General features: G+C 73.0%; 45 protein-coding genes. 35 read left to right on the forward strand and 10 right to left on the reverse strand.

Going from position 1 to position 46224, the window contains the following annotated elements:
* Positions 1–47 precede the first annotated feature (47 nt).
* Both ACFW9D_RS17570 and ACFW9D_RS17575 read right to left on the reverse strand, forming a co-directional pair.
* The gene (locus ACFW9D_RS17570; RefSeq protein WP_384622940.1) at positions 48–1094 is read right to left on the reverse strand and encodes a methyltransferase; all 1047 of its coding nucleotides are present in this window, start codon (positions 1092–1094) and stop codon (positions 48–50) included.
* Between the two features lie 80 nt (positions 1095–1174).
* Complete coding sequence (locus ACFW9D_RS17575; protein WP_384622941.1) at positions 1175–2236, reverse strand: nitrous oxide reductase family maturation protein NosD; 1062 nt, start codon at positions 2234–2236, stop codon at positions 1175–1177.
* Positions 2237–2404: 168 nt separating this feature from the next.
* Between ACFW9D_RS17575 and pcaC the strand changes: the two genes are divergently transcribed.
* Both pcaC and ACFW9D_RS17585 read left to right on the forward strand, forming a co-directional pair.
* Positions 2405–3694: a 4-carboxymuconolactone decarboxylase gene (pcaC, locus tag ACFW9D_RS17580; RefSeq protein ID WP_188336095.1), complete on the forward strand. Its 1290-nt coding sequence runs from the start codon at positions 2405–2407 to the stop codon at positions 3692–3694.
* Positions 3691–4353 (forward strand): MBL fold metallo-hydrolase, encoded by a 663-nt coding sequence (locus tag ACFW9D_RS17585; protein WP_384622943.1) that lies wholly within the window; start codon positions 3691–3693, stop codon positions 4351–4353. The genes pcaC and ACFW9D_RS17585 overlap by 4 nt, the downstream gene beginning before the upstream one ends.
* Positions 4354–4360: 7 nt before the next feature.
* Here ACFW9D_RS17585 and ACFW9D_RS17590 read toward each other — a convergent pair whose 3' ends face one another.
* The gene (locus ACFW9D_RS17590) at positions 4361–4951 is read right to left on the reverse strand and encodes a hydrolase (RefSeq protein ID WP_384622945.1); all 591 of its coding nucleotides are present in this window, start codon (positions 4949–4951) and stop codon (positions 4361–4363) included.
* 60 nt (positions 4952–5011) lie between these two features.
* Here ACFW9D_RS17590 and ACFW9D_RS17595 point away from each other — a divergent pair, with 60 nt between their 5' ends.
* Positions 5012–5791: an exodeoxyribonuclease III gene (locus ACFW9D_RS17595; protein WP_188336092.1), complete on the forward strand. Its 780-nt coding sequence runs from the start codon at positions 5012–5014 to the stop codon at positions 5789–5791.
* Positions 5792–5929: 138 nt separating this feature from the next.
* Here the strand turns inward: ACFW9D_RS17595 and ACFW9D_RS17600 are convergent, their stop codons facing one another.
* A complete protein-coding gene (locus ACFW9D_RS17600) occupies positions 5930–7825 on the reverse strand; it encodes an SGNH/GDSL hydrolase family protein (protein ID WP_384622947.1) in 1896 nt (631 codons plus the stop codon).
* 124 nt (positions 7826–7949) lie between these two features.
* Between ACFW9D_RS17600 and ACFW9D_RS17605 the strand changes: the two genes are divergently transcribed.
* From ACFW9D_RS17605 to ACFW9D_RS17625, 5 genes are all read left to right on the forward strand, one after another.
* A complete protein-coding gene (locus tag ACFW9D_RS17605; protein ID WP_384622949.1) occupies positions 7950–8414 on the forward strand; it encodes a DUF6278 family protein in 465 nt (154 codons plus the stop codon).
* Between the two features lie 119 nt (positions 8415–8533).
* On the forward strand, positions 8534–9277 hold the full coding sequence (locus tag ACFW9D_RS17610) for an amino acid ABC transporter ATP-binding protein (protein ID WP_188336089.1): 744 nt from the start codon (positions 8534–8536) through the stop codon (positions 9275–9277).
* Between the two features lie 20 nt (positions 9278–9297).
* Positions 9298–10209, forward strand: a complete 912-nt coding sequence (locus ACFW9D_RS17615; RefSeq protein ID WP_384622951.1) for a glutamate ABC transporter substrate-binding protein — start codon at positions 9298–9300, stop codon at positions 10207–10209.
* Between the two features lie 11 nt (positions 10210–10220).
* Complete coding sequence (locus ACFW9D_RS17620; protein WP_188336087.1) at positions 10221–10865, forward strand: amino acid ABC transporter permease; 645 nt, start codon at positions 10221–10223, stop codon at positions 10863–10865.
* The gene (locus ACFW9D_RS17625; protein WP_188336086.1) at positions 10862–11731 is read left to right on the forward strand and encodes an amino acid ABC transporter permease; all 870 of its coding nucleotides are present in this window, start codon (positions 10862–10864) and stop codon (positions 11729–11731) included. Before ACFW9D_RS17620 ends, ACFW9D_RS17625 begins: the two co-directional genes overlap by 4 nt.
* Positions 11732–11898: 167 nt before the next feature.
* Here ACFW9D_RS17625 and ACFW9D_RS17630 read toward each other — a convergent pair whose 3' ends face one another.
* The gene (locus ACFW9D_RS17630; RefSeq protein ID WP_188336085.1) at positions 11899–12657 is read right to left on the reverse strand and encodes a hypothetical protein; all 759 of its coding nucleotides are present in this window, start codon (positions 12655–12657) and stop codon (positions 11899–11901) included.
* Between the two features lie 103 nt (positions 12658–12760).
* Between ACFW9D_RS17630 and ggt the strand changes: the two genes are divergently transcribed.
* The 4 genes from ggt (at position 12761) to ACFW9D_RS17650 (ending at position 17803) form a co-directional block, all read left to right on the forward strand.
* The gene (gene ggt / locus ACFW9D_RS17635; protein ID WP_384622952.1) at positions 12761–14575 is read left to right on the forward strand and encodes a gamma-glutamyltransferase; all 1815 of its coding nucleotides are present in this window, start codon (positions 12761–12763) and stop codon (positions 14573–14575) included.
* Positions 14576–14658: 83 nt separating this feature from the next.
* A complete protein-coding gene (locus ACFW9D_RS17640; protein ID WP_384622953.1) occupies positions 14659–15858 on the forward strand; it encodes a sensor histidine kinase in 1200 nt (399 codons plus the stop codon).
* Complete coding sequence (locus ACFW9D_RS17645; RefSeq protein WP_384622955.1) at positions 15855–16523, forward strand: response regulator; 669 nt, start codon at positions 15855–15857, stop codon at positions 16521–16523. Before ACFW9D_RS17640 ends, ACFW9D_RS17645 begins: the two co-directional genes overlap by 4 nt.
* 326 nt (positions 16524–16849) lie before the next feature.
* The gene (locus ACFW9D_RS17650; RefSeq protein ID WP_384622957.1) at positions 16850–17803 is read left to right on the forward strand and encodes an FKBP-type peptidyl-prolyl cis-trans isomerase; all 954 of its coding nucleotides are present in this window, start codon (positions 16850–16852) and stop codon (positions 17801–17803) included.
* Positions 17804–17825: 22 nt separating this feature from the next.
* On the opposite strand, the gene map is transcribed toward ACFW9D_RS17650, so the two are convergent.
* Positions 17826–18593 carry a type I methionyl aminopeptidase gene (gene map / locus ACFW9D_RS17655; protein WP_188336080.1) on the reverse strand — a complete coding sequence of 256 codons (768 nt, stop codon included), beginning with the start codon at positions 18591–18593 and terminating at the stop codon, positions 17826–17828.
* Between the two features lie 62 nt (positions 18594–18655).
* Here map and ACFW9D_RS17660 point away from each other — a divergent pair, with 62 nt between their 5' ends.
* From ACFW9D_RS17660 to ACFW9D_RS17715, 12 genes are all read left to right on the forward strand, one after another.
* A complete protein-coding gene (locus tag ACFW9D_RS17660; protein ID WP_188336079.1) occupies positions 18656–18907 on the forward strand; it encodes a helix-turn-helix domain-containing protein in 252 nt (83 codons plus the stop codon).
* Between the two features lie 197 nt (positions 18908–19104).
* Positions 19105–19947 (forward strand): nitrilase-related carbon-nitrogen hydrolase, encoded by an 843-nt coding sequence (locus ACFW9D_RS17665; RefSeq protein WP_188336078.1) that lies wholly within the window; start codon positions 19105–19107, stop codon positions 19945–19947.
* A 132-nt stretch (positions 19948–20079) separates the two neighbouring features.
* The gene (locus ACFW9D_RS17670) at positions 20080–21369 is read left to right on the forward strand and encodes an aspartate aminotransferase family protein (protein WP_188336077.1); all 1290 of its coding nucleotides are present in this window, start codon (positions 20080–20082) and stop codon (positions 21367–21369) included.
* A gap of 13 nt (positions 21370–21382) precedes the next feature.
* Positions 21383–22942 (forward strand): PucR family transcriptional regulator, encoded by a 1560-nt coding sequence (locus ACFW9D_RS17675; protein ID WP_384622961.1) that lies wholly within the window; start codon positions 21383–21385, stop codon positions 22940–22942.
* A gap of 144 nt (positions 22943–23086) precedes the next feature.
* Complete coding sequence (locus ACFW9D_RS17680; RefSeq protein ID WP_188336075.1) at positions 23087–23929, forward strand: nitrilase-related carbon-nitrogen hydrolase; 843 nt, start codon at positions 23087–23089, stop codon at positions 23927–23929.
* A 32-nt stretch (positions 23930–23961) separates the two neighbouring features.
* Positions 23962–25368, forward strand: a complete 1407-nt coding sequence (hydA, locus tag ACFW9D_RS17685) for a dihydropyrimidinase (RefSeq protein WP_384622962.1) — start codon at positions 23962–23964, stop codon at positions 25366–25368.
* Positions 25369–25385: 17 nt separating this feature from the next.
* Complete coding sequence (locus ACFW9D_RS17690) at positions 25386–26405, forward strand: TIGR03842 family LLM class F420-dependent oxidoreductase (RefSeq protein ID WP_188336073.1); 1020 nt, start codon at positions 25386–25388, stop codon at positions 26403–26405.
* Positions 26406–26572: 167 nt separating this feature from the next.
* On the forward strand, positions 26573–28102 hold the full coding sequence (locus ACFW9D_RS17695; protein ID WP_384622964.1) for an NCS1 family nucleobase:cation symporter-1: 1530 nt from the start codon (positions 26573–26575) through the stop codon (positions 28100–28102).
* Positions 28103–28187: 85 nt separating this feature from the next.
* The gene (locus ACFW9D_RS17700; RefSeq protein ID WP_384622966.1) at positions 28188–28883 is read left to right on the forward strand and encodes a VanZ family protein; all 696 of its coding nucleotides are present in this window, start codon (positions 28188–28190) and stop codon (positions 28881–28883) included.
* Between the two features lie 9 nt (positions 28884–28892).
* Positions 28893–29597, forward strand: coding sequence for a response regulator transcription factor (locus ACFW9D_RS17705; protein WP_384622968.1), 705 nt, complete (start codon positions 28893–28895; stop codon positions 29595–29597).
* The gene (locus tag ACFW9D_RS17710; RefSeq protein WP_384622970.1) at positions 29590–30702 is read left to right on the forward strand and encodes a sensor histidine kinase; all 1113 of its coding nucleotides are present in this window, start codon (positions 29590–29592) and stop codon (positions 30700–30702) included. Before ACFW9D_RS17705 ends, ACFW9D_RS17710 begins: the two co-directional genes overlap by 8 nt.
* Before the next feature lie 10 nt (positions 30703–30712).
* A complete protein-coding gene (locus tag ACFW9D_RS17715) occupies positions 30713–31342 on the forward strand; it encodes a glyoxalase (protein ID WP_384622972.1) in 630 nt (209 codons plus the stop codon).
* 19 nt (positions 31343–31361) lie between these two features.
* On the opposite strand, the gene ACFW9D_RS17720 is transcribed toward ACFW9D_RS17715, so the two are convergent.
* Both ACFW9D_RS17720 and ACFW9D_RS17725 read right to left on the reverse strand, forming a co-directional pair.
* A complete protein-coding gene (locus tag ACFW9D_RS17720; protein WP_384622974.1) occupies positions 31362–32027 on the reverse strand; it encodes a hypothetical protein in 666 nt (221 codons plus the stop codon).
* Between the two features lie 87 nt (positions 32028–32114).
* Positions 32115–33131 (reverse strand): carboxymuconolactone decarboxylase family protein, encoded by a 1017-nt coding sequence (locus ACFW9D_RS17725; protein WP_384622976.1) that lies wholly within the window; start codon positions 33129–33131, stop codon positions 32115–32117.
* Positions 33132–33443: 312 nt separating this feature from the next.
* On the opposite strand from ACFW9D_RS17725, the gene ACFW9D_RS17730 reads away from it, so the two are divergent.
* The 10 genes from ACFW9D_RS17730 (at position 33444) to ACFW9D_RS17775 (ending at position 43421) form a co-directional block, all read left to right on the forward strand.
* Positions 33444–34571, forward strand: coding sequence for a sensor histidine kinase (locus ACFW9D_RS17730; RefSeq protein WP_384622996.1), 1128 nt, complete (start codon positions 33444–33446; stop codon positions 34569–34571).
* Positions 34568–35248 carry a response regulator gene (locus tag ACFW9D_RS17735; RefSeq protein WP_384622978.1) on the forward strand — a complete coding sequence of 227 codons (681 nt, stop codon included), beginning with the start codon at positions 34568–34570 and terminating at the stop codon, positions 35246–35248. Before ACFW9D_RS17730 ends, ACFW9D_RS17735 begins: the two co-directional genes overlap by 4 nt.
* 9 nt (positions 35249–35257) lie before the next feature.
* Positions 35258–35794, forward strand: a complete 537-nt coding sequence (locus ACFW9D_RS17740) for a DUF4232 domain-containing protein (RefSeq protein ID WP_384622979.1) — start codon at positions 35258–35260, stop codon at positions 35792–35794.
* Between the two features lie 103 nt (positions 35795–35897).
* Entirely contained in the window at positions 35898–36302 is a 405-nt protein-coding gene (locus tag ACFW9D_RS17745; RefSeq protein WP_188336062.1) for a cold-shock protein, read from the forward strand.
* A gap of 139 nt (positions 36303–36441) precedes the next feature.
* Positions 36442–38289, forward strand: a complete 1848-nt coding sequence (locus tag ACFW9D_RS17750) for a gamma-glutamyltransferase family protein (protein ID WP_384622982.1) — start codon at positions 36442–36444, stop codon at positions 38287–38289.
* A 110-nt stretch (positions 38290–38399) separates the two neighbouring features.
* A complete protein-coding gene (locus ACFW9D_RS17755; protein ID WP_384622984.1) occupies positions 38400–39263 on the forward strand; it encodes an inositol monophosphatase family protein in 864 nt (287 codons plus the stop codon).
* A gap of 79 nt (positions 39264–39342) precedes the next feature.
* Entirely contained in the window at positions 39343–40755 is a 1413-nt protein-coding gene (locus tag ACFW9D_RS17760; protein WP_384622986.1) for a phytoene desaturase family protein, read from the forward strand.
* Positions 40752–41285 carry an O-acetyl-ADP-ribose deacetylase gene (locus tag ACFW9D_RS17765; RefSeq protein WP_188336059.1) on the forward strand — a complete coding sequence of 178 codons (534 nt, stop codon included), beginning with the start codon at positions 40752–40754 and terminating at the stop codon, positions 41283–41285. The genes ACFW9D_RS17760 and ACFW9D_RS17765 overlap by 4 nt, the downstream gene beginning before the upstream one ends.
* A 166-nt stretch (positions 41286–41451) precedes the next feature.
* A complete protein-coding gene (locus ACFW9D_RS17770) occupies positions 41452–42918 on the forward strand; it encodes an AlkA N-terminal domain-containing protein (RefSeq protein ID WP_384622988.1) in 1467 nt (488 codons plus the stop codon).
* Between the two features lie 11 nt (positions 42919–42929).
* Positions 42930–43421, forward strand: a complete 492-nt coding sequence (locus ACFW9D_RS17775; RefSeq protein WP_384622990.1) for a methylated-DNA--[protein]-cysteine S-methyltransferase — start codon at positions 42930–42932, stop codon at positions 43419–43421.
* Positions 43422–43425: 4 nt separating this feature from the next.
* Here ACFW9D_RS17775 and ACFW9D_RS17780 read toward each other — a convergent pair whose 3' ends face one another.
* Together ACFW9D_RS17780 and ACFW9D_RS17785 are read right to left on the reverse strand one after the other, a co-directional pair.
* Positions 43426–44166: an NAD-dependent deacetylase gene (locus ACFW9D_RS17780; protein WP_384622992.1), complete on the reverse strand. Its 741-nt coding sequence runs from the start codon at positions 44164–44166 to the stop codon at positions 43426–43428.
* 63 nt (positions 44167–44229) lie between these two features.
* The gene (locus ACFW9D_RS17785) at positions 44230–44721 is read right to left on the reverse strand and encodes an NUDIX domain-containing protein (RefSeq protein WP_384622993.1); all 492 of its coding nucleotides are present in this window, start codon (positions 44719–44721) and stop codon (positions 44230–44232) included.
* A gap of 211 nt (positions 44722–44932) precedes the next feature.
* Here ACFW9D_RS17785 and ACFW9D_RS17790 point away from each other — a divergent pair, with 211 nt between their 5' ends.
* Positions 44933–46084, forward strand: coding sequence for a glycerate kinase (locus ACFW9D_RS17790; protein WP_384622995.1), 1152 nt, complete (start codon positions 44933–44935; stop codon positions 46082–46084).
* Positions 46085–46224 lie beyond the last annotated feature (140 nt).

Consider the following 46224-nt stretch of genomic DNA (forward strand, 5'->3'; position numbering starts at 1 on the left):
CGGCCACCGCGTGGGACGCGGGGCCGGCGGCCTCGGTGCGGGTCCGCTCAGGCGGGCACGGTGCACTCGAAGGCGTGCAGGTACGGGTTGACGGGGCGGATCTCGCCGATGGCGAGCCCCGCGTCGGTCAGCCGCTCCACCATGCTCTGCCGGGTGTGCTTGGCGCCGCCGACGTTGAGGAGCAGCAGCAGGTCCATCGAGGTCGTGAACTTCATCGACGGGGTGTCGTCGACGAGGTTCTCGATGACGACGACCCGGGCCCCGGGCCGGGCCGCCGCGCGGACGTTGGCCAGCGTCCGGCGGGTGCTCTCGTCGTCCCACTCCAGGATGTTCTTGATGATGTAGACGTCCGCCTCGACCGGGATGGCCTCACGGCAGTCGCCGGGCACGATGCGCACCCGGGAGGCGAGGGCGCCGCCCTCGCGCAGCCGGGGGTCGGCGTTGTCGACGACGCCCGGCAGGTCGAGCAGGGTGCCGTGCATCGCGGGGTGCTTCTCCAGCAGACAGGCCACCACATGACCCTGGCCGCCGCCGATGTCCGCGACCGAGGTCACGTCCCGCAGGTCGAGCAGGTCCGCGACGTCCCGTGCCGACTGCTCGCTGGACGTGGTCATGGCGCGGTTGAACACGTGCGCCGACTCGGGGGCCTCGGAGTTGAGGTAGGTGAAGAACTCCCGGTCGTACACGTCCTCGAAGACGTTCCGGCCCGAGCGCACCGCCTCGTCGAGCTTCGGCCACACGTTCCACGTCCACGGCTCGGTGCACCACAGGGCGATGTACCGCAGGCTGTGCGGGTCGTCCTCGCGCAGCAGCCGGGACATCTCCGTGTGCGCGAACGTGCCGTCCGGGCGCTCGGTGAAGACGCCCTGGCTGGACAGCGCGCGCAGCAGCCGGCGCAGGGTGTGCGGCTGGGTCTTCACCGCCGCCGCCAGTTCGTCCACGCTCAGGGGGACGTCGTCCAGGGCGTCGGCGACGCCCAGGCGGGCGGCCGCGCGGACGGCGGCGGCGCACGCCGCCCCGAAGACGAGCTCCCTCAGCCGCATGGGCGGCGGGGGAGCGAGACCGGGCGCGGGTGCCGGATCGACGGTCGTCATGTTGCCTCACTTCTGCCTGCGTGATGCGGGTCGTGATGGGGGTGAAGGGGGTGGGGACTTGTCGCGAGGGGCGGCACGGGTCAGCACAATCCGCCGGGCAGGGAGGTCGCGCACCTGTTGTCGCGGAAGGTGTTGCCCTCGCCGTCGTCCTGGACGGCCAGGTCGGCCGTGCCGTTGCGCACGGCCACGTTGTCGCGGATCGCGTTGCGCTGGTTGAGGGCGTTCTTGAAGTTCTTGGCCAGCACGATGCCGCCCGACATGGGGGCCTCGCCCACGTTGTCCTCGACGCGGTTGCCGGCCACCAGCGAGTCCTCGACGCCGGTGAGGATGATCCCCGAGCCCTGCAGATAGGGCAGCCGGGCGGTCTTCGCGCAGTACTTGTTGTTGGCGTGGACGTGGTTGGCCACCACGCGCAGCTGACCGGGGCGGGGCGTGTTCTCGTCGCCGACGAGGAACATCGCGGTGCAGTTGCCGGTCGCGTCGTTGTGGTCGACGGTCAGGTTCCGCAGGCGCCGCACCGTGAGGCCGATCCGGTTGTCGGCGAGGCGGTTGTGGCTGATCACCGCGCGGTGGGTGTCCACGGCCCCCTCCTCGGCGGTGACCGTGTTGGCGACGAACAGTCCGGCGTCGCCGTTGCCGGTGACGGTGTTCCCGCGGAACACGCCCCGCACGGACCGCTCCTGGGCGATGCCCCACTGGCCGTTCTTCTCGGCGTGCACCCCCTCAACCCGCAGCCGGTCGGTCCCGGTCGCCCACAGGCCGGTCTTGGAGAAGCCGCGCAGCGTCAGCGAGCGCACGGTGACGTTCTTGACGGGGTCGGCCTCGGTGCCGCTCACGCAGACGCCGTTGCCGGCCTTCGCGCAGGCGCTGTCGCCGGAGGTGTCGGGGACGACGACGGTGGACCGGGCTCCGGACCCCTGCAGGGTCACGCCCGACACGTCGACGTCGACGCTCTCGTGGTAGGTGCCGGGAGCCAGGCGGACGACGTCCCCCGGCCTCGCGGCGTCGATGGCTTTCTGGATGGACTCGCCCGGGTTCACGTGGTGCACCGTCCGGGCGGCGGCGGCCGGTGAGGCGGCCCCGAGGCCCGACGCGACGGCGGCCGCGGCGCAGGCGAGGCCCACAATCTGTCGTGTGGTCACATGGCGAAGCTATGAGCGGCCGTTCCGCCCTGCCACCGCTGTTCCCCCAGGCGGGCCAGGGGCTTCTAGAGTCTCCTGCGGACCCGGAACGGTTTCCGCCGCCGGGCCGCCCGCCGTAGTCGGACCCCGGGCATCGGGCCCGGCGCGACAGATGAGAGGGTCAGGCGAGTGAGTGAGACACCGAAGAGCACCCTGCAATACCGCTTCGACGGGCCAGAAGACGCCCCTGTCCTGATCCTGGGTCCCTCACTGGGCACCACCTGGCACATGTGGGACCGGCAGATCCCCGAGCTGGTCAAGCAGTGGCGGGTGTTCCGCTTCGACCTCCCCGGACACGGCGGCGCCCCGGCGTACCCCGTCGACTCCGTCGGGGAGCTCGCCGCCCGGCTGCTCGCCACGCTCGACGAGGTCGGCGTGCAGCGCTTCGGATACGCGGGCTGCTCGCTGGGCGGCGCGATCGGCGCCGAACTGGCGCTGCGGAACCCGCAGCGCGTCGCGTCCCTCGCCCTGATCGCGGCCTCGCCCCGCTTCGGCACCGCCGACGAGTTCCGCCAGCGCGGCGTCATCGTGCGCAGCAACGGCCTGGACCCCATCGCCCGTACGTCGCCCGAGCGCTGGTTCACCTCCGGCTTCGCCGCCGCCCAGCCCGCCATCACGGACTGGGCCGTGCAGATGGTCCGCACGACCGACCCGGGCTGCTACATCGCCGCGTGCGAGGCCCTCGCCGCCTTCGACATCCGTACCGAGCTCGGCGCCATCGGCGTCCCCACGCTCGTCCTCGTCGGCTCGGAGGACCAGGTGACGGGTCCGGCCGAGGCCCGCACCCTCGTCGCCGGCATACCCGACGCCCGGCTCGCCGTCGTCCCCGGCGCCTCGCACCTGGCCCCGGTCGAGCAGCCCGCCGCCGTCACCGACCTCCTGGTCCGGCACTTCTCCACGGCCTGGCAGCCCGCCCAGGACACCGGCCAGCACGCCATCCCCGCGCCGCCCGTCAAGCCGGTCCTGGCCCCGCCCGCGCCGACCGGGCCCGTCGCCGAGATCGCCCCGGCCGCGCACCAGCCCGAGGCGGCCGTGCGGCCCGACCCGCACGACACGGGCCTCAAGGTGCGCCGCGAGGTGCTCGGCGACGCGCACGTCGACGGCGCGCTGGCCGAGGCCGACGACTTCTCCGGCGAGTTCCAGGAGTTCATGACCCGCTACGCGTGGGGCGAGATCTGGGCCCGCCCGGGACTCGACCGCCGGATGCGCTCCTCGGTGACGCTCACCGCCCTCGTCGCGGGCGGCCACCTCGACGAGCTGGCCTTCCACACGCGCGCCGCGCTGCGCAACGGCCTGACCGCGGACGAGATCAAGGAGATCCTGATGCAGACGGCCGTCTACTGCGGCGTGCCGGCGGCGAACTCCGCGTTCAAGGTCGCCCAGCGTGTCATCCGCGAGGAGACCACGCCGCAGGAATGACCGAGCAGGATGGGACCATGACGCTCACCTTCAAGAAGCTGTCCCACGCCTGCGTCCGCCTCGAGAAGGACGGACAGGTCCTCGTCGTCGACCCGGGCGGGTTCTCGGAACCGGACGCGGCGGTCGGCGCCGACGCGATCCTCGTGACCCACGAGCACCCGGACCACTTCGACGAGGCACGGCTGCGCGCCGGGATGGAGGCCCGCCCCGGCGCGCAGATCTGGACCCTGCGCTCGGTCGCGGAGAAGCTCTCCGCCGCGTTCCCCGGCCGCGTCCACACGGTCGGGCACGGCGACACGTTCACGGCCGCCGGCTTCGACGTCCAGGTCCACGGCGAACTGCACGCCGTCATCCACCCGGACATCCCGCGCATCACGAACGTCGGCTACCTCCTCGACGGCGGCGCCGTCTTCCACCCCGGCGACGCGCTCACCGTCCCCGACCGGCCCGTCGACACGCTGATGCTCCCGGTCATGGCGCCCTGGAACAAGATCGCCGAAGTGATCGACTACGTGCGCGAGGTGAAGCCGAGCCGCGCCTACGACATCCACGACGCGCTCCTGACCGACCTGGCCCGCCCGATCTACGACAACCAGATCGGCGCGCTCGGCGGCACCCGGCACCTGCGCCTGACGCCGGGCGACACCGTCCGGCTGTGACCCGGTCTCAGCGCGCGAGGAGCTCCAGCACCTCGTCCGTCGTGCCCAGCTCGGCGATGCGCGGATAGATCTTGCCGAACGTGTGCGCGTGCGACGCGGCGTCGGTGTCGGTCGTCGCGTCCTCGACCACCAGCAGGTGGTAGCTGAGCTCGAAGGCCGAGCGCGCCGTGGACTCCACGCCGATCGACGTCGAGATGCCGCCGAGCACGAGCTGCGTGACCCCGCGCCTGCGCAGCTGCAGATCCAGCTCCGTACCGGTGAAGGCGCCCCAGTGCCGCTTGGTGATCACGATGTCGTCGCCGAGCGGGCCCAGCTCGTCGGGGAACGCGGCGAACGCGGCCGGCGGGGCCTGGGTGAGGCCCGGCGCCGCGGCCCGGCTCACCGGCAGGTCGCCGCCGTCGGGCGACCACGCGACCCGCACCCGCACGACCGGCAGGCCCCGGGCGCGGAACGCGTCGGCGAGCCGCGCCGCGTTCTTGAGCACCGTGTCCGCGGGGTGCGGGGCGGTCGGCAGGCCGAGGATGCCCTGCTGGAGGTCGATGAGGACGAGGGCGGGGCGCTCGTCCAGGGCCGGGGCGGGAAGGCTGCTGTCACTCATATTTCGACAGGCTACCTGTCGAAAAGGCCGTTGTCGTACCCGCCCGGTAGGTTGTGGGACATGCGCATCGCTACCTGGAACGTGAACTCGATCACCGCCCGCCTGCCCCGGCTCCTCGCCTGGCTCGAGAGCAGCGGCACGGACGTGCTGTGCATCCAGGAGACCAAGTGCTCGGCCGAGCAGTTCCCGGCGGAGGAGCTGCGCGAGCTCGGCTACGAGTCGGCGGTCAACGCGAACGGGAGGTGGAACGGGGTGGCGCTGCTCTCCCGCGTCGGCCTCGAGGACGTCGTCAAGGGCGTGCCCGGCGACCCCGGCTACGACGGGGCCGAGGAGCCCCGCGCCGTCTCCGCGACCTGCGGCCCGGTCCGTGTCTGGTCGGTCTACGTGCCGAACGGGCGGGAGGTCGACCACCCGCACTACGCGTACAAGCTGCGCTGGTTCGAGGCGCTCAAGGCGGCGGTGGCCGGCGACGCGCAGGGCTCCCGCCCGTTCGCGGTGATGGGCGACTACAACGTGGCGCCGACCGACGACGACGTCTGGGACATCTCCGTCTTCGAGGGCGCGACGCACGTGACGCCGGCCGAGCGGGCCGCGCTCGCGGCGCTGCGCGAAGCGGGGCTCAGCGATGTCGTGCCGCGCCCCCTGAAGTACGACCACCCCTTCACGTACTGGGACTACCGCCAGCTCGGCTTCCCCAAGAACCGCGGCATGCGGATCGACCTGGTCTACGGGAACGCGCCGTTCGCCAAGGCGGTCTCCGACGCCTACGTCGACCGCGACGAACGCAAGGGCAAGGGCGCCTCGGACCACGCTCCCGTCGTGGTCGACCTCGACGTCTAGCGCGCCCTGACCGCCGGTGGGGCTTCTCGCGCCCCGCGGCCCAGCAGGCCCCTGGGGCGCACGAAGTGTGCCTTCAGGGGCGCGGGGAACTGCGCGACCAGCCCCCACCGGGCCGCACCCGCCGACGCACCGGCGAAGCTACGGCGCGAGAAGGCCCAGGTCGACCGAGGAGCCCAGCGCAGCGAGCCCCGCATCGCCGGGATGCAGATGATCCCCGCTGTCGAACTCGGCCCGCATCCGAGCCGGCCGCCCCGGATCCCGCAGCACCGCGTCGAAGTCCAGCACCGCGTCGAACCCCGAACCGGGCCCGCGCAGGAACCGGTTCACCTCGACCCGCCCCGCGTCAGCGGCAGCCGTGCACAGCGCCTCCCCCTCGCACGGGGTGATCGTCGCCCCGATCACCCGCAACCCCCGCGCCCGCGCCAGCGCGGCGACCTCGCGCAGCCCCGCCACGACCTGCTCGGCACTCGCGCCCCACCGCAGATCGTTGATCCCCTGGAAGACGACGACGGTCCGCGCCGAGGTCTGGGCGAACACGTCCCGGTCGATCCGGTGCAGCGCGCTCACCCCGCCCGTGTCCACGGACACCCCGTCGCCCGGATACCGGTCCCCGACGACCTTGTTCGCCGAGATCCCCTGGTTCAGCACCCCGTAGCGCGGCACCTGCGACTGCCCGAGCAGCCGCCGCGCCAGCACGTTCGGCCAGCGCCTGTTCGCGTCCTGGGTCGACTTCACCCCGTCCGTGATCGAGTCCCCGAGCAGCACCACGGACCCGGGCCCGCCGCCCACGTCGACCCCGGTGAGCAGCGGCCAGTACGAGATCGTCGAGGTGAAGGCCGCGCCGGCGGCGTCCGTCGCGTGGTCCCCGGGCTCGCTCACGTACGACCGCTGGAGCGCCTGGCTGTGCACGGGCGCGCTGAGCACCGGGTCGGGCAGGTGGAAGCTGACGAGGAGGTCGGAGTCGGCCGGCACGTCGAAGTCGACCGGGTCGCTGAACGCCTGTGCCCCGGCGGGCAGTTGTGTCCCGGAGGCGCCTCGGAAGGTGAGCGGGACGGGCGCGCCGCGCGTCGCGGCCCCGGCCTCGCGCACGGCGACCGACGCGCTGCCGATCCGTACGGGCGTCGACGCGAAGGTGTTGTCGAGCCGGATCCGGACCCGGGGGCCGCCCGTGCTCGTGTGCACGACGAGCCGTACCGTCCGGTCCGCCCACGGGCCGACCGTCGTGTACCCGGCGGTCGAGGCCGCCCAGGTGCCCGTCCAGCCGTGCGTCGCCCGGCGGACGGAGACGTCGAAGACATGCAGCGCGCGGCCGGCCTCGTCCGGCGCTCCGGGCAGGTCGACGGAGGCGATGGCCCGGTCCGCGCGGACCGGCACGGTGACCACGTACAGCCGGGTCCGGTCGGGGACCTGCCCCTGCGGCGTGTTGCGATGGGGGAGCGCGACGGACTTCGTGGCGAGCGGGCCGGTGCGCCAGTCCGGGGCGGTGAGCGTGTACCGGGAGCGCGAGCCGTCCGTGTAGCGGACCGTGCCCGTGCCGCTCGCGTCGCCGCCGGTCCCGGCGACGAGGAAGGCGAGCGCGTTCCCGCTGCCCCGCAGCCGGACGCGCTGGCCGTCGGCCCGGACGTTGTCGGGGCCGTCGCCCGCCGTGCGCGGCCAGTGGAGCTCGGCGCCCTGGACGCCGAGGCGGCGCCCGGGGGTCCAGCCCGCCGCCGTCAGGTCCTGGGCGGACAGCGAGCCGCCCGCGCCGTCGAAGTCGGCCTCGGCGGGCCGGTCGTCGTCGCTGACGGCCCGATTGTCGAAGAGGCGCGCCCCGGGGGGCGGGCCGGGGGGCGGGGGGGGCCCGGGGGCGCCCTGGCCGCCCCGGTTGCGCCACCCGCCCCCCCGGGGGGCCGCCCTCGGGTCTGTGCGGGGCGGCCTCGGCGGTCGTCGCGGGCGCGAGGCCCGCGCAGGCCGCCAGTAGGACAGCTGTTCCCCAGGTGCGTCGGCGCACGGCCGGCTCCCTCCGTGGTGCGGCGGGCGTGACAGGTGTGCCATGAACGTAGGAAGGGGGCAGGGACGCGTCAATGAGGCGCGTATGAAGCGGGCACGAACGCACCGCGAACAGCGGGTCCGCGCGCCCTGTGGTGCCGGGGCCAGGGGGAATGCGAGGCTGGACGGCATGAAGATCCCGTTCGTGGACAATTGGCGCAAGAAGCACGAGCCCGTCCTCGCCGTCGCGACGGCCGTGCCGGACGGCGGCGGTGCGGGTTCCGCTGGTACGGGCGGCGGCGACGGACTCGCCGAACTGCTCTCGGAGTGCGAGCTGTTGCGCTCGCAGGCGGCCGCGGCGGGCATCGAACTCGACGACTCCGTACGGTCCTTGGAGAAACTCGACCAACTCGTGCCGCGCTGGCGCGAGGACCCCGAGGTGCTGCCCTGGCTCGGCAACGACGCGGGCCTGTACCTCGGTACGGTCCTGGTGCGCCATGTGCCGGGCGCCGCCTGGGTGATCCGGCCGGACGGGCAGCCCGTCGTGCTCCTGGAGTCGGGCCGGGAGATCGAGGTCGTGGAGGCCGGACAGGAGTGGGCGGAGAGCGGGGCCCCGGAGCTCTCCCAGTTCTACGCGGAGGCCGCCGAGTCCTGAGCGGCATGATCTGAGCCGCAAATACGGTTAATGCCCATACGTGCGTGTCGTCGGTTAAGTCCCCTATAAGCGTGGATAGTTTGCGCAAACCGAGACAGCTGAGAGTGGGCAGGACTGGCATGGCCGTCGATCCTTTGATCGAGCTGCGTGACGTGAACAAGTACTACGGGGAGCTGCATGTCCTCCAGGACATCGACCTCACCGTCGGCAAGGGGGAGGTGGTCGTGGTCATCGGCCCTTCGGGGTCGGGCAAGTCGACGCTCTGCAGGACGATCAACCGGCTGGAGACGATCCAGTCCGGCACCATCAGGCTCGACGGCAAACCGCTGCCCGAGGAGGGCAAGGCGCTCGCGCAACTGCGGGCCGAGGTCGGGATGGTCTTCCAGTCCTTCAACCTGTTCGCGCACAAGACGGTCCTCCAGAACGTCTCGCTGGCCCAGGTGAAGGTCAGGAAGCGCAAGAAGGAGGAATCCGACCGGCGCTCCCGCGAACTCCTCGACCGCGTCGGCCTCGCCGCCCACGCCGACAAGTTCCCCGCCCAGCTCTCCGGCGGCCAGCAGCAGCGCGTGGCCATCGCCCGCGCCCTCGCCATGGACCCCAAGGCCCTGCTCTTCGACGAGCCGACCTCCGCCCTCGACCCCGAGATGATCAACGAGGTCCTCGAGGTCATGCAGCAGCTGGCCCGCGACGGCATGACCATGGTGGTCGTCACCCACGAGATGGGCTTCGCGCGCACCGCCGCCGACCGCGTCGTGTTCATGGCCGACGGGAAGATCGTCGAGGACCGCGCCCCCGAGGACTTCTTCACGCATCCCGAGAGCGAGCGCGCCCGCGACTTCCTCTCCAAGATCCTCAAGCACTGACCGGGGGAGTGCAGCACCTCATGATCGTAAAGTCGCTCAGGCTGCTCTCCGCCCTCGCGGTGGCCGCGCTGGCCGCCACCGCCTGCGGCAAGGAGGGCACGCCGCCCGTCAAGGGCCCCTCGGCCGCCGAACTCCCCAAGTACCAAGTGGCACAGGGCTTCTCGCTGCCCGACTCCAAGACCTGGAAGAAGGCGGACAAGCGAGGCCACTTCGTCGTCGGCGCCAAGGAGGACCAGCCCTACCTCGGTGAGAAGAACCCCGCCAACGGCGTCTACTCGGGCTTCGACATCGAGATCGCCAAGATGATCTCCGCCTCGCTCGGCCTGGACCCGAAGAAGATCTCCTTCAAGACGATCGCCTCCGCCAACCGCGAGACGGCCCTGCAGAACGGTCAGATCGACTACTACGTCGGCACGTACACCATCAACGACAACCGCAAGAAGCTCGTCGGCTTCGGCGGCCCGTACTACATGGCCGGCCAGAGCCTGCTCGTGCGGACCGACGAGGACGACATCCACGGCCCCCAGGACCTCGACGGCAAACGCGTCTGCTCGGCCGCCGGATCGACCCCGTACCAGCGCATCCAGGCCGACTACCCCAAGGCCGAACTCGTCGCCTACGACACCTACTCGGTCTGTGTCGACAACCTGCTGACCTACCAGGTCGACGCCGTGACCACCGACGACGCGATCCTGCTCGGCTACGCGGCCAAGGTCCCCGACGAGCTGAAACTGGTCGGCAAGCCGTTCTCCGAGGAGCCGTACGGCATCGGCGTGCCCCGCTCCGACAACGCGCTGCGCTTCGCCGTCGACACCGCGCTCGCCCAGCGCGAGAAGGACGGCGACTGGAAGAAGGCGTACGACGCGACGCTCGGCCTGTCCGGCGTGCCCGCACCGAAACCGCCCGCCATCGACCGCTATCCGGCGAGCTGAGGACCCGCACCGTGAACGTACTGACCGAAAACTTCTCGACCTACTGGAAAGGCTTCCTCGGTACGGTCGAGCTCACCGTCTACGCCTCGATCCTCGCCCTCGTGCTGGGCTTCGTCATGGCGTCGTTCCGCGTCGCGCCCGTCGGCTCCTTCCGCGCCTTCGGCACCGCCTGGGTCACCGTCCTGCGCAACACCCCGCTGACCCTGCTGTTCTTCGCCGTCCTGCTCGGCCTGCCGCGCTTCGGGCTCGTGCTCCCCTTCACCGTCTTCGCGGTGCTCGCGCTCGGCTGCTACACCTCCGCGTTCATCTGCGAGGCGCTGCGCTCCGGCATCAACACCGTGCACAAGGGGCAGGGCGAGGCCGCCCGCAGCCTCGGCATGTCCTTCGGCCAGACCCTGACCCTGGTGATCCTGCCGCAGGCGTTCCGCTCCGTGATCGCGCCCGTCGGCTCCAACCTGATCGCGCTCGCCAAGAACTCGGCGATCGCGGGCGCCTTCAGCGTCACCGAACTGCTGGGCACCTACAAGACGCTCAGCGAGCTCGGCTTCAACATCATCTGGACCTTCGTCTGGATCGCGGTCGGCTACCTCATCATCACGCTCGCCATCAGCGGGGTGTTCAACCTCATGGAAAAGCGCTGGGGAGTCGCCCGATGAAAGCCCTCGACCACGGCGCCACCGCCCTCTACGACATCCCGGGGCCCAACACCGAGCGCCGCCACAAGCTGTACGGTCTCGTCTCCACCGTGATCCTGCTCGCACTCGTCGGCTGGATCCTCTACCTGCTCTTCGACACTGACCAGTTCACCAGCACCAAGTGGACCCCCTTCGAGTACAAGGGCATCCAGGAACTGCTGCTGCGCGGCCTCGGGAACACGCTCAAGGCCTTCGCCATCGCTGCCGTGCTGTCCCTGGCGCTCGGCACGGTCCTCGCCGTGGGACGCCTGTCCGACCACCGCCCCGTGCGCTGGCTCGCCACCCTGTTCGTGGAGTTCTTCCGCGCGATGCCGGTCCTCGTGATGATCTTCTTCATCTACGTGGCCCTCAAGGCCGAGCCGCTGCCCGCCCTCGTCGCCGGACTGACCCTCTACAACGGCTCGGTGCTCGCCGAGGTCTTCCGCTCCGGCATCAACGCGGTCGAACGCGGCCAGCGCGAGGCCGCGTTCGCGCTCGGCATGCGCAAGACGCAGGTCATGACGCACGTCCTGGTGCCGCAGGCGGTGCGGGCCATGCTGCCCGCCATCATCAGCCAGCTCGTGGTCGCCCTGAAGGACACCTCGCTGGGGTATCTGATCACCTATGAGGAGTTTCTCCACGCCGGGAAGCTCATCGCGTCGAACCTCGACTACGATTTGCCCTTCATCCCCGTGGTGATGGTGATCTCGCCGATCTACATCGGGATGTGCATGTTGCTGTCGTGGTTCGCCCAGTGGGTGGCCAAGCGTCAGCGGCGCAATCCCAAGACCGAGGCCGCGGACGTCGCCCCGGCCGAACCAGGGACGCTGCTGCCCGGAGTGCAGTAGCCACAGAGCGTCGGCCGTCCACGCCCGGCCGCAGCCGGAGATCACTCCTCGCGAGGAGAAGGTCAGCTGCGTGCGGGACGGGACGGGCCGCCTGCTTGCCGAGGCCGAGCGGGCCCCTGCCGCATTCGTACGCGGCCGGGGTACCGCTCTTCCTTGGTCCGGGCCCCCTACTTGGCGCGGTGGGAGTTGCGCGGGGCCGCCGTGGCCGGCAGCGGCTGCTGGGCCGCACGCGTCACGTCGGAGACCAGCTCGACGACGTCCGGGCCGTAGGCGCCCGAGTTCACGACCTTCAGGAGCAGTACGAACGAGCTGTTGCCGTGCTTGCGCGCGAGCCGCTCGTGATGGCGGGCCAGATACCGCGTCGCCGCCTGATTGGTGATGGGCAGCTGCCCGCAGAACAGGAACACCGGCCGCGCCTCGCGCGACTCACCGGCCGTCAGCCGCGCCAGGATCACGTACTCGGTACGGCCCGGCTCCACCCGGTAGCGCTCGGAGCCGACCTGGAACGCGCCGCGGTCAGGACCCGGCTCCGGATCCGTGTTGACCCGGATCCCCGGCAGCAGGCTCACCATGTGCGCCGCCATCCGCCGGTTCGACGCCGGCCCCCCGACACAGAACTCGGTGCGCTCGCCGAAGCCCTGCTGGGCCGTGTCGTGCGCCACGACCTGGGCGTGCGCCCCGCAGTCCTTGACGATCGCCGCCAGTTCCAGCAGCGCGAACACGTCGTGCCGCTTGACCGCCAGCTCGGGGCCGCCCGCGTCGCGGTTCACCACCAGCAGCGACTCCGCGTTGTCGGGCAGTCCGAAGAAGGCCTGCTTGCGGCGGAGCTTCCGTTTCCACAGATAGGTGCGGGCGAGCCAGCCCAGCGAGGCGCTGATGCCCGCTGCGATCAGGCCGAGGACGATGTTGCGCACGTCTTCAGTCATGGGGGCGCACTCTAGCCAACCGGCGTACCGGTGTTCGAGGGGGTCCTGACGGTGCCGTGAAGGCAAGTTACGCTGCGCAGACGGTTGTTGACTGGAGGTACTGATGAGACGTTCAGTTGCACGGAATCTGTCCCTCTGCGCCCTTGCGGTGAGCATGGTGGCGGTCGGGGCGGCCGCGCCCCCTTCGTCCGCTTCCGGCGGCTCCTCGGGAGCGCCGCAGAAGGTTCCGGTCGCCGTCGGCCACGGCGGCGCCGTGGCCAGTGTCGATGCCGACGCCTCCGCGGCCGGCATCGAGGTCCTCAGGAACGGGGGCAACGCGGTGGACGCCGCCGTCGCCACCGCCGCCGCGCTCGGCGTCACCGAGCCCTACTCCGCCGGCGTCGGCGGAGGCGGCTACTTCGTCTACTACGACGCGAAGACCCGGCAGGTGCACTCGATCGACGGCCGCGAGACCGCGCCGCTGAACGCCGGCTCCGACCTGTTCCTGGAGAACGGCAGACCGCTCGCCTTCGCGGACGCCGTCACCAGCGGCCTGAGCGTCGGCACCCCCGGCACCCCCGCCACCTGGGCCTCCGCCCTCGACGCCTGGGGCAGCAAGGGCCTCGGCACCGTCCTCGAGCCCGCCGAACGGCTCGCCCGGGACGGCTTCACCGTCGACGACACCTTCCGCTCCCAGACCGCCTCCAACGAGGCCCGCTTCCGCAACTTCCCGGACACCTCCCGGCTCTTCCTGCCCGGCGGACAGCTCCCGGTCGTCGGCTCGACCTTCCGCAACCCCGACCTCGCCCGCACCTACGCGCAGCTCGCCCGCCAGGGCGTCGGCGCGATCTACCACGGCGACATCGGCGCCGACGTCGTCAAGACCGTCAACGCGCCGCCCGTCGACCCGGCCTCCGGCTGGAACGCCCGCCCCGGCGAACTGTCCACGAAGGACCTGGAGGCCTACGCCGCCAAGTTCCAGACCCCGACCAGGACCTCGTACCGGGGCCTCGGCGTCTACTCCATCGCCCCGTCCTCCTCCGGCGGCACCACCGTCGGCGAGGCGCTCAACATCCTGGAGCGCACCGACCTCTCCAAAGCCTCCAAGGCCCGCTATCTGCACCGCTTCATCGAGGCCAGCCGCATCGCGTTCGCCGACCGCGGTCGCTGGGTCGGCGATCCGGCCGCCGAGGACGTGCCCACCAGGCAACTGCTCTCCCAGCGCTTCGCCGACGCACGCGGCTGTCTGATCCAGGACGACACGGTCCTCACCAGCCCGCTGGCCCCCGGCGACCCCCGCCACCCGGGCACGTGCGGCAGGACCGGCGACCAGGCCGCGCCGACGACGTACGAGGGCGAGAACACCACGCACCTCACGGTCGCCGACAAGTGGGGCAACGTCGTCGCCTACACCCTCACCATCGAGTCCACCGGCGGCAGCGGCATCACCGTGCCCGGCCGCGGCTTCCTGCTCAACAACGAGCTGACCGACTTCTCCTTCGCCCCGGCGAACCCCGCCGTCCACGACCCGAACCTGCCCGGCCCCGGCAAGCGGCCCCGCTCCTCCATCGCACCGACCATCGTCCTCGACCGGGCGAACAAGCCGGTCGTCGCCGTCGGTTCGCCCGGCGGCGCCACCATCATCACCACCGTGCTGCAGACCCTGACCGGCTTCCTCGACCGGGGCCTGCCGCTCGTCGACGCCATCGCGGCCCCGCGCGCCAGCCAGCGCAACGCCGCGCAGACCGAACTCGAACCCGGCCTCTACGACAGCCCGCTGCGCGCCGAACTCGAGTCGATCGGGCACTCCTTCAAACTCAACCCCGAGATCGGCGCCGCGACCGGCGTGCAGCGGCTCCCCGACGGGCGGTGGCTCGCCGCCGCCGAGAAGGTACGGCGCGGCGGCGGTTCCGCGATGGTCGTCGACCCCGGCCACTGACGTCCTGACCACCCGGGATCGGCCCACGGGATGCATTCCGCGGGCCGATGTCCGGGCCCGGCTGCGCTCGTACGCTCATCGGCATGAGCGAGACAACCGGATCCCGGGGGACCGCCGCCTGGTGCGGACTGGTCCTCTACCCGTTCGTGCTGACCGTGCCGCTGTTCGCGTCACCCGACACGGTGCCGCTGCTGCGCGCCCTGGGCGTGGCCCTCAGCGCCGTGCTCCTGGTCGGCGTGGCCCGGAGGATGCCGCTGCTCGCGCTGGTGGTCGCCCTGCTCGGCACGCTCGTGGCGACCGCGCTGCAACCGAGCGGCGGACCGTACCACCCCTCCGGGCCCCTCGGCCCCGCCGGTCCGGACGGCGGGTACGACGGAGGCCGGTCCGTGACACTGCTCGCGTTCGTCGTGGCCGACATCGTGCTCGGCCTCCTCGTCGCCCGCAGGCCCACGCGCCAGTGGGTCACCGGGGTCGTGCTCAGCGTCCTCGCTCAGGCCGGCGGCATCGCCGTGTTCGCGCGGGGCGAGAGCCTCGCGGCGCTCGCCACCATCGCGCTGCTCGCCCTGCTGGTCTCCTGCATGATCGGCCTGTTCGTCCGCGAGCGCGCCGAGCACGCCTCCGCGCTGCGCCGGCGCGCCGTCACCGAGGCCGTGACCGCCGAACGGCTGCGGATCGCCCGGGAGTTGCACGACATGGTCTCCCACGGCATCGGCGTCATCACCATCCAGTCCGGAGTCGCAGCCCGCGTCGTCGAGACCCGCCCCGCCGAGGCCCGCGCCGCGCTCGAAGCCATCGAACAGACCAGCCGCGACACCCTGCGCGGCCTGCGCCGCACCCTCGTCGCGCTGCGCCGGGCCGACCTGGACGGGGACGCGCCGCTCACCCCCGGCGCCGGGCTCGCCGAACTAGACGTGCTCATCGCGCAGACCGCCGACGCCGGCGTCCGCGTCGACCTGTCCCGCACCGGCACCGAGCGCCCCCTGCCGCCCGACGTGGACCGCTCCGCGTACCGCATCGTGCAGGAGGCCCTCGCCAACGTCGTCCGGCACGCGGGCGTCGCCGCCTGCCGGGTGGCGGTCGCGTACGAGGAGCACGAGCTGTTCCTGGAGATCGTGGACGCGGGACGGGGCGCCGGGGCACGATCGTCGGGAACGGGGTTCGGGATCACGGGGATGGAGGAGCGGGTGCGCCTGCTGCACGGGGAGTTCGGGGCGGGGCCGCGGCCGGAGGGCGGCTTCCGGGTGACGGCGCGGATACCGCTGCCCGAGGAGGGGGCGGCGTGACGGCGCGGGTCCGGGTGCTGCTCGTCGACGACCAGCCGCTCGTCCGCTCCGGGCTGCGCACCCTCATCGGCGACACGGGCGACCTGGAGGTCGTCGGCGAGGCGGGGGACGGGGCGGAGGCCGTCGCCCAAGCGGCGCGGCTGGTGCCCGACGTGGTCGTCATGGACATCCGGATGCCCGGCGTCGACGGCATCGAGGCGACGCGGCGCATCGTCGAGTCGGGACAGGGCCCCCGGGTCCTCGTCCTCACCACGTTCGACGAGGACGACTACGTGTACGGGGCGCTGCGGGCCGGCGCCGCCGGGTTCGCCGTGAAGGACATGCCGCTCGACGATCTCCTCGCGGCGATCCGCATCGTCGCCGCCGGGGACGCGCTCATCGCGCCCGGGGTCACCCGGCGGCTCATCGCCGACTTCGTGGGGCGCGGGGGGCCGGTCGCGGCGCGTTCGCCCCGGCCGGTGGAAGGCATCACGGAGCGCGAGCGCGAGGTCCTGACCCTGGTCGGCCTCGGCCGCTCCAACCAGGAGATCGCCGAGGAACTCTTCATCAGCGTCGCCACCACCAAGTCCCACGTGGCCCGCCTCTTCACGAAGCTCGCGGCGCGCGACCGGGTCCAACTGGTCATCATGGCGTACGAGTTGGGCCTCGTAACCCCCACCCACTGACGGCTCCGCCGGGGGCGGGGGCACAGCGGAGCGGCCCCGCAGCCCGGGCAGGAGATATGCGCCCTGGGCTGGGCGCGGTACACCCGGCGGGCGTGTGCCGCCTTGTGTGTCGCTCGGCCCGGGCAGGGGGCATCGAACCGCGCTGGGCGCCGTACATCCGGCGCCCCGGTGTGTCGCCCGGTCGGGGCAACTGGCATCCGCCCCGCACCCGGCGCCGTACACCCGGCGGACGTACGCCCCCCGGTGTGTCGTCCCGCAGGTCCGTCACCCGCACCCCGGGGACCGGAACGCTCCTTGGCGACACCCCCACGCCAAGGAGGTCACCGGTGGACCCCAGACCCGTCCTGCGCACCGGAGCCGTAACCGTCCTGCTCGCGGCGGCCGCGGCCTGCGCCGCTCCCGACCCGGGGCCCGAGAACGTTCCGAAGGTCACCGGCGCGGCCGGCACCCGGCCCGTGATCACCATCCCGGACCGGCCCGCCCCGGCGGCCGCCCGGCTGAAGGTGCTGCGCGCCGGCACGGGCCCGGCGGTGAAGAAGGGGCAGGTCGCCGTCACCGATGTCGAGATGCGCAGCTGGGAGGGGAAGAAGGAGCTGCTCAGCTCATGGGGCCTGGCGCAGCCGACGACGGTGTCGTTCAGCGGTGAGCGGTCCTGGGCGGAGGCGCTCGTGGGCCGCAGGGGCGGCAGCCGCGTCCTGATGATCGCCCCGGCGGCGCGCGGCGCCGGCCCGCGGAGCGCCGCGGCGGCCGCGATCGCCCCGGACGACCACATGGTCCTGGTGTTCGACCTGATCGGCGGCTACGACCGTGACCAGCGGGTGCCGGTGCGCCACGGCAGCGGCGGGATGCCGGGCGCAGGGGGCGCCCGCGACGCGAAGGCCGTCGTCGACTTCCCCGCGGGCGGGATGCCGAAGGTGGTCAGCTGGGGCGCGGGCCCGCCCGCGAAACTGCACGTGCGCACGCTCAGCGAGGGCCGAGGCCCGGTGCTCCAGGACCGTGACGTGGCCGTGCTGCAGTACGCGGGCTGGTCCTGGGGCGAGGACCGCCCGTTCCGCTCGACGTACGGGGAGAGCGGCCCGAGCGGGATGGTGCTCGCCCGGCCCGCGCTGCTGCCCGGGATGTTCGAGGCGCTGAAGGGCATCCGGGTCGGCAGTCGGCTTCAGCTCGCGGTGCCCGCCCGCTATCGCCCCGACTTCCACCGCACGCCGGGCGGTCTGGAACAGCCGCCCGGCGTGCCGGTGCTCTACGTCGTGGACGTGCTCGACCGGCAGGACCGCTGACGCCCGTAGGGACGGGAGCGGCTCAGAGCGCGGTGAGGACGCGCGGCCCCGCGTCGGTGATCGCCACGGTGTGCTCGGCGTGCGCGGCGCGGGAGCCGTCGTTCGTGCGCAGCGTCCACCCGTCGGGGTCCGCGTGGTAGTCGTCCGTGCCGCCCGCGATCACCATCGGCTCGATGGCCAGTGCCATGCCGGCCCGCAGCCGCATGCCGCGCCCGGGCCGCCCCTCGTTCGGCACCCCCGGGTCCTCGTGCATCCGGCGCCCGATGCCGTGCCCGCCGAAGCCGTCGGGGACGCCGTAACCGGCGGCGCGGCACACGGTGCCGATGGCGTGCGCGATGTCCCCGATCCGGTTCCCGACGACGGCCGCCGCGATGCCGGCGGCCAGGGCCCGCTCGGCGGTCTCGATCAGCCGGGTGTCCTCGGGCCGGGCGGTGCCCACGGTGAAGCTGATCGCCGAGTCGCCGACCCAGCCGCCGAGTTCGGCCCCGAAGTCGACCGAGACGAGGTCGCCGTCGCGCAGCCGGGTCCGGTTCGGGACGCCGTGCACGATCGCGTCGTTGACGGAGACGCACAGGACGGCGGGGAAGGGGGTCGGGGCGAACGGCGGGCGGTAGCCCAGGAACGGGGAGGAGGCGCCGGCGTCGCGCAGCACGTCGTGCGCGACCTCGTCGAGTTCGAGGAGGGTGACGCCCGGTGCGGCGTGCTTGCGGGCGGCGGCCAGGGCCTGGGCGACGATGCGGCCGGCCTCGCGCATCGCGTCGATCTGCGGTTCGGTCTTCAGTTCCACCATGCCAATTACTATACCGGTATTTGAATCCGGTAAAGAAATGGAGGCTCGGCTAGACTGGGCGCATGGTCCGAACTCCCTTGACCCCCGAAGAGCGCGAGCGCGGCGAGCGGCTCGGCCGGCTGCTGCGCGAGGCGCGACAGGGGCGCAGCATGACCGAGGTGGCCGCGGGTGCGGGCGTCTCGGTCGAGACGCTGCGCAAGATCGAGACGGGGCGCGCGCCGACCCCGGCGTTCTTCACGGTCGCGGCCCTCGCCCGCGAGCTCGGCCTCTCGATGGACGAGCTGGTCGTGCACTGCGCGCTGCAGCCGGCCTGAACCCGGACGGCCCGGACGGCGGGCCTCGTGCGACGTGATCGGTGTGATGAGAAGCGGGATCACCCGCACGGGTGCCGAAACATGATCGTTCCAGCGGGTTGACGACGATGGTCTTGGCAAGCCCCCCGGGCGGGCTTACGTTCGTCCCTCTACGCCCCGTTCTACAGGCGTAGAGGTTCAACGCTGAGGAGCGGCTCATGGCCCACGTCGTTCGCGCCGCACTCGTCCAGGCCTCCTGGACGGGCGACACCGCATCCATGATCGCCAAGCACGAGGAGCACGCCCGCGAGGCGGCCCGCCGGGGAGCCCGGATCATCGGCTTCCAGGAGGTGTTCAACGCCCCGTACTTCTGCCAGGTCCAGGACCCCGGGCACCACCGCTGGGCCGAGCCCGTGCCGGACGGCCCCACCGTCACGCGGATGCGTGAACTCGCCCGCGAGACGGGCCTGGTGATCGTGGCCCCCGTCTTCGAGGTCGAGCAGCCCGGCTTCTACTACAACACCGCGGCCGTGATCGACGCCGACGGCAGCTACCTCGGCAAGTACCGCAAGCACCACATCCCGCAGCTCCCCGGCTTCTGGGAGAAGTACTACTTCCGGCCGGGGAACCTGGGCTGGCCCGTCTTCGACACCTCCGTCGGCCGGGTCGGCGTCTATATCTGCTACGACCGCCACTTCCCCGAAGGCTGGCGCCAGTTGGGGCTCAACGGCGCGCAGATCGTGTACAACCCGTCCGCGACCAGCCGCGGCCTCTCCTCCCACCTCTGGCGCCTCGAACAGCCCGCGGCCGCCGTCGCCAACGCGTACTACGTCGCCGCCATCAACCGCGTCGGCGTCGAGGAGTACGGCGACGACGACTTCTACGGCACCTCGTACTTCGTCGACCCGCGAGGGCAGCTCGTCGGCGAGGCGGCCGACGACCGGGACGAGGAACTGCTCGTACGCGACCTCGACCTCGACGTCATCGACGAGGTGCGGCAGCAGTGGGCCTTCTACCGCGACCGCCGCCCCGACGCCTACGACGGACTCGTCCAACCCTGACGCCCCGGGGCCTCTCCCGAACCCGTTCAGCCCTGATCCCCGGGGCCTCTCCCGAACCTGTTCAGCCCTGACGCCCCCGGGCCTCTCCCGAACCCGTTCAGCCGTGACCGACGAAGGGACTCCGCAGCCGTGATGACCCCTGACCTCCACGCACGCCATCGCGCGGTCCTGCCCGAGTGGCTCGCCCTGTACTACGACCGGCCGATCGAGATCACCCACGGCGAGGGCCGCCAGGTCTGGGACGCCGACGGCAAGCAGTACCTCGACTTCTTCGGCGGCATCCTCACCACCATGACCGCGCACGCCCTGCCCGAGGTCACCAAGGCGGTCAGCGAACAGGCGTCCCGGATCGTCCACTCCTCGACGCTCTACCTGAACCGGCCGATGGTCGAACTTGCCGAGCGCGTCGCCAAGTTGTCCGGCATCCCCGACGCCCGCGTCTTCTTCACCACCTCCGGCACCGAGGCCAACGACACCGCGCTGCTGCTCGCCACCGCGTACCGCCGCTCCAACCAGATCCTGGCGATGCGCAACAGCTACCACGGCCGCTCCTTCTCCGCCGTCGGCATCACCGGCAACCGCGGCTGGTCGCCCACCAGCCTCTCGCCCCTGCAGACCCTGTACGTGCACGGCGGCGTCCGCACCCGCGGCCCCTACGCCCACCTGTCCGACGCCGAGTTCACCGAGGCCTGCGTCGCCGACCTGCGCGACATGCTCGGCCAGACCCGGGGGAACGTGGCGGCGCTCATCGCCGAGCCCATCCAGGGCGTCGGCGGCTTCACCTCCCCGCCCGACGGTCTGTACGCCCGCTTCCGCCAGATCCTCGCCGAGCACGGCATCCTGTGGATCTCCGACGAGGTGCAGACCGGCTGGGGCCGCACCGGCGAGCACTTCTGGGGCTGGCAGGCGCACGCCGCGTCCGGCCCGCCCGACCTGCTCACCTTCGCCAAGGGCATCGGCAACGGCATGTCGATCGGCGGAGTCGTAGCCCGCGCCGAGGTCATGAACTGCCTCGACGCCAACTCCATCTCCACGTTCGGCGGCAGCCCCGTCACCATGGCCGCGGGCCTCGCCAACCTCTCGTACCTCCTGGAGCACGACCTCCAGGGCAACGCCCGCCGCGTCGGCGGCCTCCTCATCGAGCGGCTGCGCGCCATCGGCGCGAGCACCCCCTGTGTCCGCGAAGTGCGTGGCCGGGGCCTCATGATCGGCATCGAACTCGTCCGGCCGGGCACCGACGAGGCGCACCCCGACGCCGCCACCGCCGTCCTCGAGGAGTGCCGCGAGCACGGCCTGCTCATCGGCAAGGGCGGCGGCCACAGCACCAGCGTCCTGCGCATCGCCCCGCCCCTCACCCTGACCGTCGCCGAGGCCGAACAGGGCGCGGCGATCCTCGAACGAGCCCTGCGGAACGCCTCGTAGCGGGCCCGGCGCCATGACCGCTCCGACCGTCCCCGAACACGCCCTGTCCGTACGGCAGATACTCGCCCTGGAACGGATCGCCGCGGGCGAACCCGAGGTGGTCGCCGCCGCCGAGCATCTCGACCGGCCCGTGCGCTGGGTGCACGTCGCCGAGGCCGCCGACGTCGGCGTCATGCTCAGCGGCGGCGAGATGGTCCTCACCACCGGCGTGCTCCTCGCGGGCGGCGACCCGCACGGCCGCACCGCCTACATCGAGTCCCTGCACCGCGCCGAGGCCGCGGCCCTCGTCCTCGGCCTCGGCCGCGCCTTCCCGTCCCCGCCCCGCGACATGTGCCGGGCCGCCGAGCGCTGCGGCCTGCCCATGGTCGTGCTGCACCGGCCCTTCCCCTTCGCCGAGCTCACCGAGGAGGTCCAGTCCCGGCTCGTGCGCCGCAAGTACGCCGCCGTCCGCCTCTCCGAGGGCATCCGCACCGCGCTGACCGCGCTCATCACGGCCGGCGCCCCGCTCCAGCGACTCCTCGACGAGATCGCCGCGCACAGCGCCTGCCCCGTCGTCGTCACCAACCTCGCCCACCGCGTCCTCGCCACCGCCGGCGAACGGCCCGCCGTCGACGACGTCCTGCGCGACTGGGACCGCATCGCCCGCCAGCCCGGCGGCGTCGACGGCGAAGGCTGGCTGCGCGCCGAACTCGGCGGCCGCGGCGAACGCTGGGGCTCCGTCGTACTGTGCGGCTACCGCGGCGACGGCGCCTCCGGCCGGCTGCTCGCCGACCGCGCCGCCGAGTCCCTCGTCCTGCACCACCTGCTGTCCGGCACCGCCGTCAGCTGGGAGGAACAGTCCGCACGCCGCCTGCTCGACGACCTCGTCTCCGGCGCCGTGCCCGCCCGCCAACTCCTGCCCCGCGCCCGCGCGGCCGGCCTCCCCGTCAACCGGCGCACCTTCGTCCCGCTCGCCGTCCGCGACACCGACCCCGCCCGCCTCGACCGCGTCCTGCGCCTGCTCGGCCTGTCCGCGCTCGTCGCCGATCTCACCGAGCACGCCACCGCCGTCCTGCTCAGCCTCGCCCACGACCAGGACCCCGTCCCGCTCGCCGCCCACTTCGCCGAACGGCTGCGCGCCGAGACCGGCGCCGCGCCCGTCGTCGCCGCAGGACCCGCCCGGCCCGCCTGGGACGACGTCCCCGACGGCCTGCGCGAGGCCCTCCATGTCTGCGACGCCGTCGCCGGAGCCCCGCCCGGCCTGCCCGCCGTCGTCCGCCTCGGCGACGTACGGCTGCGCGGTCTGATGCGGATGCTGCGCGACGACCCCCGCGTCCAGTCCTTCGCCGAACGCGAGCTGGACGGACTGCTGTACGCCGAGGAGGGCGAGGCGCTGCTCGCGGTCCTGCGCACCTACCTCGCGACCGGCCGCAACAAGTCCCGCACCGCCCAGCTCCACCACATGAGCCGGCCCGCCCTGTACCGCCGCATCGAGGCCATCGAGACCCTGCTCCGGGTCAGCCTCGACGACTTCGAGGAGGCGGCGTCCGTGCACATCGCGCTGCTCGCGCACGACGCGCAGACGGGGGAGTGACACGGTGCAACGGCATCGGGCCGCGGACGTGACACGGTGCGACTCGGCCGGCGCCGGCGCGCTTCCTATCGTCCTTGGCACACCTGTCGTCCCCTCCGCCCTCCCCTCCGCCCGCCCCTCTGTCGTCCCTCGCAGGAGGTCCCGATGAGTTCCGTGATCCGCGCCGCGATCTTCCAGACCGCATGGACCGGCGACAAGGAATCCATGATCAAGGTGCACGAGCAGGCCGTGCGTGACGCGGCCGCCCAGGGCGCCCAAGTGCTCTGCTTCCAGGAGCTGTTCTACGGCCCGTACTTCTGCCAGGTGCAGGACCCGGCCTTCTACGCCTACGCCGAGGCCATCCCCGACGGACCGATCGTGCGCCGCTTCCAGGAGCTGGCCCGCGAGCACCACATCGTCCTCGTCCTGCCCATGTACGAACAGGAGCAGCCCGGCGTCCTCTACAACACGGCCGCCGTGATCGACGCCGACGGCAGCTACCTCGGCAAGTACCGCAAGACCCATCTCCCGCAGGTCAAGGGCTTCTGGGAGAAGTTCTACTTCCGGCCGGGCAACTCCGGCTGGCCCGTCTTCGACACCGCCGTCGGCAAGGTCGGCGTCTACATCTGCTACGACCGGCACTTCCCCGAGGGCTGGCGCGCCCTCGGTCTCGAAGGCGCCCAGATCGTCTTCAACCCCTCCGCCACCAGCCGCGGCCTGTCCCGCTACCTGTGGCAGCTGGAGCAGCCGGCCGCCGCCGTCGCCAACGAGTACTTCGTCGGCGCCATCAACCGCGTCGGCGTCGAGGAGTACGGCGACAACGACTTCTACGGCACCTCCTACTTCGTAGACCCCGAGGGCCAGTTCGTCGGCGAGGTCGCCGACGACAAGGCGCCCGAACTCGTCGTCCGCGACCTCGACCTCGCCAAGCTGCACGAGGTCCGCGACCGCTGGCAGTTCTACCGCGACCGCGCGCCGCACGCGTACGAGCCGCTGACCCGTCCGTAGCACCCCGAGCACCGACGTTCCTGGAGGAGAGCATGAGCGCCGTCCGTACCGTCGTCCGCGGCGGACTCGTCGTCACCGCCGCCGACGAGATGCACGCCGACGTCCTGATCGAGGACGGCCGCGTCGTCGCCCTCGCGGCCACCGGCAGTGACACCGCCGCGTCCTGGACGGACGCGCGCGTCATCGACGCGAGCCAGAAATACGTCATCCCGGGCGGCGTCGACGGGCACACCCACATGGAGATGCCGTTCGGCGGCACGTTCGCCGCCGACACCTTCGAGACGGGGACCCGCGCCGCCGCCTGGGGCGGCACCACCACCATCGTCGACTTCGCCATCCAGACCGTGGGCCACAGCCTGCGCGAGGGCCTCGACGCCTGGTACGCCAAGGCCGACGGCAACTGTGCGATCGACTACGGCTTCCACATGATCGTCTCCGACGTGAACGACGACACGCTCAAGGAGATGGACCTCCTCGTCAGCGAGGGCGTCACGTCGTTCAAGCAGTTCATGGCGTACCCGGGCGTCTTCTACTCCGACGACGGGCAGATCCTGCGCGCCATGCAGCGGGCCGGCGAGAACGGCGGCCTCATCATGATGCACGCCGAGAACGGCATCGCCATCGACGTCCTCGTCGAACAGGCCCTGGCCCGCGGCGAGACCGACCCCCGCTACCACGGCGAGGTCCGCAAGGCGCTCCTGGAGTCCGAGGCCACCCACCGTGCCATCAAGCTCGCCCAGGTCGCCGGCGCCCCCCTCTACGTCGTCCACGTCTCCGCGCAGGAGGCCGTCGCCGAGCTCGCCCGGGCCCGCGACGAGGGCCTCCCCGTCTTCGGCGAGACCTGCCCCCAGTACCTGTTCCTGTCCACGGACAACCTCGCCGAGCCCGACTTCGAGGGCGCCAAGTACGTGTGCTCGACGCCCCTGCGGCCCAAGGAGCACCAGGCGGCGCTGTGGCGCGGCCTGCGCACGAACGACCTCCAGGTCGTCTCCACCGACCACTGCCCCTTCTGCTTCACCGGCCAGAAGGAGCTGGGCCGCGGCGACTTCTCGAAGATCCCCAACGGCATGCCCGGCGTCGAGAACCGCATGGACCTGCTCCACCAGGCCGTCGTCGACGGGCACATCACCCGGCGCCGCTGGATCGAGATCGCCTGCGCCACCCCGGCCCGCATGTTCGGCCTCTACCCCAAGAAGGGCACCATCGCGCCCGGCGCCGACGCCGACCTCGTGATCTACGACCCGCACGCCGAGCAGACCATCAGCGCCGCCACCCACCACATGAACGTCGACTACTCGGCGTACGAGGGCAAGCGGCTGACCGGGCGCGTCGAGACCGTCCTCTCGCGCGGCGAACCCGTCGTCACCGAGCGGGAGTTCACCGGGCGGGCCGGTCACGGCACGTACACCCCGCGCGGCACCTGTCAGTACCTGAACTGAAAGAGCTAGGGAAGCCCATGGACTTCGGACTCGTCCTGCAGACCGACCCGCCCGCCTCCGCCGTCGTCGACCTGATGCGCCGCGCGGAGGACGTCGGATTCACGCACGGCTGGACCTTCGACTCGTGCGTGCTGTGGCAGGAGCCGTTCGTCATCTACAGCCGTATCCTCGCCGAGACCCGGCACCTGAAGGTCGGGACCATGGTCACCAACCCCGGGACCAGGACCTGGGAGGTGACCGCCTCCACGTTCGCCACCCTCAACGACATGTACGGCAACCGCACCGTGTGCGGCATCGGCCGCGGCGACTCCGCGATGCGCGTCGCCGGACGCAAGCCCAACACCCTCGCCCGGATCAGCGAGGCCATGAAGGTCATCCGGGCGCTGGGCCGCGGCGACGAGGCCGACCTCGGCGGCACCGTCGTGCGCTTCCCCTGGGTCGGCGAGGGCGCCGAGGTGCCGGTGTGGATGGCCGCGTACGGGCCCAAGGCCCTCAAGATGGCCGGCGAGGAGGCCGATGGATTCATCCTCCAGCTCGCCGACCTCTTCCTCACCGAATGGATGGTCAAGGCCGTGCGTGACGCCGCCGCGGCCGCCGGACGCGACCCGTCCGAGGTGAAGATCTGCGTCGCGGCCCCCGCCTACGTCACAGAGGACGACTCGCCCGAGGCGCTCGCCCACGCCCGCGAGCAGTGCCGCTGGTTCGGCGGCATGGTCGGCAACCACGTCGCCGACCTCGTCTCCCGCTACGGCGCCCACTCCGGCATGGTGCCCGACGCCCTCACCGACTACATCAAGGCCCGCGAGGGCTACGACTACTCTCACCACGGCCGCACCGACAACCCGGACACCGCGTTCGTGCCCGACGAGATCGTCGACAGCTTCTGCCTGATCGGCCCGCCGTCGGCGCACATCGAGAAGCTGAACGCGCTGCGCGCCCTCGGCGTCGACCAGTTCGCCGTGTACGCCATGCACGACGCGAAGGAGGCGGTGATCGATCTCTACGGCCGGGACGTGATCCCGGCGGTGAACGCGTGAGCGGGCCCGAGCGGGCCCCCGACTTATCCCCGACCGCACCACCCGCACCGCTGGTAGAACCCGCACCAGGCACGGCAGTTCACGGCTTCCCCACGGCCATCCCGTATCCCCGTCCTCCCAGGGCCCCGCCCACCCGCCGGGGCCCGCCAGTGAACGGACTGCTGCCCATGACCGACACCGTCCCACCGGCCCCGCCGTCCTCCGCCCCCGCGGTCGAACTGACCGCCGACACCTACCCGGCCGGCAGCCGCTACGCCAACGAGGACCTGCGGCCCGTCCCGCTCGCCGAACGCCGCTGGACCACGTACAACTTCGTGGCCCTGTGGATCGGCATGGCCCACTGCATCCCGTCCTGGACGCTGGCCTCCGGGCTCGTCGCGCTCGGCATGGACTGGAAGCAGGCGGTCCTCACGATCGCCCTCGCCAACGTCATCGTGCTCCTGCCGATGCTGCTCACCGGCCACGCCGGACCCAAGTACGGCATACCCTTCCCGGTCCTCGCGAGGGCCGGGTTCGGCATCCGCGGCGCCAACCTGCCCGCCATGGTGCGGGCGGCCGTCGCCTGCTGCTGGTTCGGCATCCAGACCTGGATCGGCGGCCAGGGCATCTTCGTCCTGCTCGGCAAGATCTTCGGCGGCTGGGCCGGAGCCTCGGAGGTCGGCGGCTACCCGTGGACCCTGTGGCTGTGCTTCGTCGTCTTCTGGGTGCTCGAACTCGCCATCATCTACCGGGGGATGGACACCCTGCGCCGCTTCGAGAACTGGGCGGCGCCCTTCGTCCTCGTCGGCGCCGTCGTCCTCCTCGTCTGGATCGCGAACAAGGCGGGCGGCTTCGGCCCGCTGCTCCACGAGCCGTCCAAGGTCGGCTGGGGCCCGGACTTCTGGAAGGTCTTCTTCCCCGGCCTCATGGGCATGATCGGCTTCTGGTCGACCCTCTCCCTGAACATCCCCGACTTCACCCGCTTCGGGAAGGGGCAGCGCGCCCAGGTCTGGGGCCAGACGCTCGGCCTGCCCACCACCATGACCCTTTTCGCCCTGATGTCCGTCCTCGTCACGGCCGGTTCGGAGAAGGTCTACGGGGCGGCGATCTGGGACCCGGTCGCGCTCGCCGGCAAGACCGACAACGTCTTCGGACTGCTCTTCGCCCTCATCACCGTCTTCGTCGCGACGATCTCCGTGAACATCGCGGCGAACGTCGTGTCCCCGGCCTACGACCTCGCCAACCTCGCGCCCAAACTCATCAGCTTCCGCACCGGCGCGATCATCACCGGCGTCATCGGCGTCCTCGTCATGCCGTGGAAGCTGACCTCCACGCCCGAGCTGTACATCTTCACCTGGCTCGGCGTCGTCGGCGGCCTCCTCGGCACCGTCGCCGGCATCCTCATCGCCGACTACTGGATCATCCGCCGCACCGTCCTCCACCTCGCCGACCTGTACGTGGCCGGCGGCCGCTACTGGTACACGGGCGGCTGGAACTGGCGAGCCGTCGCCGCGTTCCTCATCGGCGGCGTCCTCGCGGTCGGCGGCTCCTACTCGACCCTGGACGCGAAGGGCCACAAGGCGGGCCCCTTCCCCGTGGACGGCCTGATCCCGTTCCTGAAACCCCTGGCCGACTACGGCTGGGCGGTGGGCCTCGCGGCGTCGCTCGTCGTGTACGTGGTGCTGATGGCGGGGCGGCGACAGGACCGGCAGGCCTGACCCGGCCCCGCCGCGCCGCTGTGTATCGCCGGCGTATCGAAAACGGCATACGCCCCCGCAACAGCCCGCCCTCTCCAATGGAGGCATGAATCACGAGACGACTCTGAGCGTGCCGCCGCCGCCCGGCCGGGTCCGCAGGTTTCTGGGGCCCGGTCTCGCGGTCGGTGTGCTCGCCGCCGTGCTGGTCGTGCTGCGCGGGCCGCTGATGATGGCCGCCCCGGCGTGCGTGGCCGGGCGGTGGCAGGGCTGCTTCGGCACCTTCAACGGCGTGGTGCTCATGACGCTCGTGCTGTTGCCGGTGGCCCTGCTCGTCGCGTGGGTGCTCGCGCGCGGGCGCCGTGCGGCCGGGGTGCCCGACGCGTGGCGGATCTCGCTGGCCGAGGTGGGCATGGTGCACGGGACGCTGCCGTTCCTGTGGATGACCCTGATGCCGGGCGGCGAGGTCGGCGTCGCGCCGCCCCGGGTGAGCCTGGTGCCGCTGCGCGACCTCGTCACGATGGGACCGCTCGGCATCGGCGGCAACCTCCTGGTCCTCGCCTCGATCGGCTTCTTCGCCCCGATGCGCTGGGCGGCCGTCGCGACCCTGCCGCGGATCCTCGCGCTCGGCGCCGGCTGCTCGGTCCTGATCGAGACCGCCCAGTACGTGTTCCGCCTCGACCGCGTGTCCTCCGTGGACGACGTCCTCGTCAACGCCGCGGGCGCCGTGCTCGCCGGCCTCGCCTCCCGCCGCCTGTGGCGCACCCGGAGCGCGCATACGGCGGCGATACGCGCCGCTGCTTAGGCTGCGGACATGCGCGTACTGATCGTGGAGGACGAGCCCTACCTCGCCGAGGCCGTCCGGGACGGGCTGCGTCTGGAGGCGATCGCCGCCGACCTCGCGGGCGACGGGGACACCGCCCTCGAACTGCTCGACGTCAACGCCTACGACGTCGCCGTCCTGGACCGCGACATCCCCGGGCCCTCCGGCGACGAGATCGCCCGGCGCATCGTCGCCTCCGGCAGCGGCATCCCGATCCTCATGCTCACCGCCGCCGACCGCATCGACGACAAGGCCTCCGGATTCGAGCTCGGCGCCGACGACTACCTCACCAAGCCGTTCGAGCTGCGCGAGCTGGTGCTGCGGCTGCGCGCCCTCGACCGCCGGCGCGCGCACTCCCGGCCGCCCGTCCGGGAGATCGCGGGACTGCGCGTCGACCCGTTCCGCCGCGAGGTCTTCCGCGACGGGCGGCACGTCGCGCTCACCCGCAAACAGTTCGCCGTCCTCGAGGTCCTCGTCACCGCCGAGGGCGGCGTCGTCAGCGCCGAGGAACTCCTGGAGCGGGCCTGGGACGAGCACGCCGACCCGCTCACCAACGCCGTCCGCATCACCGTCTCCGCCCTGCGCAAACGGCTCGGCGCGCCCTGGGTCATCGCCACCGTGCCCGGCGTCGGCTACCGCATCGACACGGGCGGCCCCGGCACGGGCGCCGGCGGCACCGGCGGCACCGATGGCTAGGCGCCCCCGGCTCAGCGCCCGGATGAAGCTCACCCTGAGCTACGCCGGGTTCCTCGCCGTCGCAGGCGCCCTCCTGATGGCCGTGGTGTGGATGTACCTGCTGCGCTACGTCCCGGACAAGGACAAGGGCCTGCTCGGGATCTCGCCCAACCGCTACCTTCTCGTCCGCATCTTCTTCCCCCGGGCCGCCGTGGCGATGGGCTGCCTGCTCGTCCTGGGCCTCGTCGGCGGCTGGCTCCTCGCCGGACGGATGCTCGCCCCGCTCACCAGGATCACCGACGCGGCACGCACCGCCGGGACCGGATCCCTGTCCCACCGCATTCACATGACGGACCGTCAGGACGAGTTCCGCGAACTCGCCGACACCTTCGACGCCATGCTCGAACAGCTCGAGTCGCACGTCGCCGAACAGCAGCGGTTCGCCGCGAACGCCTCCCACGAGCTGCGCACCCCGCTCGCCGTCACCCAGACCCTCCTCGACGTCGCCCGCCGCGACCCCACCCGGGACCGCGAGGAGGTCCTCGCGCGCCTGCAGTCCGTCAACACCCGCGCGATCGACCTCACCGAGGCCCTCCTGTTGCTCAGCCGCAGCGACCGCGGTCACGTCACCCGCGAACGCGTCGACCTCTCCCTCGTCGCCGAGGAAGCCGTCGAGACCCTGCTCCCGCTCGCCGAACAGCGCGGCACCACCCTCGACGTCACCGGCTCGCCGACCCGCACCGACGGCTCGCCGGAACTCCTGCTCCGCATGACGACGAACCTGGTCCAGAACGCGGTCGTGCACAACCTCCCCACCGGCGGCACCGTGACGGTCCACACCGCGCAGGACGGCGACACGAGCGTGCTGACGGTCGAGAACACCGGCCGCCCGGTCCCCGCGGACCTGCTGCCCACCCTCACCGAACCCTTCCAGCGCGGCACCGAACGCGTCCGCACCGGCGAACACCCCGGGGTCGGCCTCGGCCTCGCCATCGTGCACAGCGTCGTCCGTGCCCACGACGGCACCCTCGACCTCACCGCGCGCCCGACCGGCGGTCTCCTCGTCACGGTCCGGCTGCCGAGCCGGTCAGGAATCGAGAAGCACCGACCGGGCCCGCCCGCCTAGCGTGAAGCGCATGAACTCCCTCGCAGCCCTCACCATCGAAGCGACCGACCCCGCGTCCGCCGCCACCTTCCTGATCAGCGCCTTCGGCCTCGACCCGGAGCAGATCCGGGTCCGCGCGGCCGAGGCCCCGAGCGACGGGTTCCGCGGCTTCACGCTGTCGCTGACCGCCGCCCAGCCCGCCGACGTCGACCGCCTCTTCGAGGCCGCCCTCGCCGCCGGCGCCACCGCGCTCAAGCCCGCCGGCAAGTCCTTCTGGGGCTACGGCGGCGTCGTCCGGGCCCCCGACGGCACCATCTGGAAGCTCGCCAGCTCGGCGAAGAAGAACACCGGACCCGCCACCGGCGCGATCGACGACGTCGTGCTCCTGCTCGGCGTCGAGGACGTCAAGGCCAGCAAGCAGTTCTACGTGGAACAGGGCCTAGCGGTGGCCAAGAGCTTCGGAGGCAAGTACGTCGAGTTCACCGCCGCGCCCGGCACCGTCAAGCTCGCCCTCTACAAGCGGTCCGCCCTCGCCAAGGACGCAGGGGTGCCCGCCGACGGCTCCGGCTCGCACCGCGTCGTGCTCGGTGGCACGGGCGGCCCGTTCACCGACCCCGACGGCTTCGCCTGGGAGACCGCCTCACTCACCGCGGCACCCTGAACCGGACGACCGGGCTCGCTCAGCCCTTGCCGGAGCCGAGCCCGGCGACCGCGTCCCGCGCCGCCCGTATCGCGCCCCCGGTCATGGTGTCGGCCGACGGCGCGCCCTTGGACTCGAAGTCGCTGCCGTTGAAGGTGACCGTCACCAGGACGTTCCCCTTGCGCACCGCGACGACGGCCTCCCGGGTCTCCTGGCCGTCCTTCTTCATCAGCTCGGTCGTCAGCCGGGCCTCGTCCCCGATGTCCTGCGCCTTCGCGCCGGAGTCGGCCCCGGCGGCCTCCCCGGCGGAGGCGAACAGCTGCTTGGCCAGGGCGTCGGACCCCTTCACCTCGAAGGTGACGTCCAGCCAGCGGTAGTCGTACCCCTTCAGGGCGCTCCACGAGCAGCCGCGCCGCACCTTCGCGTCCGTCGCCGACAGCTCCTTGCCCGCCGCCTTCGCCCCCGGCACCAGCGCCGCGACCGTCTTCGCGGTCACGGTGCCGCACGGCACGGGCGGCTCGGCGTACGTCTTGGCCGCCACCTTGGCACTGGGACTCCGCGGCGCCGATGAATGCGGCGCCGCCTTGTTCTCGGTGTCGTGCGGCGGGGACATCGGGCCGGTGGAGTACGCCCAGCCGGCACAGGCGAGCACGGCGACGGGCAGCAGCCGGACGGTCAGGGCGACCGGGAGCGGCAGAGAACGCACGGTGTACGTCCTTACGTCGGGGGGTGGGGGACGTCAGTCTCACACGAGTTGCCGCGCGGGTATACGCCCACTTCCGTCACATCCGCATCACACTGCGGCATCGTCCGCGGACAGCAGCGCCTCCACCGGCAGCGCCGACTCGATCCGGTCGACGGCGGCGAACGCGCCGTACGCGATCAGGTGCACCAGACAGTGGTCCGTGAACGGTGGCACCTTCCACGCGGCCACGTCCTGGTCCGTGATCCGGTACGGGGCGAGCGCGGCGAGGACTGCGAGCCGTGCCCCCGGCCGGTCCCCGCGGTCGGGCAGCCCCGCCCAGCCGGCCGGCGGATGCGTGCCGTCCCACTGCGCGACGGTCTCCTGCACCAGCGCCAGGTCCCCGTCGTCGAGGAGCCCCGCACCCTTCGTCGCGGCGGTGCGCAGCGCGTCGTAGGCGGGCCCGACCGTGGTGCCCGCCGCCCACGCGGGACCGGCTCCCGGCGCGTCCAGGAGCGGGAGCGAGGCGCCCGGCGCGTGCTCGGCGCGCACGACCTCCGTCATGCTGCGGCTCGCCAGGGACCGTACGGCCTGGAACTTCGCGCCACCGCCGGGCAGCAGCCGGTCCTTGGTCAGCGCCGACACGATCCGGTTGATGAAGTGGAAGGACAGCGCGGTGCCCACGGACGACGCGAGGTCGGTGCGGGCGAACGGCGCCGGGGCCAGCAGCGGCGAGCCGGGGACGCGGGTGGCGCGGCCCCAGTCCAGGAGCCGGGCCGCCCGCTCGTCGCGCGGCCGCGTGTCCTGGACCACGGCCGTGCCGAGCTCGTGATCGCCGTTCGCGTGCAGCAGCACGGCGTGCGCCTGCACACAGAACGGGCAGCGGTTCGCCAGCGAGACGCCGGACGCGACCAGCTCCCGGTCGGTGCGCGAACCACTTCCCGCGATGAGCGACTCGCGCATCAACGCCCAGACGGGGGCGAGCAGTTCGGGCGCCGACGACAGGGCGACCAGCGGCACGGGGTGGGCGATGCCGAAGTCGGTGGCCGACTGCGCGTAGACGGCCGCGGCGGTGCCCGTGGCGGACCGGGGGGCGGGCGGGGAGGTGTAGCGGTACGGGCCGGGCATGACGGGCTCCTCGTTCGTTCGGTCGGTCCGCCGGGCAGGGTGCTCCGGGTCCCGCTCAGCCTCGCCCTCGCGCCCTGTCCTGCGCGTCGTACGGCGGAGCCGAGCCGCGTCTACTCCCGGGGGAGTAGACCGGCGGCCGGGACGGTCCCCACGGGGGAGTGGCCGCAGGCGCCGGTCCCGCTAGCCTGCCCGTGGACGCCCGCAGCCGACCGTGAAAGGGGCGCCGTGGCCGGAGAGTCGAGGCACGAGAGGGCCGGTGCCGAGCAGCGGGCGGCCGGGGGGCCGGTCCCGGCGGCCGGAGCCGCCCTCGCCCTGACCGTGGGCGCCGTCGTCGTGTCCGGCGCGGCCCTCGCCCACGGTGCCACCCCCGTCGACTACGTCCTCATGTCCGGCTCCGCCGCCGCGCTCGCCGGGTACGCCCGCGCACCGCGCGCCGTGCTCCTGGCCGTCGCGGCCCTGACCTCGGTGTACGTGATGCACGCCGCCCCGGGTCCGCTCGCCGCGCTGCCCGTGATCGGCGCCGTGCACATCGCGTCCCGCGCCGGACACCGGGGGCTCGGCGCGGCGGTCGCCGGGGTGTTCCTCAGCCTCTACGTCGTCCGGGACGCGTTCGCGGCCGACGGCGCCGCGGGCCGGGGCATGCTGCTCGCCGGCTGGTTCGTGTGCGCGGTCGTCACCGGGCTCGCCGACCGGAACTGGCAGCGGTACCTGCATCAGACCGAGCAGCGCGCCCTGGAGGCCGAACGCACCCGCGAGGAGGCCGCGCTGCGCCGGGCCGGTGAGGAACGACTGCGCATCGCAAGGGAGTTGCACGACTCCCTCACCCACAGCATCTCGATCGTCAAGCTGCAGGCCGGCGTCGCCGTGCACCTCGCCCGCAAGCGCGGCGAGGAGGTGCCGCAGGCGCTGCTCGCCATCCAGGAGGCGAGCGGCGAGGCGATGCGCGAACTGCGCGCGACGCTCGACGTGCTGCGCGCCGACGAGCCCACGGGCGGCCCCGCCCCCCTCGTCGAACGGGCCCGCTCGGCAGGCCTGCCGGTGGCGCTGCGCATCGAGGGCACCGAGCGCCCGCTGTCGGCGCCCGTGGAGCGCACCCTGTACCGGATCGTGCAGGAAGCCCTCACGAACGCGGCCCGGCACGCGGGCCGCGACGCGCACATCGAGGTCCGCATCGCCTACGGCACACAGGAGTTGAGCGTCGCCATCACCGACGACGGGACCGCCGACCCGGCCCGGGCGCCCGTCGAGGGCACCGGTCTGACCGGGATGCGCGAGCGCGTCCAGGCGCTCCACGGCACGCTCGTCGCCGGGCCCCGGCCGGAGGGCGGCTTCGAGGTGCGGGCCCGGCTGCCGCTCGCACCGGGCCCGGCCGGGCCGCCGGCGCCCCGCGCGCCGCAGGCCACGCCCGAGCCCGCACCGGTGGCGGGGGCCGACCGGTGATCCGGGTGGTGCTCGTCGACGACCAGGCGCTGATGCGGGCCGGCTTCCGGGCCCTGCTCGACGCCGAGGACGGGATCACGGTGGCGGGGGAGGCCGGGGACGGGGAGAGCGGCGTGGAGCTCGTCCGGCGCGTCGTGCCCGACATCGTCCTCATGGACGTACAGATGCCCGGCGCCGGAGGCATCGAGGCGACCCGCCGCATCGCCGGGGACCCGGCGCTCGCCGACGTCCGCGTCGTCATGCTCACCAACTACGGATTCGACGCCTACGTCTTCGACGCGCTGCGCGCCGGTGCCTCCGGCTTCCTGCTCAAGGACAGCGAGCCGGAGGACCTGCTGGCCGGGATCGGTGTCGTGGCGCGCGGCGACGCCCTCCTGTCGCCGTCCGTCACCCGCCGGCTCATCGGCGAGTTCGTCGCCCGGCCGCCGGACCGCGCGACCGCGCCCGGCCTGGAGGGCCTCACCCGGCGCGAACGCGAGGTCACCGCGCTCGCCGCGCGCGGCCTCACCAACGAGGAGATCGCCGGGCACATGGTGATCAGCCCGTTCACGGCCAAGACTCACATCAGCCGTGCCATGACCAAGCTCGGCGCCCGCGACCGCGCCCAACTCGTCGTGTTCGCCTACGAGTCGGGCCTCGTCACCGCCCGGACCCGGGGCGCCGGCAGCGCTCCGTAGGATCACCGCATGACGACCCGACGCCTCGCCTCGCTCGCCGCGGCAGCGCTGCTCCTGGCGGGCTGCGACAGTGCCGCACGGCCCGACACCATCGAGGTGGCGCCGAGCACCCGCCCCTGCCCCGACTCCGGAATCCGGCTGACCACGGGGCGCACCGAGGCGGCCGCGGGCCTGCGCGCCCTGAGTGTCACCCTCACCAACTGCGGCCGGGCCACAGTCGAGCTGAACGGCTACCCGCGCCTGACCCTGCTCGACGCCGACGGCGAGCCCGTCGAGCACGTCACCGTCCTCGAAGGCACCGACGAGATCACCACCGGCATCCGCGACGACGGCCCGCACCGCATCACCGTGCGCCCCCACGCCGGCGCCGTCACCAGCCTCGTCTGGCGCAACACCTACGACGACCTGACCCGGCCCCCCGTCACCGCGCCTCACGCCAGGATCGACCCCGGCCTCGGCCGCGGCACGACCACGCTCACCCCGTACGCGCCCTTCGACCTCGGCAGCACCGGGAAGCTCGGCACCACCGCCTGGAAGCCCGCGTGACACCCCCGCCCTGACGCACACCCGGGACCGGGCCCGCTAGGATCCGCAGAAATCGGTGCGGACACGGACGGCTGGTCCGCCGAGGTGGTTGGGGGTGGTCGGCATGACGGCCGGTCGAGTGGTGCGCTTCGACGGACAGCGCGGGTACGGGTTCATCGCGCCGGACGACGGCGGCGAGGACGTCTTCCTGCACGTGAACGATCTCCTCATCCCCGAGTCGTATCTGCGCACGGGCCTGAAGGTCGAGTTCGAGATCGAGGACGGCGACCGCGGCCCCAAGGCCTCGTCCGTGCGCCTCGCCGAGGGCGCGACCGCCCCGGCCCCGGGCCGGCACACGGCCGCCGAGGGCGACGACGTCCTGTGCGACGTGCTGCGCGTCGACGAGTTCACGAACGAGATCACCGAGCTGCTGCTGCGCGCGGCCCCCTCCCTCACCGGCGAGCAGATCCTCGCCGTACGCCGCGAACTGGTGCAGAACGGCCGCAAGCACGGCTGGGTCGACAGCTGACCGGAGGCCTTGCCGGCACCGCGCCCGGCCGGCGCGGCGAGACGGTCCGGGATCCGGACACGTCCCTTGTCGCGCACGGGGGCCGAGCCATACGTTCCGCTTGTTCGCCGCACGCCGCCGCGCAGCACGAGGAGCCTTCTTGTTCACGACCCGGCCGACTCTGCAGGGCACCTTCGGCATGGTGTCCTCCACGCACTATCTCGCGTCCCAGTCCGCGATGGCGGTCCTGGAGCGCGGGGGCAACGCGTACGACGCCGCGGTCGCCGCGGGCTTCGTGCTGCACGTCGTCGAGCCGCACCTGAACGGGCCCGCGGGCGAGGTGCCGATCATCCTCGCCCCGGCCGGCGGCGAGGTCCGTGTGCTGTGCGGGCAGGGGGTCGCCCCGGCCGGCGCCACCGTCGCCCACTACCGCTCCCTCGGCCTCGACCTGGTCCCCGGCACCGGCCCCCTCGCGGCCGCCGTCCCCGGAGCCTTCGACGCCTGGATGCTGCTCCTGCGCGACCACGGGACCATGGAGCTCGCCGACGTCCTCGCGTATGCGATCGGATACGCGCGCGACGGCCACGCCCCCGTCGAGCGGGTCGGCGAGACCGTCGCGACGGTGCGCGAACTGTTCGAGACCGAATGGCCGTCCTCCGCCGAGATCTACCTCGTCGACGGCGAGCCCCCGCGCCCCGGCGAACTGCTGCGCAACCCGCAGCTCGCCGCCACCTGGCAGCGGCTCGTGGAAGAGGCCGAGGAGGAGGCGGGCGGAGCCGGACGCGAGGCCCGGATCGAGGCCGCCCGGCGCGTCTGGCGCGAGGGCTTCATCGCCGAGGCCCTGGTCCGGCAGGCGGGCCGACCCACCCTGGACACCAGCGGCGCCCGTCACACCGGCACCCTCACCGCCGCCGACCTCGCCTCCTGGGAGGCGTCCTACGAGGCGCCCGCCACCTACGACTGGCGCGGCTGGACCCTGTGCAAGGCCGCCGGCTGGAGCCAGGGCCCGGCCTTCCTCCAGCAGCTCGCCCTGCTCCCGCCCGAACTGCCCGCGTACGGCTCGGCCGACTGGGTCCACCTGCTCGTCGAGGGCTGCAAGCTCGCCATGGCCGACCGCGAGGCCTGGTACGGGGACGCCGCCGAGGTCCCCGTCGACGCCCTCCTCTCCGACGCCTACAACACCGCCCGGCGCGCCCTCGTCGACCCGGAGAAGGCCTCGTACGAACTGCGCCCCGGCAGTCCGCTGGGGGAGGAGCCGCGGCTGAGCGCGCACGCCCTCGCGGTGGCCTCCGGAGCGGGCGAGTTCGACGTGCCGGGCGTCGCGGGCGCCGGCGAACCGACGGTCGCCAAGAGCCCGACGTCCCCGGTGCCGGGCGAGCCCGACGTGCGCGAGGACGGACTGACCCGCGGCGACACCTGCCACCTCGACATCGTCGACCGCTGGGGCAACATGGTCGCCGCGACCCCCTCCGGCGGCTGGCTCCAGTCCAACCCCGTCGTGCCCGAGCTCGGCTTCCCGCTCGGCACCCGGCTCCAGATGACCTGGCTGGAGGAGGGCCTGCCGAACTCGCTCACCCCGGGCCGCCGCCCCCGCACCACGCTCACCCCCTCGCTCGCCCTCAAGGACGGCGTCCCCGTCATGGCGTTCGGCACGCCCGGCGGCGACCAGCAGGACCAGTGGCAGGTGCACTTCTTCCTCGCGGTCGCGCTGCGCGACTGTGTGCGCGGCGGGCTCGACCTCCAGGGCGCGATCGACGCCCCGAACTGGCACAACGACTCCTTCCCCGGTTCCTTCTTCCCGCGCGGCATGCGCCCGGGATCGGTCACCGTCGAGTCCCGCATGGACGCGGAGGTCGTCGCCGAGCTGCGCCGGCGCGGCCACGACGTGACCGTCGGCGACGCCTGGTCCGAGGGCCGGCTGTGCGCCGTGGCCCGCGACCCGCGCACCGGAGTCCTGTCGGCCGCCGCGAACCCGCGCGGCATGCAGGGCTACGCCGTCGGACGCTGACCGCCGCGGGCACGGGACGGGTCGGTGGTGGAACCGCGATTTCAAGGCGATTCCACCGCCGGTTCACCCCGCGGGAACGCGATGTCTGCGGGGCGTGTTCTCATGGAGGCATGATCGAAACCATCACGGAAAGCATCGACGACTTTCTGTCCCGCCATGTCACCGACCGGCTCGTCACGGACGTCGAGCGCATCGTCCGCGCCGCGGCCGCCGCCGAGATCACCCCGCGCTTCCGGCAGCTCGCCGCCCACGAGATCGAGCAGAAGAGCGCCCCGCACGACCTCGTCACCGTCGCCGACAAGCGCGCCGAGGAGTACCTCACCCGCGAGCTGCCCGCCCTGCTGCCCGGCTCCGTCGTGGTCGGCGAGGAGGCCGTCGCCGCCGACCCGACGACGTACGAGGCGCTGCGCGGCTCCGCCCCCGTCTGGATCGTCGACCCCGTCGACGGCACCCGCCAGTTCGTCCACGGCGACCCCGGCTTCTGCACCCTCGTCGCCCTCGCCCTCGACGGTGTCGTCCTCGCCTCGTGGACGTACGCGCCGGCCCTCGGCGAGATGGCCGTCGCCGTCCGCGGCCGCGGCGCCCGGCTCGACGGCGAGCTGCTCGTCGCCGGTTCCCCGGCCCCCGGCGAGGACCTGCGCATCGCCACCTCGCACCCCGACTACACGACGGACGACCAGAAGCGCGCCCTGCTCGGCCTGCGCGCGGACGGCTTCGCGCCGCGCCCGTGCGGCTCGGCCGGCCTGGAGTACCTCGCGGTCGCCCGCGGCGCGCTCGACGCCACCGCGTTCAGCTGGGAGCTGGCCTGGGACCACGCCGCGGGGCTGCTCCTCGTCGAGGAGGCGGGCGGCGCCCACCTCACCGGCGCGGGCGTCCCCTTCGCCGTGACCGGCGGCAATGTGCTGCCCTTCACGGCGGCCCGGGACGCCGCCACCGCGCGGCGCGTGGCGGGAGCGCTCTCGGCCGGGGCCTGACCCCGGCGCTGTCGGCACCCCGGCATATCCTGGGCGGGCAGTGGCCGTCGGCTGACGAAGGAGTCCGAAGGTGCCGTCGATGTTCGATGCCGTCGTGGTGGGTGCGGGGCCGAACGGGCTGACCGCTGCCGTCGAACTGGCCAGGAGAGGCTTCTCCGTGGCGCTGTTCGAGGCGCGGGACGCGATCGGCGGCGGAGCGCGCACCGAGGAACTGACGCTCCCCGGCTTCCGCCACGACCCCTGCTCGGCCTCCCACCCCCTCGGCATCAACTCCCCGGCGTTCAGGGCGATGCCGCTGGACCGGTACGGCCTGGAGTGGGTGCACGCCGACCTGCCCATGGCGCACCCGTTCCCCGACGGCACCGCGGCCGTCCTGTCCCGTTCCGTCGCGGAGACCGCCGCCTCGTTCGGGCCGCGCGACGCGGGCCCGTACCGCCGCCTGGTCGAGCCGCTCCTGCACCGCTGGGACACCCTCGTACGGGACTTCATGTCGCTGCCGCTGAGTTCGCTGCCCCGCGACCCCGTCGGCCTCGCCCGCTTCGGGGTGAACGGACTGCTGCCCGCGAGCCGGCTCATGCGGCGCTTCCACGACGAGCGGGCGCCCGCCCTCTTCTCCGGTCTCGCCGCCCACACCATCGCCCCGCTGAACGGCCTCGCGACCGGCGGCATCGGCCTCGTCTTCGCCCTCGCCGCACACGCCCGGGGCTGGCCCGTCGCCCGCGGCGGCTCCCAGGCCGTCTCCGACGCGCTCGCCGCGTACCTGAAGGACCTCGGCGGCGAGATCCACACCGGCTACGAGGTCAAGCGGCTCGACGACCTGCCGCCGGCCCGTGCCTACGTCTTCGACACCTCGCCCACCGCCCTCGCGCGCATCGCGGGGCTCGGCCGCTACTACGACCGGTTCCGGTACGGGGCCAGCGTGTTCAAGGTGGACTACGCGCTCGACGGGCCGGTGCCGTGGACCGCGAAGGAGGCCCGGTCCGCGGGCACGGTCCAGGTCGGCCCGTACCGCTCCGACATCGGGCGGGCGCTGCGGGAGGCCTCCGGCGGGGAGCGGGCGCCCGAGACGCCGTTCCTCATCACCGTGCAGTCCAGCCTCGCCGACCCGACACGTGCGCCCGAGGGCAAGCACACGTTCTGGGCGTACGGGCACGTGCCGAACGGGTGGGACGGGGACCTGACCGACGCGATCGAGCGCCAACTGGAGCGGTTCGCACCCGGGTTCAGGGATCTCGTGCTGGCCCGCGCGACCATGGGGCCGCCCGAGCTCGCCGCGCGCAACGCCAACTACGTGGGCGGGGACATCGCCGCCGGGGCCGCGGCCGGGCTCCAGGTCCTCCTGCGGCCCAAGCTGTCCCTCTCCCCGTACACGACCCCGCACCCGGCGGTCTTCATCTGCTCCTCGTCCACGCCGCCCGGCCCCGGCGTGCACGGCATGTCGGGGCACAACGCGGCGAAGGCCGTCTGGCGGAGACTGAGGGACCGGTCATGAACACACGCGACACACGGATCACGCTCGTACGGGGCGACATCACGGAGCAGGAGGTCGACGCGGTCGTCAACGCGGCGAACTCCTCGCTGCTCGGAGGCGGCGGCGTCGACGGGGCCATCCACCGCAAGGGCGGGCCGGAGATCCTCGCGGACTGCCGCGCCCTGCGGGCCTCGCACTACGGGAAAGGACTGCCGGCCGGGCGGGCCGTCGCGACCACGGCGGGGCGGCTGCCGGCCCGCTGGGTCATCCACACGGTCGGTCCCCGCTGGTCCGCCTCGGAGGACCGGAGCGCGGTGCTGGAATCCTGCTACCGGGAGTCGCTGCGGGTGGCCGGGGAGCTCGGGGCGCGGAGCGTGGCGTTCCCGGCGATCTCCACCGGCATCTACGGGTGGCCCCTGGAGGACGGGGCGCGGGTCGCCGTGACGGCGGTGCGGGACTTTCTGGGAGCCGGCAGGGCGGGGCTGGACGAGGTCCGGTTCGTGGTCTTCGACGAGCGGGCGTTCGAGGCGTTCTCGGCGTATGTGAGCTGAGCGCCGTAGGGGTGCCCTCCGTTGCCGGGCACGGGTGCGGGTGAGTCGTGGCTGGTCGCGCAGTTCCCCGCGCCCCTCAACGCACACTTCGTGCGCCCCCGGGACGCTCACGTCCATGTCGGATTCTCGCCAGCCAAGCGCTTTCTCCGTGACCGATGCTGGAGACATGTACACCGATACCGAGCGGTGCGTGCGGGCCGTGCAGGCCAAGGACAGCCGGTTCGACGGCGTGTTCTTCACCGCCGTCGTGACGACCCGGATCTACTGCCGGCCGGGCTGCCCCGCCGTACCGCCCCGGCCCCGGAACATGGTGTTCTACCCGAGCGCCGCCGCCTGCCAGCAGGCCGGGTTCCGGGCCTGCAAGCGCTGCCGGCCCGACTCGACCCCGGGCTCGCCCGAGTGGAACCAGCGCGCGGACCTCACCGCCCGCGCCATGCGGCTGATCGGCGACGGCGTCGTCGACCGCGAGGGCGTGCCCGGCCTCGCGCGCCGGCTGCGCTACAGCGAGCGCCAGGTCGAGCGCCAGCTCCGCGCCGAGCTGGGCGCGGGCCCGCTCGCCCTGGCCCGCGCCCAGCGCGCCCAGACCGCCCGGCTGCTCATCGAGACGACGGGCCTCGCGATGGCCGACATCGCGTTCGCCGCCGGATTCGCCTCGGTCCGCTCCTTCAACGACACGGTCCGCGAGGTCTTCGCCCTGCCGCCGAGCGAACTGCGCGACCGGGCGCCACGAGCGCGGACCGGGGCTCCCGGGGCCATCACCCTGCGCCTGCCGTTCCGCACGCCACTGAACCCCGACAACGTCTTCGGCCACCTCGCCGCCACCGCCGTGCCCGGCGTCGAGGAGTGGCGCGACGGGGCGTACCGGCGCACGCTGCGGCTCCCGTACGGGTACGGGATCGTGGCGCTGACCCCCGGCCCCGAGCACATCGGCTGCCGGCTGATCCTCACCGACCAGCGCGACCTCACCGTCGCCATCAGCCGCTGCCGCCGCCTGCTCGACCTCGACGCCGACCCCGTCGCCGTCGACGACCAGCTGCGCGCCGACCCGCTGCTCGCCCCGCTCGTCGACAAGGCGCCGGGACGCCGGGTGCCGCGCACCGTCGACGAGGCGGAGTTCGCGGTGCGCGCCGTGCTCGGGCAGCAGGTGTCCACGGCGGCCGCCCGTACCCACGCGGCCCGGCTGGTCCGCGCCCACGGAGACCCGGTCGAGGACCCCGAGGGCGGCCTCACGCACCTCTTCCCGACCCCGGACGCGCTCGCCTCGCTCGACCCCGAGTCCCTCGCCCTGCCCGGCACCCGCCGCACCACCCTGCTGACGCTCGTACGGGAACTGACCGACGGGGGGCTCACGTTGGGACCCGAGTCGGACTGGGACGAGGCGCGGGCGGCGCTCGCCGCACTGCCCGGCTTCGGCCCCTGGACCATCGAGGCCATCGCCATGCGGGCCCTCGGCGACCCCGACGCCTTCCTGCCCACCGACCTCGGCATGCGCCGCGCGGCGCGGCAGCTGGGCCTGCCGCACACCCCGGCCGCGCTCACCGCGCGCGCGGCGGCCTGGCGGCCCTGGCGCGCCTACGCGACCCAGTACCTCTGGGCCACCGACGACCACCCGATCAACTTCCTGCCCGCGTGAGGGAACGCACCATGGACCAGCTCAGGCAGCACACCGTCATCGACACCCCGTACGAACCGTTCACCCTCGTCGCCACCGACGGTGTGCTGTCCGGCCTCTACATGACCGGCCAGCGCCACCGTCCGGCCGAGGAGACCTTCGGCGAGCGCGACGAGCGGCCCTTCGGTGCCGTTGTCGAGCAACTGGAGGCCTATTTCCAGGGCGATTTGAAGGAGTTCGACCTGCCGCTCGACCTGCACGGCACCCCGTTCCAGCGGTCCGTGTGGGAGCGGCTGCGGCAGATCCCGTACGGCGAGACCCGTACCTACGGCGAGCTCGCGGAGGCGCTCGGCAATCCGGGGGCCTCCCGCGCGGTCGGCCTCGCCAACGGGAAGAACCCCGTCGGCGTGATCGTGCCCTGCCACCGGGTGGTCGGCGCCGACGGCAGCCTCACCGGCTACGGAGGCGGCCTGCCCCGCAAGCGCCGCCTGCTCGACTTCGAGCGCGGCACCGCCCTGTTCTAGCCCGTCAGCCCTCGGCCAGTTCCCGCAGCAGCCGGGGCAGCGCCGTCCCGATCGGTTCGCGTACGACGGTGTCGGCGACGTCGTCGTACGGCGTCGGCTCCGCGTTCACCACCACCAGGCGCGCCCCCTGCTCGGCGGCAAGACCGGCCAGGCCCGCCGCCGGGTGCACCTGGAGGCTGGAGCCGACCGCGAGGAACACCTGGCACGCCTTCGTGATCGCGACGGCCTCGCCGATCACCATCGGATCGAGCCGCTCGCCGAACATCACCGTCGCCGGCTTGAGGATGCCGCCGCACGCCGGGCAGCCCGGGTCGTCCTCGCCGGCCTCGACCCGGGCGAGGGCCGCCTCCATGGGCCCGCGCTCGCCGCACGCCGTGCAGACGACGCGGCGGGTCGACCCGTGCAGTTCGATCACCTTGCGCTCGGGCAGCCCGGCGCGCTGGTGCAGCCCGTCCACGTTCTGCGTGACGACCCGCACCGGGACCCCGGACGCCGCCAGGTCCACGATCGCGCGGTGCGCCGTGTTCGGCTCCGGGTTCAGGGCGCCGGTCCGCAGCCGCATCAGCCAGGAGCGGCGCCTGATCTCCGGGTCGTTCATGTAGTACTCGTACGTGACGAGCTTCTCGGCGTCCGGATCCTCGCGCCACAGCCCCTTCGGCCCGCGGTAGTCGGGGATGCCGGAGTCGGTGCTGATGCCGGCGCCGGTCAGCAGGGCGACGAGGGGTTTTCCGGTCGAGGCGCTCATGGGGACAGATCAGACCAGGCAGCCGGGCCGGCGTCCACCGATTTCGGACGCCGGCGGCCGAGGTCAGCCGACGGGCCGCCCGCTCTCGAGCTCGACGGTGCCGGATCCGGAGGACAGGACGTCCAGGGCGTTGGTGACCCGGCCGTGCAGCGTGCCGAGGAGGTAGGTGCCCAGCTCGTCGTGCGGGACGAACCGCCACGACAGCAGCTCCTCCTCCTGGAGCCGGATCGCGGCGATCCGCTCGGCGTCCAGCACCCCGCCGTCGTAGAGGTAGGCGACGATCGGCGGCCGCCCCGGGCCCGGCACCCAGTCCACGACGAGCAGCCGCCCGAGGTCCACGTCGAGCCCGATCTCCTCCAGCGTCTCGCGCCGGGCGCCCTGCCGGGGCGTCTCCCCGTCGTCCGACTCCACCGTGCCGCCGGGCAGCGCCCAGCCCTCGCGGTAGTTCGGCTCGACCACCAGGACGTGCCCGCGCTCGTCGCGGAACAGCGCGGCGGCGCCGACCAGCACACGGGGGAGTCCGGCAATGTACGTGGCGTAGTCCAGGGTGCTCATCCGGCTCAGCCTAGCGAGCGACGGCGTCGTTTGATCGATCGTTTTCCAGATCCGGACGCCCTACTGTGTGCGTATGTCTACTGATTTATCCGGGCGAGTCGGCGTTCCGCGAGGCGGACGACCATGGGCAGGGAGCCCCTCCTGCGGTTAAGGTCGCAGCGGCGCGACTGCCTTGTTTCGAGCAAGGCCCGAACAGCAAGGGGAGAGCAAGGTGGCGGACGCTGCACAGGCCGCGCGGCACGTGTTGATCGCGGCGGACAAGTTCAAGGGCTCGCTGACCGCGGTGCAGGTCGCACAGCGTGTGACGGCGGGACTGCGCCGGGTCGCGCCCGACGTCGAGGTCGAGGCGGTGCCGGTCGCCGACGGCGGTGACGGGACCGTCGCGGCGGCCGCCGCGGCGGGCTTCGAGCGCCGCGAGGTCGAGGTGACCGGGCCGCTCGGCGAGAAGGTCACCGCGGCGTACGCGCTGCGCGAGGGCACCGCGGTCGTCGAGATGGCGGAGGCCTCGGGCCTCCAGCTCCTGCCGGAGGGCGTTTTCGCCCCGCTGACGTCGACCACGTACGGATCCGGCGAGGTGCTCCTCGCCGCGCTCGACGCGGGCGCGCGCAGCATCGTCTTCGGCGTCGGCGGCAGCGCCACGACCGACGGCGGCGCCGGCATGCTCGCCGCGCTCGGCGCCCGCTTCCTGGACGCGTCCGGGGACCCGGTCGCGCCCGGCGGCGGCCCGCTGGCCACGCTGGCCTCGGCCGACCTGTCGGGCCTCGACCCGCGCCTCGCCGACGTCGAGATCGTGCTCGCCAGCGACGTGGACAACCCGCTGACGGGCCCGAAGGGCGCGCCCGCGGTGTACGGCCCGCAGAAGGGCGCGACGCCCGAGGACGTGGCCGAGCTGGACGCCGCCCTGGACCACTTCGCGAAGGTGCTCGGCGAGTCCGTCGGGCCCGCCGCGCTCGAGTACGCGGCGTCGCCGGGGGCGGGTGCCGCCGGCGGCATCGGGTACGGGGCGCTCGTCGGCCTCGGCGCGAGCTTCCGGCCCGGGATCGAGGTCATGCTCGACGTCCTCGGGTTCGCGCCGGCGCTCGCGAAGGCGACGCTGGTGATCACCGGTGAGGGGTCGCTGGACGAGCAGACCCTGCACGGGAAGGCGCCGGCGGGGGTCGCGGCCGCGGCCCGGGCGGCCGGGATCGAGGTCGTCGCGGTGTGCGGGCGGCTGGCCCTGCCGCCGGAGGCGCTCGGCCGGGCCGGTATCCGCCGCGCCTACGCGCTCACCGACCTGGAGCCGGATGTGGCGCGCTGCATCGCCGAGGCGGGGCCCATCCTGGAGGACGTGGCGGAGCGCATCGCGCGAGATTTCCTGAGCTGAGGCCGGCTCGGCTCCTCGCCGTAGCTCCGCCGGTCCCGTCACCGCCCGCGGCCCGGTGGGGCGTCTCGCGCAGTTCCCCGCGCCCCTGAGATGCACACCCTTCGGGTGGCATCTCCCCGAGGAGGCGCAGCCTCCTCAGG

The sequence above is a fragment of the Streptomyces sp. NPDC059524 genome, assembly GCF_042749255.1.
Taxonomy (GTDB): Bacteria; Actinomycetota; Actinomycetes; order Streptomycetales; family Streptomycetaceae; genus Streptomyces; species Streptomyces xanthii.

Excerpts from the sequence above, each read along its gene's own strand:
- ACFW9D_RS17755 (WP_384622984.1), top strand. The coding sequence starts at position 38,400 with ATGATCGAAACCATCACGGAAAGCATCGACGACTTTCTGTCCCGCCAT.
- ACFW9D_RS17660 (WP_188336079.1), top strand. The coding sequence starts at position 18,656 with ATGGTCCGAACTCCCTTGACCCCCGAAGAGCGCGAGCGCGGCGAGCGG.
- ACFW9D_RS17715 (WP_384622972.1), top strand. The coding sequence starts at position 30,713 with ATGAACTCCCTCGCAGCCCTCACCATCGAAGCGACCGACCCCGCGTCC.
- ACFW9D_RS17695 (WP_384622964.1), top strand. The coding sequence starts at position 26,573 with ATGACCGACACCGTCCCACCGGCCCCGCCGTCCTCCGCCCCCGCGGTC.
- ACFW9D_RS17690 (WP_188336073.1), top strand. The coding sequence starts at position 25,386 with ATGGACTTCGGACTCGTCCTGCAGACCGACCCGCCCGCCTCCGCCGTC.
- ACFW9D_RS17775 (WP_384622990.1), top strand. The coding sequence starts at position 42,930 with ATGGACCAGCTCAGGCAGCACACCGTCATCGACACCCCGTACGAACCG.
- ACFW9D_RS17680 (WP_188336075.1), top strand. The coding sequence starts at position 23,087 with ATGAGTTCCGTGATCCGCGCCGCGATCTTCCAGACCGCATGGACCGGC.
- ACFW9D_RS17760 (WP_384622986.1), top strand. The coding sequence starts at position 39,343 with ATGTTCGATGCCGTCGTGGTGGGTGCGGGGCCGAACGGGCTGACCGCT.
- ACFW9D_RS17625 (WP_188336086.1), top strand. The coding sequence starts at position 10,862 with ATGAAAGCCCTCGACCACGGCGCCACCGCCCTCTACGACATCCCGGGG.
- ACFW9D_RS17630 (WP_188336085.1), bottom strand. The coding sequence starts at position 12,657 with ATGACTGAAGACGTGCGCAACATCGTCCTCGGCCTGATCGCAGCGGGC.
- ACFW9D_RS17740 (WP_384622979.1), top strand. The coding sequence starts at position 35,258 with ATGACGACCCGACGCCTCGCCTCGCTCGCCGCGGCAGCGCTGCTCCTG.
- map (WP_188336080.1), bottom strand. The coding sequence starts at position 18,593 with ATGGTGGAACTGAAGACCGAACCGCAGATCGACGCGATGCGCGAGGCC.
- ACFW9D_RS17610 (WP_188336089.1), top strand. The coding sequence starts at position 8,534 with ATGGCCGTCGATCCTTTGATCGAGCTGCGTGACGTGAACAAGTACTAC.
- ACFW9D_RS17705 (WP_384622968.1), top strand. The coding sequence starts at position 28,893 with ATGCGCGTACTGATCGTGGAGGACGAGCCCTACCTCGCCGAGGCCGTC.
- ACFW9D_RS17725 (WP_384622976.1), bottom strand. The coding sequence starts at position 33,131 with ATGCCCGGCCCGTACCGCTACACCTCCCCGCCCGCCCCCCGGTCCGCC.
- ACFW9D_RS17670 (WP_188336077.1), top strand. The coding sequence starts at position 20,080 with ATGACCCCTGACCTCCACGCACGCCATCGCGCGGTCCTGCCCGAGTGG.
- ACFW9D_RS17770 (WP_384622988.1), top strand. The coding sequence starts at position 41,452 with ATGTACACCGATACCGAGCGGTGCGTGCGGGCCGTGCAGGCCAAGGAC.
- ggt (WP_384622952.1), top strand. The coding sequence starts at position 12,761 with ATGAGACGTTCAGTTGCACGGAATCTGTCCCTCTGCGCCCTTGCGGTG.
- hydA (WP_384622962.1), top strand. The coding sequence starts at position 23,962 with ATGAGCGCCGTCCGTACCGTCGTCCGCGGCGGACTCGTCGTCACCGCC.
- ACFW9D_RS17785 (WP_384622993.1), bottom strand. The coding sequence starts at position 44,721 with ATGAGCACCCTGGACTACGCCACGTACATTGCCGGACTCCCCCGTGTG.
- ACFW9D_RS17640 (WP_384622953.1), top strand. The coding sequence starts at position 14,659 with ATGAGCGAGACAACCGGATCCCGGGGGACCGCCGCCTGGTGCGGACTG.
- ACFW9D_RS17700 (WP_384622966.1), top strand. The coding sequence starts at position 28,188 with ATGAATCACGAGACGACTCTGAGCGTGCCGCCGCCGCCCGGCCGGGTC.
- ACFW9D_RS17605 (WP_384622949.1), top strand. The coding sequence starts at position 7,950 with ATGAAGATCCCGTTCGTGGACAATTGGCGCAAGAAGCACGAGCCCGTC.
- ACFW9D_RS17615 (WP_384622951.1), top strand. The coding sequence starts at position 9,298 with ATGATCGTAAAGTCGCTCAGGCTGCTCTCCGCCCTCGCGGTGGCCGCG.
- ACFW9D_RS17570 (WP_384622940.1), bottom strand. The coding sequence starts at position 1,094 with ATGACGACCGTCGATCCGGCACCCGCGCCCGGTCTCGCTCCCCCGCCG.
- ACFW9D_RS17665 (WP_188336078.1), top strand. The coding sequence starts at position 19,105 with ATGGCCCACGTCGTTCGCGCCGCACTCGTCCAGGCCTCCTGGACGGGC.
- ACFW9D_RS17675 (WP_384622961.1), top strand. The coding sequence starts at position 21,383 with ATGACCGCTCCGACCGTCCCCGAACACGCCCTGTCCGTACGGCAGATA.
- ACFW9D_RS17780 (WP_384622992.1), bottom strand. The coding sequence starts at position 44,166 with ATGAGCGCCTCGACCGGAAAACCCCTCGTCGCCCTGCTGACCGGCGCC.
- ACFW9D_RS17595 (WP_188336092.1), top strand. The coding sequence starts at position 5,012 with ATGCGCATCGCTACCTGGAACGTGAACTCGATCACCGCCCGCCTGCCC.
- ACFW9D_RS17590 (WP_384622945.1), bottom strand. The coding sequence starts at position 4,951 with ATGAGTGACAGCAGCCTTCCCGCCCCGGCCCTGGACGAGCGCCCCGCC.
- ACFW9D_RS17745 (WP_188336062.1), top strand. The coding sequence starts at position 35,898 with ATGACGGCCGGTCGAGTGGTGCGCTTCGACGGACAGCGCGGGTACGGG.
- ACFW9D_RS17710 (WP_384622970.1), top strand. The coding sequence starts at position 29,590 with ATGGCTAGGCGCCCCCGGCTCAGCGCCCGGATGAAGCTCACCCTGAGC.
- ACFW9D_RS17600 (WP_384622947.1), bottom strand. The coding sequence starts at position 7,825 with ATGGCACACCTGTCACGCCCGCCGCACCACGGAGGGAGCCGGCCGTGC.
- ACFW9D_RS17585 (WP_384622943.1), top strand. The coding sequence starts at position 3,691 with ATGACCGAGCAGGATGGGACCATGACGCTCACCTTCAAGAAGCTGTCC.
- ACFW9D_RS17765 (WP_188336059.1), top strand. The coding sequence starts at position 40,752 with ATGAACACACGCGACACACGGATCACGCTCGTACGGGGCGACATCACG.